Here is a 54,751-nt window from a genome sequence, read left to right as displayed (position 1 = left end):
TATGAAGCTCCAACAATTGCGCTACATCTGGGAAGTGGCGCACCACGACCTCAACGTTTCCGCTACCGCCCAAAGTCTCTACACCTCTCAGCCGGGCATCAGCAAGCAGATCCGTTTGCTGGAAGACGAATTGGGCGTCGAAGTGTTCGCCCGCAGCGGCAAGCACCTGACCCGCGTGACCCCGGCCGGTGAGCGCATCATCACCACCGCTGGCGAGATCCTGCGCAAGGTCGAAAGCATCAAGCAGATCGCCCAGGAATTCTCCAACGAGAAGAAAGGCACCCTGTCGATCGCCACCACCCACACCCAGGCGCGCTACGCGTTGCCGCCGGTGATCAGCAATTTCATCAAGCAGTATCCTGACGTTGCCCTGCACATGCACCAGGGTTCGCCGATGCAGATCGCCGAGATGGCCGCTGACGGCACCGTGGATTTCGCCATTGCCACCGAAGCCCTCGAGCTGTTCGGCGACCTGGTGATGATGCCGTGCTATCGCTGGAATCGCTGTGTGGTCGTGCCCCAGGGTCACCCGCTGACCAAGCTTTCGAAGCTGACCCTCGAAGCCCTGGCCGAATACCCGATCGTGACCTACGTGTTCGGTTTCACCGGCCGTTCCAAGCTCGACGAAGCCTTCAGCCACCGCGGCCTGACGCCCAAGGTGGTGTTTACCGCCGCGGACGCCGACGTGATCAAGACCTACGTGCGCCTGGGCCTGGGTGTGGGCATCGTGGCGAAAATGGCGGTTGATACCAAGCTCGACAACGACCTGGTGGTGCTCGATGCCAGCGAATTGTTCGAGTCCAGCGTGACCAAGATCGGTTTCCGTCGCGGCACCTTCCTGCGCGGTTTCATGTGCGACTTCATCGAGAAGTTCGCCCCGCACCTGACCCGCGAAGTCATGGCCAAGGCCATCCAGTGCCACAACAAGCAGGAGCTGGAAGAGCTGTTCGACGGCGTCGAGCTGCCGGTTCACTGATAGCGCATCCTGCCACGCAGGCAGGGCAGCCGGTCAAACCACCTCGGTGACAGCAAACTGTTGCCGAGCACCCGCCACCAGAATCTCCACCTCGTCACCTGCGAACTTGCCCAGCAGACTCTTGCCCAGCGGTGAGCGCGGGGTGATGACGGTAATCAGTTGCCCCACCAGGTCAACCTTCAGGCCCGCCGCATCCGGCGCCAGGAATAGCCATTGCTCTCGGCCCTTTTCGTCTTCCAGGCCGAGCAGGGAACCTATCTCGATACCGCGTTGCTCGTCATACGGACGCATTGCCAGGTTCTGGCAAAGCGCCAGTGACTGGCGAATCTCCTCGACTCGCCTGGCTTGGCCTGCGGCCAGGTAGGACGCCTCCAGGCCCAGTGTGTCGTACTTGTTTTCGGCGATGTTTTCTTCGTGGGTCGCGGTTTCGTACGCGGTCTGCGCGGCGCGCTCGGCAATGTCGAGATCGACCCGCAGCTTGTCGAGAATCAATTGGTGGACAGTGTGCTTATTCATGATCAATCGCAAAATTGCAGGACATTGGCGCGGCTTTTTTCGCTGGGTGCCGTCTGGTCCTGTTGCAACCAGAACTGGCATCGGGGGTTCGACAGGTTGCGGTTGCTGCCGCGCGCCTGGTCGAGTCGTTGTGCCTGCTCGTTCTTGCGCAGGTTTTCTTCATACTGCTCGAACAAGGGGCTCTGTGCGGGAATGTCCGGTACCGGGCGTGTCACCACTGGCGGCTTGGCCAGTTGCTCCACCGCGGCTGCGACCGGTGCCAGTTGTTCGCTGAAAAACAGCCGGGATACCAGCCAGCCGGTCAATACGATGGCGATGAAACCCAGCCACAAGCCGAGGGCGATGCTGCCGGTCAGTTGCAGGGCGCTGAGGTGAATCGCAATGGGTCGGCGCGGAGTAGGGCGGTAGGGCATGGTTGCCTCCTGGCGAGGGGTCGCGGGCGAGTGCCGATTGTCGCACGAAGATTAATCGGCGTCGGCTCTTCTGCGCGGGCTGATTTATGCGGACAATTGACACCTTTGCCAACGGGAGCCTGGAATGCCTGATAAGAAAACCCGCTGGGATATTTTTTGCACCGTGGTCGACAACTTTGGCGACATCGGCGTGACCTGGCGACTGTCTCGGCAACTGGTGGCCGAGCACGGGGTGGAGGTGCGTTTGTGGGTCGACGATCTGCGAGCCTTCGAGCGCCTGTGCCCGCAGATCGACATTCATGCAGGCCGGCAATGGCAGCAGGGTGTCGAAGTGTGCCATTGGTCGGCCGATTGGCAACCGGTGGAGGCTGCCGATGTGGTGATCGCCGCGTTCGCCTGTCAGTTGCCAGGCGCCTACATGGACGCCATGGCCCTGCGGGAAAAGACGCCGCTGTGGATGAACCTCGACTACTTGAGCGCTGAGGACTGGGTGATCGGCTGCCACGGCTTGCCGTCGGTAAAATACAAGCACGTGCAGAAGCACTTTTTCTTCCCCGGGTTTCACAAGGGGACGGGCGGCCTGCTGCGTGAAAGCAGATTGCTCGAACGGCGTCGGCAGTTTCAACAGAGCCCCGAGGCTCAGCGAAGCTTCCTGCAAGGCCTGGGGGTCGACCGCGCGCCGGGTGCGCTGCTGATTTCACTGTTTGCCTATGAAAACGCCGGGTTGGCCAGCTGGCTGGACACCTTGGCGAGTGACTCCACGCCCACTCATCTGCTGGTGCCGCAAGGGCGGATCCTGGGCGACGTCGAGCGTTGGCTGGGGGTGCAGGATCTGCAGGCGGGGGCATTGCATGTGCGCGATGCCTTGACCGTGCAGGTGTTGCCGTTCGTCCGACAGGACCAGTATGACCACTTGTTGTGGTGCTGTGATTTCAACGCCGTACGCGGCGAAGACTCCTTTGTCCGCGCGCAATGGGCGGGTCGGCCCATGCTGTGGCACATCTATCAGCAGGAAGAAGATGTCCATCTGGACAAGCTCGAAGCCTTCCTCACGCTCTACACCAAGGACCTTTCGCCAGCGGCTGGCGAGGCGATCAGCGGTCTCTGGCGGGCCTGGAATGCCGGTGAGACAATGACCGACCACTGGCAATCAACCCGCAAACACTGGCCACAGCTGCAAAATCACGCCGAGACGTGGTGTCTGGAACAGGCCTTGCACACCGATCTTGCCGCGGCGCTGGTACAGTTTTATGTAAATTGGATATGATACGCGGCCTAGATTTTTGTAAATCCCATCCAAATTCGGATATTCGCAATGAAAACTGGTAAAGAACTCAAACCCGGTACCGTGATCCGTATCGACAACGATCCTTGGCTGGTTCAGAAAGCTGAATTCACCAAGTCGGGCCGTAACAGCGCGATCATGAAGACCAAGCTGAAAAACCTGCTGACCGGCTACAAGACTGAAACCGTCTACAGCGCCGACGACAAGCTGGACGACGTGATCCTGGACCGTAAAGAAGCGACCCTGTCCTTCATCAGCGGTGACAGCTACACGTTCATGGACACGACTGACTACACCATGTACGAACTGAACGCCGAAGACATCGAAAGCGTTCTGCCGTTCATCGAAGAAGGCATGACCGACGTTTGCGAAGCCGTGTTCTTCGAAGGCCGTCTGGTTTCCGTAGAGCTGCCGACCACCATCGTGCGTCAGGTTGACTACACCGAAGGTTCCGCACGCGGCGACACTTCCGGCAAGGTGATGAAGCCTGCCAAACTGAAGAACGGTACCGAGCTGTCGGTTGCTGACTTCATCGAAATCGGCGACATGATCGAGATCGATACCCGCGAAGGCGGTTCCTACAAAGGCCGTGCTAAATAAGCACTGCTTGAGGAATAAAAAAGCCCGACCATTGAGTCGGGCTTTTTTGTGCGCGTCGGATACACCCAATCCCTGTAGGAGCACGGCTTGCCGGCGATGGCGTACGCAAGAGCGCCATCGCCGGCAAGCCGTGCTCCTACAAGGGAAAACGTTACTTCAGGTGTTGCTTGAGCTCTTCAGACGCCTGCAACATCGCCGACCGCACCGCCGGCACCTGGCTCACCACGTTGAGCAAGCCATAGTCGTGGATCATGCCGTTGTAGCGCACCGAGGTCACCGCCACCCCGGCCTCGTCGAGTTTGCGGGCGTAGGCTTCACCTTCATCGCGCAGCACGTCGGCACTCGCCGTCTGCACCAGCGCCGGTGGCAGCCCCTTGAGTTGCGCAGGGGTGGCCCGCAGCGGTGAGGCGTAGATCTCGTTACGCTGCTTGGCGTCAGTGGTGTAGTTGTCCCAGAACCACTTCATCATGTTGCGGGTCAGGAAGTGCCCTTCGGCGTACTGGTTATAGGAACCGGTGTCGAAGTTGGCATCGGTCACCGGCCACAACAGGACCTGGAACTTGATTGCCGGTGTGCCTTTGTCTTTTGCCATCAGCGCGACCACTGCCGCCATGTTGCCACCGACGCTGTTGCCGGCCACTGCCAGGCGCTTGCCGTCGACGTTGATCTCTTTACCGTGCTCGGCCACCCATTGGGTCGCGGCATACGCCTGGTTGATCGCCACCGGGTAGTGCGCTTCCGGCGAGGGGGTGTAGTTGACGAAAACCGCCGCCGCCCCCGAACCCGCCACCAGATCCCGAACCAGTCGCTCGTGGGTCGGGAAGTCGCCCAGGACCCAACCGCCGCCGTGGAAGAACATGAACACCGGCAGCTCGCCCTTGACCCCGGCTGGCCGGACGATGGTCAGGCTCAGCGGTTGGCCATCGACCTGGATGGTCTTCTCGCTGACATCGGCTTTTGGCAGCGTCAGCTTCACCCCGGATTGCGCGCCCACCAGCACGGCGCGGGCCTCTTTGGGCGTCATCTGTTCCATCGGTTTGCCGGTTCCGGCATTCAGTGCATCGAGAAACGCCTGGGTGTTGTGTTCAACGTCGCCGGCGAATGCACTGTGGACAGACAGGGCGAGAAGGGTACCGGTCAAGACTTTGCTGAAAGTGTTCATGTTCATTTCCTGTTCGGGCCTGGGTGGAAGGCGACGTTAGACGGTTACGTGCAGACGTACTTCGACGTTGCCACGAGTGGCGTTGGAGTACGGGCAGACCTGGTGGGCAGCCTCGACCAGTGTTTGTGCGTCGGCTTGTTCCAGGCCCGGCAGGCTGATGTGCAGGTCGATGTCCAGACCGAAGCCGCCAGGGATCTGGCCGATGCCGACATGGGCGGTGATCGACGCGTTATCCGGGATTTTGCGTTTGGTCTGGCTGGCGACGAATTTCAGCGCACCGATGAAGCAGGCGGAGTAGCCGGCGGCGAACAGTTGCTCAGGGTTGGTCGCCGCGCCGCCAGCGCCGCCGAGTTCTTTCGGGGTGGCGAGTTTGACGTCGAGAATGTTGTCGCTGGAGATCGCACGACCGTCGCGGCCACCGGTGGACGTTGCAATGGCGGTGTAGAGAGTTTGCATGGTGAAAGCCTCGTTCAGGTTTGATGTTTTGCGCTAAATGTTTGCGCGCTAAGTAAGTGCGAAATGAATGTATCGCGCCAATAATTAGTGCGCAAGATAAATTTTTGAAAAAATTTAGCGCAGGCGCAAAACGACTGTAGGAGTGAGCCTGCTCGCGATAGCTGTGTCACATTCAACATCGATGTTGACTGACACACCGCCATCGCGAGCAGGCTCACTCCTACAGTGGATTTTCGGGGGATCTGAAAATCAGAGGCTGTCTTGCAGATGGCGACGCAGTTCCTGCAGTTCCGCTTGGAGCTTTTGCAGTCGCTCCAGGGTCATCCCGCTGGCGCCGAGGATGCATTGCGGAATGCCACGGGCCTTGTCGCGCAGGGCGCGGCCCTGTTCGGTGAGCTCGACGATCACCACGCGTTCGTCCTCACGGCTGCGGGTGCGGCTGAGCACGCCTTCGGCCTCCAGGCGCTTTAGCAGCGGCGTGAGCGAGCCGGGATCGGTCAACAGGCGCGCGCTGATTTCACCCACGGTCAAACCGTCCTTCTCCCACAGCACCATCATCACCAGGTATTGCGGATAGGTCAGGCCCAGCGCCTGCAGCAAGGGTTTGTAGACCTTGGTCATCATCAGCGAAGTGGAATGCAGGGCGAAGCAGGCCTGGTTGTCCAGCAGCAGGTGGTCGCAGTTGTCCGGGGTGTCGCGCTTGGTGGTCATTGGGAAGCCTTGATCAGTGATCTTCATGAATCTAGCGGGCAAATCTTTAACGCGCCAGACAATTCTGGGCTAGTGCCGGCCCAGATGGGTTTGCAGCACCAGGTCCCATGGCGGAATGGGGCTGAAACGGGTTTTCAGGTATTCCAGCAGCAGGCGACTGCGGGAATTGGGTTGCTGCTGCAGGCGCAAGGCGTAGATCCCGGAGCTTTCCGGTTTTGGCAGGCCGTTCTCGCAGAACAACGGCAGCAGTTCGCCGCGCAACAGGTATTCGCTGACGAGCCAGGTCGGCAAGTGGGCGATGCCCAGGCCGGCCAATGCGCTGTAGATCAACGCTTCGGCATTGTTGGCGCTCATGCGCACGCGCGACGGCCGATGCAGTTGCATCTGGCCGTCCCTTTCGAAGCGCCAGGCGAAGGGAGGGGCCAGGCCGGCCCAGTCCAGGCCGTCATGTTCGACCAACTGCGCCGGATCATTCGGCACGCCGCGGCGTTGCAAGTAGTCGGGGCTGGCGCAGGCGATGCGCACCATGCTCGCCAGTGGCGTTGCCACCAACCGGGTATCGGCCAATTGCCCGGCGCGCAAGACCAGATCGACCTTTCCCAGGTTCAAGCCCTGCATGTCGACAAAGCTGTCGATCAACTGCAATTGCACGTCGAGGCCGGGATAGAGCAGCAGAAAGTCGGCAATCACCGGTGCCAGGTGTCGCCGCCCGAACGCGGCCGGTGCATCGACACGAATCAGGCCTTCCGGTGCGCTGCTCAGGGACACTGCTTCGGCCCGGGCCAGGCGCAATTCGGCGACGATCCTGCGCGCGCGTTCGGCAAACGCCAGCCCCGCCGGCGTCGCGCGCACCGCATGGGTGCTGCGAATGAACAATTGGCTGCCGACGGCGCCTTCCAGGCTGTCAATGCGCCGCGCCACGGCCGAAGGTGTTAGTGGATGACGGCGTGACGCGGCGGAAAAACTGCCGCTTTCCAGCACGTCGAGAAACAGGCCCAGTTGCTCGGTCAGTAGGTTGGGATTCATGTGTGGCTCGATGCCTGTGCGAGTTTGGCATAGCCATTGTGCGTTGCTGTGCGTTTCCGCGCCAGAAGCAGTTGCGTAGGATGACTCGCCTGACGTTTGGGAGAGAGACACCGTGATTGAGTTTGTGTTGTACCTGGTTTTCGGCGCCGCCTTGGGAACCCTCGGCGGTCTGTTTGGTATCGGCGGGGGATTGATCGCCATTCCGTTGCTGGGCGTGTTGTGCGGTCTTGATCAGCAGATTGCCCAAGGTACGGCATTGGTGATGGTGGTGCCGAACGTGATGCTGGCGCTGTGGCGCTACCACCAGCGCAACAAGATCGAGTTACGTCACGCGCTGCCGCTGGCCACGATGGGTTTTTGCTTCGCCTGGCTCGGATCGATCTGGGCGGTGGGGATCGATGCGCAAAGCATGCGTATCGGTTTTGTCGCGTTCCTGATCGCGCTTTGCGCCTACAACCTGGTGCGGATGTTCCTCGCCAGCGCAGCACCTTCGGCGCAGATGAACCATTCATGGCCATGGCTGGGCGTGCTCGGTGCCGCATCCGGCACCATGGGCGGCCTGTTTGGCGTGGGCGGGGCAGTGGTGGCGACACCAGTGTTGACCAGCGTGTTCGGCACCACCCAGGTGGTTGCCCAGGGCCTGTCCCTGGCACTGGCGCTGCCGAGCACCGGCGTCACGCTGGTCACTTATGGCGTGCATCACCAGGTGAACTGGATGATCGGTGTGCCACTGGCAATCGGCGGGCTGATGAGTATCAGCTGGGGCGTGAAGATCGCCCACAGCCTGCCGGAGCGTCTGCTGCGCGCCCTGTTTTGCGGTTTCCTGCTGTGCTGTGCGGTGATGCTTGCGTTTAAAGCTTGAAGCCTTCGACGATATGCTCGGCCAGGCACTCGGTGATCGGTGACGGATTATGCAGGTTGCGCACCAGCATGATACTGGCCTCGGGCAGCACCGGCAGATCCTCGGCCTCACCGAGGATGCGCATGTCTGCGGTGATCAGGCTTTCAAGTTGCGCGGTGACAGCCAGGCCGGCGCTGACCACCGCCATGATCGCCGACAGGCTGTCGCTGTTATACGCCACGCGATAATCACGTCCTTGGGCATCAAGGGCGTTGCAGGCCCAGATACGGCAGAAACAATCACTGTTGAACATCGCCAGTGGCAGCGGCGTCTGCTCGTGGGCGCTGTAGCATTGCGCCTCGGCCCAGACAAAACGTTCCTTGCGCAACAACTGGCCGATTTCACTGCCCGGCTCACGGGTGACGATGGACAGGTCGAGGTCCTGGCGCATCAGCAGTTGTTTTGATGATTCACAATGCACTTCGATCTGGATCAGCGGGTAGGACTGGGCAAACTGGCGCAGGATCCCCGGCAGAAAACGCATCACGTAGTCGTCCGGGGTGCCGATGCGTACCGTGCCGACCATGTGCGGCTCGCGCAGCGTGTTGAACACTTCGCTGTGCAGCTTGAGGATTCGCCGCGCATAACCCAGCAGCACCTGGCCTTCGGCCGTGAGCCGCACCTGGCGTCCGTCACGCTGGAACAGTTGGCGCTGCAGAATATCTTCTTCCAGTCGCTTCATCTGCATGCTGACGGCTGACTGGGTGCGATGGACCAATTCACCGGCGCGGGTGAAACCACCCTGGTCGGCGATGGCGACGAAGGTGCGCAGCACTTCGGTATCGATACTCGGGTAGGCCGACATGCATCAATCTCCGAGATGGTTACCATCAGAAACATTCGTTGGATTGATCTTAGCCCCGGGCAGAGACTTGGGCCATCCAAACGGAGGGCAACAAGATGAAAGGTCAACATGAAATTCACGGCACTGAAAAACATTCGGTTCACCTGATATCCGATCTGTTGCACAAGTTCGGTCGCTGGTACGAACTGCACCGTGAGCGCGAAATGCTGGCGAGCATGAGTGATGAGGCGTTGAAGGATATTGGCTTGAGTCGTGCCGACGTCGCACATGAAGCTGATCTGCACTTCTGGCAAGACCCGATGGGCAATGGAAAGTAGGTTCGATGACCTATGGAAATGTCCTGTGACTACCCCGTCATCCCGGTCAAAGCCCGGGCTGACGGGGTAGGCGCGAGCCCGAAACAGATGGTCATAGAGCTTTGCTGGAGCCTGTATGCGAACGGGCTGAAGATCCGCTCCCCAACATTGAGGAGTGGTGTCATGGAACGACAAGGCATTGAAGGGAGTGGCGCAGGGCATGGTGTGCGCGATGCACTGCACCGGCTCCGGCAGCCAGTCCGGGCAGCGATTACGCAATTGCAGCGCTGGCGCCAACTGAGCAGGGACCGAACCGAACTCTCTCGATTGAGCGACGAGCGCTTGCGCGATATTGGCTTGAGTCGAGCCGATGTCCTGCGGGAGTCATCGCGCCCGTTCTGGGATGATCCATTCAAGCGATGAGGCGTTGGCATTGGCGTTTTCCCCGTCTGCCGCTAAGGTGGGGAGAGCCTTGCCGATGAGCCTTCAGATGCCTGCATCCCTGTGTTTTTCCTTGAAGCAAGCCAGACGTCTGGCCCTGACCGCCCAGGGTTTTGTCGGGCGCCAGCCGTCAGTGCCGGTCAAGCCTGCCGCTATCAACCGATTGATCGAGCGCCTGGGCATTTTGCAGATCGACTCGGTCAACGCACTGGTGCGCTCGCACTACCTGCCGCTGTTTTCCCGGCTTGGCCAGTATTCTGCCGACTTGCTCGACCAGGCCGCCTGGAGCCAGGGGCGCCAGCGTACCCTCTACGAATACTGGGGGCATGAAGCGTCCTTGCTGCCCTTGTCGATGTACCCGTTGATGCGCTGGCGCATGCAGCGGGCAAGTCGTGGTGAAGACATTTATCAACAACTGGCGCGTTTCGGTCGTGAACAGCAGGACACGGTTCGCCGGGTGCTGGCCTGCGTTCAAGAGCAGGGCGCGTTGGGCGCCGGCAGCCTGTCGACTCGCCAGGAGCGGGCAGGGCCCTGGTGGGACTGGAGCGCGGAAAAGCATGCGCTGGAATGGCTGTTCGCCGCCGGTGAAGTGACAGTGGCCGGCCGGCGTGGGTTCGAGCGGCTTTATGACCTGCCGGAGCGGGTCATCCCTTCGGCGATTCTGGCGCAACCGCGGCTCACTGAGGCTGAGGCCCAGCGCGGGCTGATACGGCATGCCGCGTCGGCCTTGGGCGTGGGCACCGAGAAAGACCTGCGTGACTATTTCCGTTTGAACCTCGCGGACAGTCGTCCGCGTCTGGCGGAGTTGGTCGAGGCCGGTGAGTTGCTCTGCTGCGAAGTCGAGGGTTGGCGGCAACCTGCCTATTGCCTGCCTGAGCCGAAGGTGCGGCGCAAGGTCGAGGCCAGCGCGTTGCTTTCACCTTTCGACTCGCTGATATGGGAGCGCAGCCGTACCGAGCGGCTGTTTGATTTTCGCTATCGGCTGGAGATCTACACGCCGCCGGGTAAGCGGATCTACGGCTATTACGTCCTGCCGTTTTTGCACAATGAGCGCATTGCCGCACGGGTCGATCTGCGCGCGGAGCGGGCTGCCGGGCGGTTGGCGGTGCATGCGGTGCATGAAGAGCAAGTGGGATTGGATGACGAGGGGATGTTGGCCCTGGCGTTCAATCTGCGGCAGATGGCGGATTGGTTGGGGCTGGCGCGGGTCCAGTTGAATTGCCCGCGGGCGAGTGCGGCAAGATTGCGGGTGGCATTGGCACAGATAGAGGGTGACTGATCTGGCCTAATCGCCAGCAGGCTGGCTCCCACACTGGATCTGTGTCCTGCACAAATCCCATGTGGGAGCCAGCCTGCTGGCGATAGCGGTACATCAGGCGATCAAAAACTACCGCCGGACTTGCTTGAGGGTTTCAGCAATCAGGAAGGCCAGTTCCAGCGACTGATCGGCATTCATTCGCGGGTCGCAATGGGTGTGGTAGCGATCCGACAAGCCGTCCTCGGTAATCGGACGCGCACCGCCGATGCACTCGGTGACGTTCTGCCCGGTCATCTCGATGTGGATGCCGCCCGCGTAACTGCCTTCGGCTTCGTGGACCTGGAAGAACTGCTTCACTTCGCCAAGGATCTGCGCAAAGTCGCGGGTCTTGTAGCCGCTACTGGCCTTGATGGTATTGCCGTGCATCGGATCGGAACTCCAGAGCACTTGCTTGCCTTCACGCTGCACGGCGCGGATCAGTTGTGGCAAATGATCGCCGACCTTGTTCGCGCCCATGCGCGCGATCAAGTTCAGGCGCCCCGGATCGTTCTCGGGGTTGAGCACGTCGATCAAACGGATCAGGTCTTGCGGGTTCATGCTCGGACCGACCTTGACCCCGATCGGATTGTTCACCCCGCGCAGGAATTCGACATGCGCGCCATCGAGCTGACGAGTACGGTCGCCGATCCAGAGCATGTGGGCCGAACAGTCGTAATAGTCGTTGGTCAGGCTGTCGCGACGGACGAAGGCTTCCTCGTAATTGAGCAGCAGCGCTTCGTGGGCAGTGAAAAAGCTGGTTTCGCGCAGTTGCGGCGAGCTGTCCATGCCGCAGGCGCGCATGAAGGCCAGGGTTTCATCGATGCGGTCGGCCAGGTGGCTGTATTTTTCCGCCAGGGCCGAGTTGGCGATGAAGTCCAGGTTCCACTTGTGTACCTGGTGCAGGTCGGCAAACCCGCCCTGGGCGAAGGCGCGCAGCAGGTTGAGGGTGGCGGTGGACTGGTGGTACGACTGCAGCAGGCGTTCCGGGTCCGGCACGCGGCTTTTTTCATCGAAGCCGATGCCGTTGACGATATCGCCACGGTAGGCCGGCAGTGTCACGCCGTCGATGGTCTCGTCGTTGGCCGAGCGAGGTTTGGCGAACTGGCCGGCCATGCGCCCGACCTTGACCACCGGGCAGCCGGCCGCGAAAGTCATGACAATGGCCATTTGCAGCAGCACCTTGAAGGTGTCGCGGATTTTCGCGGCGGAAAACTCGGCGAAACTTTCGGCGCAGTCGCCGCCCTGCAGCAAAAACGCTCGTCCCTGGGTCACTTCGGCGAACTGACGGCGCAATTCCCGGGCTTCCCCGGCAAACACCAGCGGCGGGTAGCTGGCCAGGGTCTGCTCGACGTGCTGCAGATGCGCTGCGTCGGGGTATTGGGGTTGTTGCTGGATCGGCAGGGCGCGCCAGCTGTCAGGGCTCCAGGGTTGGCTCATCATGATCTCTAGTGTTTTACGCTCGGACGTCCATGTTATCAGCAATTAGTGCGTGACCTGTTCCCGTCGCTTCGCGGACAATCGCGCTTTTGCCGCTTCCGCTGCGGTTTATCGCGTTGCTGTTTGCCCAGGAGGGCCCGGTGACGATCAGGAGACGAAATGACTGAGGAGCGCGTCGAGCATCTGCTCGCCGAGGTGCAGGACGAATTTGGCGTGATTCGCGTGCTGGAAGTGGCCGATTACCGCTTTCTCGAGTTCGGTGATGCCATCGAGCAAAGTTGCGTGTTCACCGCCGATCCGAGCTGGCTCGAGTACGACTATACCCGGGCGATGCTGATTGGCGCGCTGTGCCATGAACAGCCGGAAAGCGCACTGTTCCTGGGGCTTGGCGCCGGCACGCTGACCCAGGCCTGCCTCAAGTTCCTGCCCCTGGAAGATGTCGAAGCCATCGAGCTGCGCCCGGATGTGCCGCGCCTGGCCATCGAGTACCTGGGGCTGGACGACGATCCGCGGCTGTATATTCGCGTGGGCGATGCACTGGAACTGCTCGACACCGCCGAGCCTGCCGACCTGATTTTTGTCGATCTCTACACCGATGTCGGCCCGGGCGTCGGGCATCTGGCCTGGACCTTCCTGGAGAACTGCCAGAAACGCCTGAATCCGGGCGGCTGGCTGGTGATCAACCAATGGGCCACCGACGATGGCAAGCCACTGGGCGCCGCGTTGCTGCGCGGGCTTTATCATCGGCATTACTGGGAGCTGCCGGTGAAGGAGGGCAACGTGATCCTGATCGTGCCATCGGAACTGGATCAGGTGTTGGACATGGAGAGCCTGACCGCTCGGGCTGAAGCGCTGGCGCCGCGGTTGGGGTATTCGTTGCAGTCGTTGATCAAGGCGATTCGCCCGGCCACCTGATCCATTAGTTGTCTGGGCGGGCCCCATCGCGAGCAGGCTCGCTCCCACAGGGGACCGCGGTCCCCTGTGGGAGCGAGCCTGCTCGCGATGACTTTCCAACAGCCACCGCTTCTCTCAGCACCCTTTGAAAACCCCGGGCCGCCGCTCGACCAGCGACTGCACACCTTCCCGAGCATCCTCGCTGACCAGCAACTTCTTCACCAGCGCCGGCAACCCTTGTGCAGCGGCGGTTTCGCCCTCGTAGCGGGCCTGCCGGGCAGACATCAGAGTTGCCTGAACCCCCAGCGGCGCCTGCCGGGCGATGCGCTCGGCCAGTTCAATCGCCCGCGGCAGTAAATCCTCGCTGGCCATGACTTCCTGCACCAGGCCCAGGTGCAAGGCGTCATGGGCATCGAATTCGTCGCCGGTCAGCATCCAGCGCATGGCATTGCCCCAGCCAGCCACCTGATGTAGGCGCAAGGTCGCGCCGCCGAATGGGAAGATGCCGCGCTGCACCTCCATTTGTGCGAATCGGGTGTTGCTGGCGCACAGGTTGATGTCGGCGGCCAGCATCAACTCGATACCGATGGTCAGGCAGTAGCCCTGGGCGGCGACGATCACCGGCTTGCTGACCCTGGGCCCGGCGAAGACACCCCACGGGTCGCAGCCGCCGGGCGGGGCTTGCCAGCCTTCGGTCAGTGCCGCGCTGGCGCTGACCAGGTCCAGGCCAGCGGTAAAATGCTCGCCATGCCCGAAGACCACGGCCACACGTGCTTCGCTGTCGGCTTCGAATTCACCGTAGGCCAGGCTCAATTCGTTGAGCAGGTCGAGATCAAAGGCGTTGCGCTTGGCGACCCGGTCCAGTCCGATCAACAGGACATGACCACGCTTTTCACGACTCACGCGGCTGGTATCGAGCTCTTTCATGCTGCATTTCCTCGAGCGGCTGAGGGCGCGCAGACCCAAGGTCTGTGGCGGATGGGTGAACCGTTTTAGCGACATCGCCCGCAGGGCAGGGCCTTTGAAAAGTAGACGCTGGCGCGATTATCCGCAAAGCCTGTGACAGAACGCCGTGGGCGGGAGTTTTGCGATAAAAAAAGGCTCCCTTTTTCGGCAAATTCCGGTATAGTGCGCGCCGGCCTTTAGCCGGGCCGCGTTTAGGTGGCGCAATTCCCCGAAGTCAGATTCGGTTGCACGTTCGCCCAGCGAACTCTTCCTAAACGATTCTTTCATTCATTCGTTTTCGCAAATCCCCGCCGACAAAGCTGCCAGGGCGACTCTTGAGTCTCAACACGGCATGCGCAGCTTTGGAGCATGGGTCTTTGCGGATGCACTTAGAGGCAGACCCATGACCCAGGAAATCGGCGGCTTCGCCGCTCTTGAACTTCATCCTAATATTGTCGCTGCAGTAGTCGCTACCGGCTATGAAGAGCCTTCGGCCATTCAGCAGCAGTCGATCCCGATCATTCTCGCCGGTCACGATATGATTGGCCAGGCGCAAACCGGTACCGGTAAAACCGCTGCCTTTGCCCTGCCTATCCTGCACCGCATTGATCCGTCCAAGCGCGAGCCGCAAGCTCTGATCCTGGCCCCAACTCGTGAGTTGGCGCTACAAGTTGCAACCGCTTTCGAAACCTACGCCAAGCAAATGCCGGGCGTCACTGTTGTGGCTGTCTACGGCGGCGCGCCGATGGGCCCACAATTGAAAGCAATCCGTAATGGCGCACAGATCGTTGTCGCCACTCCGGGCCGTCTGTGCGACCACCTGCGTCGCGACGAAAAAGTTCTGGCGACCGTGAACCACCTGGTTCTCGACGAAGCAGACGAAATGCTCAAGCTGGGCTTCATGGACGACCTGGAAGTCATCTTCAAGGCCATGCCGGAAACCCGTCAGACCGTATTGTTCTCGGCTACCCTGCCGCAATCGATCCGTGCCATCGCTGAGCGCCACCTGCGCGATCCGAAGCACGTGAAGATCCAGAGCAAGACCCAGACCGTTACCGCGATCGAGCAGGCTCACCTGCTGGTTCACGCTGACCAGAAGACTTCTGCCGTTCTCAGCTTGCTGGAAGTGGAAGACTTCGACGCCCTGATCATGTTCGTGCGCACCAAGCAAGCGACCCTGGACCTGGCCAGCGCCCTGGAAGCCAAAGGCTACAAAGCCGCTGCGCTGAACGGTGACATTGCCCAGAACCAGCGTGAGCGCGTGATCGACTCCCTCAAGGATGGCCGTCTGGACATCGTTGTGGCGACCGACGTTGCTGCTCGTGGCCTGGACGTTCCGCGCATCACTCACGTGTTCAACGTTGACATGCCGTACGATCCAGAGTCCTACGTTCACCGTATCGGCCGTACCGGCCGTGCCGGTCGCGAAGGTCGTGCGCTGCTGCTGGTGACTCCACGTGAGCGCCGCATGCTGCAAGTGATCGAGCGTGTAACCGGTCAGAAGGTTGCTGAAGTTCGCCTGCCAGACGCTCAAGCCGTTCTGGATGCGCGCATCAAGAAGCTGACCAACAGCCTGTCGCCGCTGGTGGCCGAAGCCGAATCGACCCACGGTGATCTGCTTGATCGCCTGACCGCCGACATCGGTTGCAGCCCACGTGCCCTGGCCGCAGCCCTGCTGCGCAAGGCAACCAACGGTCAAGCGCTGAACCTGGCCGCTATCGAGAAAGAGCGTCCACTGGTGCCGAACAACGCACCGCGTGGCGATCGTCCAGAGCGTTCCGGTGATCGTCCTGAGCGTGGTGACCGCGAGCGTCGTGCTCCGATGCCACTGGGCGAAGGTCGTGCTCGTTGCCGTACCGCGCTGGGTGCGCGTGATGGCATCGCTGCCAAGAACCTGCTGGGCGCCATCCTCAACGAAGGTGGTCTGGCGCGTGAAGCCATCGGTCGCATCCAGGTGCGTGACAGCTTCAGCCTCGTCGAACTGCCGGAAGACGGTCTTGAGAAGTTGCTGAGCAAGCTGAAGGACACTCGCGTTGCCGGTAAGCAGTTGAAGCTGCGTCGCTACCGCGAAGATTGATCCGCTCCCGGGCTGATTGATCGAACATAAAAAATCCCCGACTGGTTCGGGGATTTTTTATGCATGGGTTTTGGGATTATTCCGCAGCTGGCCCACCACCCGCCGTCACCACCTGAATGCTCATGCGCGGTGTCGCCAGGTCCAGCCCGGCTTCATCCAGATGCCGTTTGAGCGACAGGTTGAACGCCCGTGAAACTTCCCATTGCTTGATCGGCGCGGTCTTGAACCGGGCCCGCAGAATCGCATTGCCGGACTCGAAACTCTCCACGCCCTGGAACTCCAGGGGCGACCAGATATTGCGCCGTTGCAGCGGATCGGTGCGCATTTTCTGGCCGACGTCGCGCATCAGCTTGATCGCATTGTCGATGTCCATGCTGGCAGGCACCGCGACCCGGAAGATCGCGTAGCCGAATTCCCGGGAGTAATTCTTGATGCTCTTGATTTCGCTGAACGGAATGGTGTGGACGATGCCATCGATGTCCCGCAGGCGTACGGTGCGAATGGTCAGGCCCTCGACGGTGCCCAGGTGGCCGCCGACGTCCACGTAGTCGTCGATGGCCAGGGAGTCTTCGATGATGATGAACAGGCCGGTAATCAGGTCTGCCACCAGCGATTGTGCGCCGAAACCGATGGCCAGGCCGATCACGCCGGCACCGGCCAGCAGTGGCGTAACGTTCATGCCCATGTTCGCCAGGGCGACAATCAGCGCGATGATGAAAATCGCCACGAACAGCACGTTGCGGATCAGCGGCATCATGGTCTGTGCGCGGGCGTTGGCCAGGCCTTTGCGCGAGCGAGTGAGGGCGTGATGCACGGCGGTGTCGCTGAGGATCCAGATCAGCCAGGCAAAGATCAGCGTGCCGATAAGGCTGAACAGTTTGACGCTGACCTCATGGCCTTCGCCTTCAGTGAAGCTGATCAGCGACATGCCCCAGACCCGCAGTCCCAGCTCGATGAATGCCAGCCATACCAACAGATGGGCCAGGGTGTAGAAGAAGTTTTTCAGGCGTTCCGAATACAGGGCGTGACGCTTCGCGCCGCGCTGCGGTTTGAGCGCGTGGCGGCGCACCAGGCCATTGATGACCATGCACAACACCAGCAACACGGTGCAGATCAGCGACTGGCGCAGCGCGGTACTGGTGTCGCCGGCCGAGACGAAGGTAGCGAACAGGGAAATCCCCACCAGCACCAGCGCCGGTACAAACCAGAAGGTGCCGAGAATTTCGATGGTGTCGCTGAGGGCGCGGCGGGTCAGGCGCCGGGACAGCGGCTGGTTGCGGATCAAGTGGGCAATCGGGCGGCGGAAACGCAGGATGAACAATCCCGTGGACAATGCCGCCAGTACATTGGCTACCGTCGCCGCGGTGTGGGCCAGGTGCACGCCAAGGCTTTCCGTCAGGCGCGGGTCGTTCAGGGCTTCACCGAAAGCGGCGAAACTGCCGATCAGCCACAGCGGGCGGAAGGCCTGGTGCCGCAGGATGTACAGGGCCCGGTGACGGTGCGGGCCGTCGAGCAGGGAAAAGGCAATCACGCAGATCGCGGAGAAACAGGTGCCGACCACCAGAGCGTAAGCCAGCACCATGGCCAGGCTTTTGCCGAGTGACGATGGCAGGGCGTAACTCATGTAGACGGTGATGACCAGGGCAATCAGCCACGGCCCCAGCTTGCGCAGGGCGAAACGCAGCATGTCCAGGGCCCTGGGGTGTTGCGGCAGTTCTTCGGTCAGGCCGAAACGCATTCGGACTCGATGGCTGACCCAGATCAGCGCCGCCGCCAGCAGGCTCCAGACCATCAGGATCATGGCAAAGGCGAAGATGATCGGCAGCCACTCGCTGGCCGGCAGTGCCAGCGCCATCAATTCATCCTTGGCCAGGTCGAACTCGCTGGACCAGCGAGTGATCGGGCTGTCGGCGCCGGAGAATTGTTTTTCGAAACTGGCCAGGGTTCCGCCAATCAGGCCCAGCACGCCTTCTTCGGCGGCCGGTTGGGCTTTTTTGGTGGCATCGCGCAGCTTCTTCAGATCCGCCAGCAGTTTGCTGCGCTGCTGATCGTTCTCCAGCGACTTGATGACTTCGTCCAGGGATTGCCCAAGGGGTTCCTGCGCCTCAGGTTGGGTTTTTGCCGGGCTGCCAAGCAGGCTCGGCAGCCCGGCGGCCTGGGCAGGCGCTGGCGCCATCAGTGTCATCAGGCTGATTAGGAAAAGGCACGGCAGGGCGAACAGGCGAGCGAACACTAGGCGGTCAACCTCTAAATGGGCAGATCGACCGAGTGTACGAGCCCGTCAAAACCAATGCGAGCGGGGGTGGGGATTTATTCGTTGAGTTTGGCGAGGATCTTGAAGATCACCGTGGCCAGGATCAACAGCATGCCGAGCCACATGGCGAGCACGCCAGCGTTCTTGTCGCGAAAATTGAAGCCGACTGCCAGCATGATCATCCCGATAAGAATGGGGATGAGCATGGCGTGGAACGAGGACATTGTGATCATGGCGACTGCCTTGTCGAAAGGGATAAGTGAAGTTTAGGTGGCTTTGTGGGGGCTGCCGTGCGGCAATTCGACTTACCCGCGAAGAACGATGACGCGGTGTGCCAGGGACACCGCATCGTCTGTTTTTCCGTAGGAGGCGATCCGACTTGCCGGCGAAGAACGATGACGCGGTGTACCAGGGGCACCGTAGCGTCTTGTTCACCGGCAAGCCTGGCTCCAACGGGTACGGGGGTTACGGTAGCTCGCGGCAGGCGTAGAACGCGCTGAGCACCTTCACCAGATGCGCCAGGTCATGGCTGCCGCACAGCTCGCGGATCGAATGCATCGCGAAGGTCGGCAGGCCGATGTCCACGGTACGCACACCCAGGTGGCTGGCGGTGATCGGGCCGATGGTCGACCCGCAACCCATGTCGCTGCGCACCACGAAGCTCTGTACCGGCACTTCTTCGGCCATGCACAGGTGACGGAAGAACCCGGCGGTTTCGCTGTTGGTGGCGTAGCGCTGGTTGCTGTTGACCTTGATCACGGGGCCGGCGTTGAGTTTCGGGCCGTGATTGGCATCGTGCTTGTCGGCGTAGTTGGGGTGCACGCCGTGGGCGTTGTCGGCCGAGATCAGCAGGGATTTCTGAATGGTGCGTACGAACTCATCGCCTTCCGGCAGCAGGCGACGCAACGTCTGCTCAAGCATCGGGCCGTCGGCGCCACAGGCCGAGCAGGAACCGACTTCCTCATGGTCATTGCAGACCAGGACGCAGGTTTCATCGGTGTCGGTGGTCAGCAGCGCTTGCAGGCCGGCATAACATGACAGCAGGTTGTCCAGGCGCGCACCGGCGATGAAATCGCCGTGCAGGCCGATGACGGCCGCGCTTTGGGTGTCGTAGAAGCTTAGTTCGTAATCCAGCACGACATCGGCGTTCAGGCCGTGTTCGCGGGCCAGCTGATCGGTGAGCACGGCGCGGAAGTCCACGCGTTCGTCCCCGGCGAATTGCGCCAGTACCGGCGGCAGTTCGGTCTGGGCGTTGATTGCCCAGCCCATGTTGGCTTCACGGTTGAGGTGAATGGCCAGGTTGGGGATGATCGCGATCGGTGCCTTGAAGTCGATCAGCTGGCTCTCGACCTTGCCGTCACGACGGAAAGTGACACGACCGGCCAGGGACAGGTCGCGGTCGAACCAGGGGGCCAGCAGCGCGCCGCCATAAACTTCCACGCCCAATTGCCAGAAACCCTGGCGTTGCAACTCCGGCTGGGGCTTGACCCGCAGGCACGGGCTGTCGGTGTGGGCGCCGACCAGTCGAATGCCGCCGTGCAGCGGCGAGTGCCGGCCCATCTTGATCGCGACGATCGACGAGTCATTGCGGGTGACGTAGTAGCGACCATTGGCTTCGGTGTTCCATGGCTCGCGTTCGTCCAGGCGTTGGAAGCCCGCCGCTTCCAGTCGCTGAACAAGGCTGGCGGTGGCATGAAACGGGGTAGGGGAGGCCTTGAGGAAATCGATCAGGCCTTGGTTCAACTCTTCGCGCATAAGTAGCTCCAGACAGCAATGGCGCCAGTTTAACGTATTGGCCCGAAGCATTGGACAAGAGCTTTCAGCGCCAGGCCTGGCCAGGTGCTCAATGTTATACAGCTTGAAACTGTTGTTGGACGAGATGCCATGGGCTTGCAGGCAGCGGCCGAGCTTGATGTAGTCCGGGCGTTCGCAGTCGTAGCTCAAAAGTAGCCCCAGGCAACAGGAGTGCAAGTTGACCGTATTGGCCTGGGGCAATGCAGGTGCGCTGTCGTCTGGAAATGTCTACCCGGTCCAATGGCCAGGTGCCGCTGTCAACCGGTGATCAATTTGCCGCTGAGGAAGACTTCACGTCGCTGTTTACGTCCGACATGTTCGTGTTTACTCGGGTGATAAGCCTCATCGAACTGTTTTCGCGAAACGCCGGGAAGCGCCTGGATGTATTGATCAACCAGGTGGTCATAGTCGGCTTCGGTAATCAGTTTGTAGATTTCGCGGTGATAGAAGAACCCCAACTGAAAACCGAGCGTCGCACTGAAGTGAGGGGGTGGCTCGGCAAAACAGTTTTCAAAGTCTATGGCTTGCAACGGTTTTTGCGACTTTTTGGGGATCATGATATTGCCGGCCCAGAAATCCATATGGGTGATGTTCTTTCGGGACAGCGAGCCAAGCAATTCGAACGCGTTGAGAATGAAGGTTACGACCTTGTCCGGGTTGTGTTTAAGCCACCGCATACCGTCGATGTGCTCATCGAGCAGGCGCGTGAGGATGAAGTATTCGCGGGTCAGGCCCAGACGATCCCGTGTATAGCCATATCCCTCCAGCGCGGGCATTGGAGCACCGCGGCGCTGGGCTTCCCGGGTGTTCAGCAACTCTTCCAGTGGCCAGTCGAACCGACCGTTGCGCTGTGGTTTGCCCAGGGTGACGCGCACTTTTGCCTTGAATGTATCCAATGGCTGCACCTTGGCAAACAGCGGCCTGGGGCCAGAGGACAGCGGTGCACTCGCCCGCGTGAGCTTGTTGGCTTTGCGTTTTTTTATGAGTTGTTCAAGCGCCTGTTGCGCTTCGACGCTGGGTGGCTGGCACAGGTGCAGGGTGGTATTGCCGGATACAAAGGTGATGGGGTAGTCGCTTTGAAGCTTTTTACTGCTGAGCACGGGGCTTCCTGCCTGGTATCAAATTGCCATTATTTTACGATTCATTACAAAATTATGACAATGATTTCACGAAATTTCCATGATTGGTTATTTGTAACGGCAAATGACAACGCCCTTCAAAGGAAGGGCGTTTCAAAGAGTTTCAGTGGTCACTCGCTCAAAAAGGTGCGGGGCACTCGAAGCGCAGTCGCTCACCGCTCTGCGGGTGAGTGAAGCTGAGCATGCTCGCATGCAGGCACAGGCGTGGCCAGGCGGCCAGGGCTTGCTCATGGGCGTAGAGTCCATCGCCCAGCAATGGGTGACCGATCGACAGCATGTGCACGCGCAATTGGTGCGAGCGCCCGGTGATCGGCGTGAGTTCGACGCGACACCAATCGCCGCAGCGCTCCAGTACACGCCAGAAGGTCAGGGCGTGTTTGCCGAATTCATGGTCCACCACGTGGCGTGGCTTGGTCGGCGGGTCGTAGCGCAGCGGCAAGTCGATGCTGCCACTGTCGAGGGCCGGCTGGCCCCAGCACAATGCGGTGTAGGCTTTTTCGGTTTCGCGATCGTGAAATTGCCTGGACAGTTCACGGTGTGTGTCGGCATCACGGGCCAGCAGGATGATGCCGGAGGTTTCCCAATCCAGTCGATGGACGATTCGCGCTTCCGGGTAGCCGTTTTCCTGCAGGCGGGTAATCAGGCAGTCCTTGTTGTCGTCGGCCCGGCCGGGCACGGAGAGCAACAGGGTGGGTTTGTTTACCACCAGGACAGCGGCGTCCTCATGGATGATGTGGATATTGGACAGCGGCATTAAACAGCCTCGTTACAAACGCCAACGGCGGTTCAGACCTGCAGGCCTGACCGCCGTGGTTCCAGCCGGATCGACTCAGCGATCTGGCAGGGTGATATTGAGTTCCAGAATCGAGCAGCTGCCCTGGCTTTCCAGTGCGACGTGCACGTCATCGGACCCGATATTGACGTACTTGCGAATCACTTCGACCAGTTCCTTCTGCAAGGCTGGCAGGTAATCCGGGGTACTGCGTTGGCCGCGTTCGTGCGCCACGATGATCTGTAGACGCTCTTTCGCTACCGACGCGGTGCTTTGCTTTTTGTTGGCACGAAAGAAGTCAAAAAGGTTCATTGTTTAGTTGCCTCCAAACAGGCGCTCGAAGAATCCCTTCTTCTGTACATCGAGGAAACGATGTTCCACGGTTTTGCCCAGCAGGCGGTCAACGGTATCGCTGTAAGCCTGGCCGGCATCGCTCTGGTCGTCGAGAATCACCGGAACGCCCTGGTTGGATGCCTTGAGCACCGCCTGGGATTCAGGGATCACGCCGAGCAGCGCCACCGAGAGGATTTCCTTGACGTCTTCGACGCCGAGCATTTCGCCCTTGCTCACGCGCTCTGGATGGTAACGGGTAATCAGCAGGTGTTCCTTGATCGGGTCTTCGCCGCGCTCGGCGCGACGGGACTTGCTGGCCAGCAGGCCGAGCATGCGGTCCGAATCTCGTACCGAGGACACTTCCGGGTTGGTCACCACGATCGCTTCGTCAGCGAAGTACATGGCCAGGTGGGCGCCTTTTTCGATGCCCGCCGGGGAGTCGCAGACCACGAACTCGAAGTCTTCCTTGAGTTGCATCAGGACTTTTTCCACGCCTTCGACCGTCAGCGCGTCTTTGTCGCGGGTCTGGCTGGCCGCCAGTACGTAGAGGTTTTCCAGGCGCTTGTCTTTGATCAGGGCCTGTTGCAGGTTGGCTTCGCCGTTGACCACGTTGACGAAGTCATACACCACGCGGCGCTCGCAACCCATGATCAGGTCGAGGTTACGCAAACCGACGTCGAAGTCGACGATGACTGTTTTGTGACCGCGCAGAGCGAGGCCGGTACCGATAGCGGCGCTGGTGGTGGTCTTACCCACACCACCCTTGCCGGATGTAACCACGAGAATCTTGGCCAAGGTGTTTCACCCCTAAGGAAAAAGGACTTTTAGCCCCTGAAAAACATCTCTTGAAAACTACAGCAGCGGGACAGCCTTGGCTGGAATATGGCCGCAGACGGTATTTACCCCCGGTAAACACTGTTTGTAGCCTGTTTCCTACTTCGTTTGAGCCGTTTTCGCTACGTTTTAGAGATGCTTGGAAAATGCGGCAGTATCCGTTAAAGCCGAATGATGTTCAACACGTCGCCTGACAGGCTGACCTGCACGCCCGAGCCCCACAACGGGTCGCGGCGCAGATCTTCGGAGACCTTGTAATGACCGGCGATGGAGATCAGTTCAGCGCTCATTTGCTGGCAGAAAATTCGTGCCTTGGTGTCGCCTTTGACGCCCGCCAGCACACGACCGCGCATCGCGCCGTATACATGGATGTTCCCATCGGCGAGAAGTTCCGCCCCCGGGCTGACCGAGGAGATCACCACCAGATCGCTGCCCTGGGCATAAATCTGCTGGCCACCGCGTACGGGCGAAGTGATGATTTTCGTCGGCTTGATGGTCGGTTCCGCTGGTTTTTCCGGCTTTTTCGCCACGACGCCTTCGTTCAGGTCCAGCGCCCGTTCACGGGCCCCGGACGGCGGCAGTACCGGCAGGTCGACTGCGATGGCCGCCGCGATGTCTTCGATGCGGTTGGCGCGGATAGCCAGGGTACGCAGGCCATGCTGGCGGCAGATGCGCATCAGGCCGGGCAGATCGACGGTGCCGCCGTTGGCCGGGAGCTTGTCCAGGGCCAGGACCAGCGGCGCGTTACTGAAGAAGTTCGGCGCCTGGGCGACCTTGGCGGCCAACTGCCGATCGAGGCCTTCAAGGTCATTTCGGGCCAGTTCCAGCACCGTTATGGCAAGCATGCTGCCCTTCAACTGGAACACGGGATCTTGGTCTAGCAGTTCGGTTTGGCTCATGGTCGGCATACAACGACTTGTCACTAAAAGTGCCCAGACTTATAACGAGAACGCCCGCGAGCCGCAAGCCGGGTCGAACGATGTAGAATGCGCGGCCAACGTCTTTTCGGAACCTTTAATGGATCGCCCGCGTTTTCGAACAACTTTTCTGATGCCGCGTTTCTGGCTGCTCTGGTGCGGCCTGGGGCTGTTATGGCTGATTGTCCAGCTGCCGTACCCTGCATTGCTGTGGATCGGTCGGGGCCTGGGCGCCTTGATGTATCGGGCAGCGGCCGACCGGCGGCGCATTGCCAAGCGGAATCTCGAGCTGTGCTTCCCGGAAAAATCCGCAGCCGAGCGCAAGCGCCTGCTCAAGGAGAACTTCGCGTCCACCGGTATCGCCTTCTTTGAAATGGCGATGAGCTGGTGGTGGTCGCGCGAGCGGCTGGCGAAACTGGCCCATGTCGAGGGCCTGGAGCACCTGAAGAATGCCCAGCGCGAAGGCAAGGGCGTGATCCTGATGGCCGTCCACTTCACCACGCTGGAAATCGGTGCGGCGCTGCTTGGCCAGCAGCACACCATCGACGGCATGTACCGCGAACACAAGAACCCGCTATTCGACTATGTACAGCGTCGCGGTCGCGAGCGGCATAATCTCGATTCGCTCGCCGTGGAGCGCGAGGATGTGCGTGGCATGCTCAAGTTGCTGCGGGCCGGCCGCGCGATCTGGTACGCACCGGACCAGGACTATGGCGCCAAGCAAAGCATTTTCGTGCCGTTGTTCGGCATACAGGCCGCTACCGTCACCGCCACCAGCAAATTCGCGCGGCTGGGCAAGGCACTGGTGGTGCCGTTCACCCAGGAGCGCCTGGCGGACGGCAGTGGTTATCGCCTGGTGATCCACGCACCGCTCGAAGGCTTTCCTGGTGAAACCGAAGAAGCCGACTGCTTGCGCATCAACCAATGGATCGAAGGCGTCTTGCGTGATTGTCCAGAGCAATACCTCTGGGCCCATCGCCGCTTCAAGAGCCGTCCGCCCGGCGAACCGAAGCTGTACGCAAAACGCGGCTGAACGGCCGATCCCGACATGCACCATGGAGTGTTGCGATGAGTCCTGCTGAACCCGTCACGGGGTTGAGCCTTTCCGGCGGCGGGGCTCGGGCGGCCTATCAGGTGGGCGTGCTGGCGGCGATTGCCGAGTTGTTGCCCTTGGGTGCGGACAATCCTTTTCCGGTGATTGTCGGCACCTCCGCCGGGGCGATCAATGCGGTCAGCCTGGCCAGCGGGGCGATGGATTTTCGCGCGGCCATCGAGCGGCTGACGGCGTTCTGGCAGGGTTTTCGCAGCCACCTGGTGTTGCGCAGCGACTGGCCGGGCGTGATCAGCCAGGCCACCCGGTTCGTCAGTCACAGCTTGTTGGGCCTTGGTGGCCAGGTGCCCGTGGCGTTGCTCAACAGCTCGCCGCTACGGGGGTTGCTCGACGACAAACTGCACATGGGCGGCATTGCCCACGCCATCGCGCAAAAGCAATTGCAGGCGGTTGCGGTCACGGCGTTCGGCTACGAATCCGGTCAGGCGGTGACGTTCTATCAGGGCGGCGGCACCATCGATGCCTGGTTGCGTCATCGGCGGATCGGCGTTCCCACACAATTGTCGGTTGACCATTTGCTCGCCAGTTCGGCCATTCCGCTGCTGTTCGCTCCAGTGAAAATCGGCGAAGAGTATTTCGGCGACGGCGCGGTGCGCCAGTCGGCACCGATCAGCCCGGCCCTGCACCTGGGCGCCAACCGGGTGCTGGTGGTGGGCGTCAGCGGCAACCCGCGTGGGTTCGACCCGGAGCAACCGCTGCAACGCGCCTACACGGGTCAGCAGCCAACCCTGGCGCAGATTGGTGGACACATGCTCAACAGTACGTTCATCGACAGCCTGGAAAGCGATATCGAGCTCTTGCAGCGCTTGAATCAGTTCAGCCGCCTCATGCCCGATGGCACGCCGATCCGTACGCTGGGGGTGGCGCCAGTCGAGGTGCTGGTGATTTCACCCAGTCAGCCGATCGACGAGATCGCCGCACGCCATCGCCAGGAGCTGCCAGCGGCGCTGCGCCTGTTCTTGCGCGGGCCGGGGGCGACCAGGACAAGCGGGGCAGGGGTGTTGAGTTATCTGCTGTTCGAGGCGGGGTATTGCAGCGAGTTGATTGATCTGGGGCGGCGGGATGCGTTGGCCAAGCGCGGGGAGATTTGCCGGTTTCTCGGGTTGGCGGAACCTGTGGTTTCGGCTTGAGATCTGCGGTGCGGCCATCGCGGGCAAGCCCGCTCCCACAGTGATTGGCGTCGGACACAAAATCTTCGTACGACGAAAAAACCTGTGGGAGCGGGCTTGCCCGCGAAGGCGTCCTTACAGGCGCCGCCGGATCAGAAGTGCACCTTGACCAGGAAGCTGGTCACGCTCTGATCGGTCTTGAAGCCCTGGCTGTCTTCGATACCGTACTTGTTTTTCCAGTAGTCATACTCGACACCCACGTACAACTGCTTTTCGCCCAGGCTCAGCGCCTTGCCCAGGTCATATTTGATCTGTGGGTTGAAGTGCAGGTTGGCGTGGTATTCGCCTTTCTTGTTGACGTCGTTGTCGACCACCCAGTCCATGAAACCGTCGATCAGGATGCTCGAGTCACCCACCGGAATGGTGTAGGACCAGGCTGGAGTGATCTGCCAGACATCGTCACCCGGGCGGTCGCCTTCGGTGTGGCGGTTGTAGAAGTTCAGCTGGAAGTAGTCGAAACCGGGGATGGCCAGGTCGAAACCCGGGCCGATCAGGTACGACTCGGTGTCGTCTTCGCCGAACTCATAGGTCATGGCCAGCAGCACGTCCTTGATCGGGCCGAACTCCAGCTTCTGATCGAAAATCTTGTTGAACGACAAACGCGGGCTGAATTCGCCGTAGTGGGTGTTCTTGCCCGCGAAGGCGTCTTCCTTGCCGTTGTAGAAGATTTTGTCGATGAAGAAGAAGTTGTCGCCGTATTTCCAGCCGTCGGCGTGTTCGAAGGTCACCGTCTGCTGGATGCGCGGGTTGACCTGGAAGTCCTTGCCATACAGGTAGGTCAGGCTGTTGTTCTGCCATTGCAGCAAGTCGCCGGCCATGGCCTGACCCCCTGCCAGCAACGATCCTGCCAGCATCAGGCTAGTGCACGTACGTTTCATTCGGTTGCTCCCAAAAAGTAGTGGTTTCACGTTATTTTTTTAAGGTCGACGCTCTGGTGTGGCGCCTTTTTCCGTAGCTGCAAAAAAATCATCCATTCGGTCAGCTTTGTGCTGTTAGCAAGAGCTGCGCCAAGGCTTTCAGAAAACAAAAAAACTCCCGCTCGGCTGCTTGAAAACAGTCGATTGAGAGTGGTTTGGGGATGCCTTGGTACCGTCCAGAGCCGGGATAAGTTGGCTTTCTGGTCAGGAATTAAATCCGGGCTTTTTTTTAAAGCGGATTCAGGCGGCCGCGGAGAATACTGACTCCTCGGCCAGGTCTCAAGTGCCCCGCAACAGCGCACCGACGACAGGTTTGGGGCACGGTTGCGGATCATCTTAGAAATGCACCTTCACCAGCAGGCTGGTGGTGTTTTCATTGGTGTCGAAGTTGCCGTTGTTTTCGATGCCGTACTTGTCTTTCCAGTAGCTGTATTCGACGCCGACGTACACCTGTTTTTCGCGCCAGCCGAGGGTTTTGCCCAGGTCGTATTTGATCTGCGGGTTGAAGTGCAGGTTGGCGTGATAGGTGCCGCGCGAGTTCTGGTCGTTGTCGACGACCCAGTCGAGGTAGCCGTCGATCAACAGGCTCGAGTTGCCCAGTGGCACGGTGTAGGACCAGGCCGGCGAGATCTGCCAGACATCGTCGCCGGGACGCGAGCCTTCGGTCTGGCGATAGTAGAAGTTCAAGGTGAAAAAGTTGAAGCCCGGTATCGCGATGTCGAAACCGGGGCCAATGAGGTAGGCCTCGGTGTCGTCTTCGCCATTCTCGTAGGTCATGGCCAGCAACACGTCCTTGATCGGGCCGAATTCGAAACGGCGGTCGAGGATCTTGCCGAAGGACAGGCGCGGGCTGAACTCGCCGTAGTAGGCGTGAGAGCCTTTGTTGCGGTCCTTCTCGCCGTTGTAGTAGGTGCTGTCGACGAACATGAAGTTGTCGCCGTACTTCCAGCGATCGGCGTGTTCGAAGGTGATCGTCTGCTGGATCGACGGGTTGACCGCGAAATCCTTGCCGTACAGATAGCTCAGGCTGTTGGTTTGCCACAACAGCAAATCGCCGGCCATGGCTTGGCTCGCGGCCAGGAGGCCAGCACCCAACAGCATGTTTTTCTGTGTACGAATCATCTGTTGCTCCCTCTTGTTGTTATTTTCAAGGCGCAGGAAACCCCTGCCCCCTGTAGGAGCGAGCCTGCTCGCGAAGGTCGTTAACGATTACGCGTGATATCTGGTTAAACGCGGTGTCTTTACGTCCATCGCGAGCAGGCTCGCTCCTACAGGGGTTTGGGCGTTTCTGTCTTAGTGGGCGTGGCAGTCGTTGATGGCCGCGCGTTCGGCGCCGCCGAGGATGTTGAACAGCAGGTTCAAGGTCAGGGCGCTAAGCGTGGCCATGGCGATACCGCTGTGGGTGATCGGGCTCATCCACACCGGCAGGTGGGCGAAAAATTCCGGACGTACCACCGGGATCAGGCCCATGCCGATGCTGACCGCCACCAGCAATTGGTTGCGTCGGTCACCGATGTCGGCTTCCTGCAGGATCTTGATCCCGGTGGCGGCGACCATACCGAACATCGCGATCGCCGCGCCGCCCAGCACCGCCGGTGGAATCGAGGCCACGAGGAACGCGGCCTTGGGCAGCAGGCTCAGCACGATCAGCAAGCCGCCGGCCACGATGGTCACCGAGCGGCAACGCACGCCGGTCATCTGCACCAGGCCGATGTTCTGCGCGAAGGAGGAGTGGGTGAAGGTGTTGAAGAAGCCGGCGAAGAACGAGGCGCCGGCATCGCACAGCAAGCCGCGACGCAGCATCCGTGGGCAGACTTCCTGGCCGGTGATCTTCCCCAGGGCCAGGAACATCCCGGTGGATTCGACGAAAATGATCACCACCACCAGGCACATCGAGAGGATCGGAGCGAGCTCGAATTTCGGCATGCCGAAGTGCAGCGGGGTGACGAATTGCAGCCATGGCGCCTGGGCCATGCCACTGAGGTCGACCATGCCCAGCAGGCCGCAGAGCACGTAGCCCAGGCACATGCCGATCAGCACGGAAATATTGACCCAAAAACCGCGCATGAAGCGATGCACCAGCAGGATGGTGCCCAGCACCAGCGCGGCAATGGTCAGGTAGATCGGCGAACCGAATTGAGCGGCGTCAGCACCGCCGCCGGCCCAGTTCACGGCCACGGGGAACAGTGACAAACCGATCGAGGTGATGACCGTGCCGGTGACCAGGGGCGGGAAGAAGCGCACGACTTTGCACATGAACGGCGCGATGAGCATGCCGAAGAACCCGGCGGCGATGGTCGCGCCGAAGATCCCCTGCAGGCCGATGCCCGGCATGCCCGCCATGGCGACCATGCTGCCGACGGCGGCGAAACTGGCACCCATCATCACCGGCATGCGGATGCCCATGGGGCCGATACCGAGAGACTGGACGATGGTGGCGATGCCGGCGACCAGCAGGTCGGCGTTGATCAGGAAGGCGATTTCTTCACGATTCAGGCCAGCGGCCTGTCCGATGATCAGCGGCACCGCGATGGCGCCGCCGTACATCAGCAGAACATGTTGCAGACCGACCAGGATCAGTTGCAAAAGGGGCAAACGCTGAATGGCGGGTGCGTCGGGGATGCGTGCTTGGGAGAGCTCGGACATGCAACACCTCGGAACATTTTTATTCTTGTGATTTTTTGCATCAGGGCGACCGCATCGCGGCCAATCGCTGGCAAGCCAGCTCCCACAGGATTTAGGTGATCCCTGTGGGAGCTGGCTTGCCAGCGATGCTTTTCGCTACTTAGTTGGTCGGAGCACCCTGAACGATCCAGGCGCCGATCAGGTCACGTTCCTGCTGGGTCATCTGGGTGATGTTGCCCAACGGCATGATCTGGGTGGCGACGGCTTGAGCCTGGATGCGCGCCGCGTTCTGGCGGATCTGCTCGGGGGTGTCGAACATCACGCCGGCGGGAGCGGCGCTGAACAGCGGGCTGGTCGGTTTGGCCGAATGGCAAACCGCGCAACGTTCCTGAATCACGCTGTGCACCTTGTCGAAACCAGGGCCGGCGTTGGACGCCTGGGCTGGCGCGGTTGCTGGCGCCTCGGCAGGTTTTGCGTCAGCCGGTTTCAAACCACCCCCCACTGCTGTTTCCGGCAGAGGCTGGTACTCGATCGCGGCAGGTGCCTTGGCCACTTCCGGCGCGCTGGACATCGGCTTCGGACCGGACACGTAGGCCAGGCAGATCATGCCCACCGCTGCCACCGGCAGGGTCCAGGCAAACTTGTGGCTGTCGTGACGGGTGTTGAAGTAGTGACGCACCAACACCGCCAGCACCGCGATCCCGGCCAGGATCAACCAGTTGTACTGGCTGCCATAGGTGCTCGGGAAGTGGTTGCTGATCATGATGAACAGCACTGGCAAGGTGAAGTAGTTGTTGTGACGCGAACGCAGCAGGCCTTTGGCCGGCAGCGCCGGATCGGGCGTGCGGTTCTCGGCGATGGCCGCCACCAGTGCGCGTTGCGCCGGCATGATGATGCGGAACACGTTGCCGACCATGATGGTGCCGATGATCGCGCCGACGTGCAGGTACGCACCACGACCGCTGAACACCTTGCTGAAGCCATAGGCAGCGCCGATGATCAGCACGAACAGGATGAAACCCAGCAGGGCAGGGCGTTTGCCCAGGGCCGAGTCGCAGAGGAAGGAGTAGATGAACCAGCCGATGAACAGCGAGCCGATACCGATGGCCACGCCTTCAGGGCCGCTCAGGGTGCTGCCCGGAGCCAGCAGGTAGAGCGTCGGGTTGGAGTAGAACACCACGCACAGCAGCGCGATCCCCGACATCCAGGTGAAGTAGGCTTCCCATTTGAACCAGTGCAGGTTGTCCGGCATGGTCGGTGGGGCCAACTTGTATTTTTCCAGGTGGTAGATACCGCCGCCGTGGATCGCCCACAAGTCACCGGCCAGACCGCTTTTCGGGTTGACCCGATTGAGGTTGTTCTCCAGCCAGACGAAATAGAACGACGCACCGATCCAGGCCACGCCAGTAATCATGTGAACCCAGCGCACGCTCAGGTTCAGCCATTCCAACAGATGTGCTTCCACAGTCTTTACCTCTCGCCCGTCACTCTTGTTGTCGAGTGATCGGACCTTCTCTTATTGGTGGGGGGCGAGGATCAAACGCTCATCCTCTTTGAAAAAATGCTCATCGCAGTTATTGCCTGTGCCACTGCGATCAACCACCAGGAAGTCATCCCGCTTTTCGATCGTCAGCACCGGGTGGTGCCAGACGCCGCGATGGTAATTAATGCCCTGCCTGCCGTTGGTGACGAAGGCGCGGACCAAGCCTGATACAGGTTCATCGCCAAGTGGCGCGACCACGATCAGAAAGGGGTTGCCGAGCAGCGGAATGAAAGCCTGGCTGCCCAGCGGATGACGCTCCAGCATGCTGACGGTCAGCGGCATGTCCTGCGCGTCGGCGCGGAAGATGCTGATGATCGCGTTGTCTTCTGGCTTTGCGGTTTCGACCACAGCCAGTTTATGGAAGCGCATGGTCGAACCGTTGTTGATCATGAAGTGATCGCTGCCGTCGGTATCGATCACGTCACCGAAAGGGGCGAAGGCTTCTTTGGTCAGCGGTTCAATCGTCAGTGTGCGCATGCTGGTCTTCTTATCCAAAATTCTGTGTTGTTAGAACTATCGCCATCGCGGGCAAGCCCGCTCCCACAGTGGACTGTGGCGTTCACAAGACCTGTGGGAGCTGGCTTGCCAGCGATTGGGTTCACCCTTATTTAGCTACCTTGCCGAGAACGCGCAGGCGGCTCACACCACCATCCGGGAACACGTTCAGGCGGATGTGGGTGATCGGGCCCAGGGCCTTGATCTGCTCGGCGAAGGTGTGTTCGGCGTGCATTTCCAGCTTCTGGCTTGGCAGCAGTTCGCGCCAGAACAGCGACTGGGTTTCGATCTGGCTGTCGGTACCGCCTTTCACGAACGCGCCCTGGATCGAGCAGCTGTCCGGGTAGTTGCCCTTGAAGTGCAGGGTGTCGACGATGATTTTTTCGATCTCGCCCGGGTGGCCCAGGGCGACGATCACCCAGTCATTGCCTGGCGTGCGACGACGTGCGGTTTCCCAGCCGTCGCCCATGTTGATGCCACGGCCCGGGTTGAGGATGTTGCTCATGCGGCCGAAGTGTTCGTCGGAGCAGGCGAGGGCGCGGCCACCGTTGAGGGCTGCGGCCAGGTCGACTTGCTCGTTGTCGCCCACAGCGGACCAGTCGCGGAACGGGATGCCGTACACACGCAGACGGGCTACGCCGCCATCCGGGTAGATGTTGAAGCGCAAGTGGCTGAAGGCCTGGTCGTTGCTGATTTCGTGGTAGTGGTGGCTGTTGCCTTGCAGCTCGACGGCCGACAGCACTTCAGTCCACTGGGTGTTTTCGTTCGGCTCGCCTTCGGCCAGGAAGCAGGCTTCCAGGGAAGCCGACGGCGGGAAGTTACCGGTGAAGAATGAAGTGTCGATGTCCACGCCCTTGATCGAACCTGGCACGCCCAGGCGGATCACTGCGCTGTCGAAGCCTTCGAAGCGCTTGCGGCGCGACTCCCAGCCGTCCATCCACTTGCCGTTGTCATCGAACACGCCCTCCTTCCACACGGCCGGGGTCGGTTGGAACAGACGGTTGGCGTCTGCGAACCAGTCATCGGTGACCGAGATGATTTTGGTGCCCAGGCGGGCGTCGGCCAGGTTGACGAACTTCTCGAAAGGTACGGCGTAAGCTTTCATTCTTCTTGTCTGCCTTTAATAAGTTGGCTTGGGATGCTTGCAGTGCCCTGGGTGCTTCAGCGTTTTTAACACTCGGGCAAAACTCGCTATAGGGTCAGTAATCGGAACAGGGCGATCTTGTTGATCTCCGCCAGCGCGCACTTGAACTCGGTCTCTTCCGGGTTGTGAATGCGCGTTTCGAACGCCGCGAGGATCTGATGCCGGTTGCTGCCTTTTACCGCCATGATGAAGGGAAACTTGAACTTGGCCTTGTAGGCGTCGTTCAGCTCGGTGAAGCGAGTAAACTCTTCGGCCGTGCATTGGTGAATACCGGCGCCAGCCTGTTCATTGGTGCTGGCTTCGGTCAACTGGCCCTGGACGGCGGCTTTGCCGGCCAGGTCCGGGTGAGCGTTGATCAGGGCCAGTTGGCTTTGATGATCGGCGCTCAACAGGATGTCGCTCATGCGCTGGTGCAGGGTTTCGATCTCGTCGATCGAAGCGTCCTGGCCCAGGTCGAAGGCCTTCTCGGCCACCCATGGCGAATGTTCGTAGATGTCGGCGAAGGCTTTGACGAAAGCGTCGCGGCTCAAGGTCGAGGGTTTCAGCGTTTGAAAGGCGCTCATTTCGCGGCCCCTTGGTACGGGTGGGTTTCCTGCCAGTGGCGTGCGATGTCGACGCGGCGGCTGAACCACACCTGTTCATGACTTTTAGCGTATTCGATAAAGCGCTTGAGCGAAGCCAGACGCGCCGGACGGCCGATCAGGCGGCAGTGCAGGCCGATCGACAGCATTTTCGGGGCTTCGGCGCCTTCGGCGTAGAGCACGTCGAACGCATCCTTGAGGTATTCGAAGAAGTCGTCGCCCTTGTTGAAACCCTGGACCTGGGTGAAGCGCATGTCGTTGGTGTCCAGGGTGTACGGGATCACCAGGTGCGGCTTGCCGGTCGGGTTGTTCGGTTCCCAGTAGGGCAGGTCGTCGTCGTAGGTGTCGCAGTCGTAGAGGAAACCGCCTTCTTCCATCACCAGCTTGCGGGTGTTGGGGCCGGTGCGACCGGTGTACCAGCCCAGCGGACGCTCGCCGGTGATTTCGGTGAGGATGCGGATCGCCTCGAGCATGTGCTCGCGTTCCTGGTTCTCGTCCATGTACTGGTAGTCGATCCAGCGATAGCCGTGGCTGCAGATCTCGTGGCCGGCATCGACCATCGCGCGGATCACATCCGGGTGACGCTGGGCGGCCATGGCCACGGCGAAGACGGTCAGCGGAATGTCGAATTCCTTGAACAGCTTCAGAATCCGCCAGACGCCGGCGCGGCTGCCATACTCGTAAAGCGATTCCATGCTCATGTTGCGCGCGCCCTGCAGCGGCTGGGCGGAGACCATTTCCGAAAGAAACGCTTCGGACTCTTTATCGCCGTGCAGGATGTTGCGCTCGCCGCCTTCTTCGTAATTGAGTACGAATGACAGGGCGATGCGGGCATTGCCCGGCCAGTGTGGGTGCGGAGGGTTACTGCCGTAACCGATCAGGTCGCGAGGGTAGTCAGCGCTCACTGCAGTCTTCCTTCTTGTATTCGTGATGACAGTTGGTGTGACGCGACTAAAGGTTGGATCACTGGCTGGCGTCACAGCGATGGGTTGATTGTATACAACTTTATATTCACTTTGTAAGCCTGATTTTTTGCATTTTTCGTTAACGGTCATCTTTGCGTGCGATTGACATGCACCTGCAAGAAATCTGCCTGACTGGTCAGTTAATGATTGTGGGCTTCAGGGGAGGTAAGGTTTCCCGGGAAATCGGCGGGATTTTCATCGTTGGCGCCGTCAGCCGCAAAAATGTCGTTTTTATTGTGTACAATTTTTTTGAAAAGTGTCTTAATCAATCGCTCGCCGCAGCTTTTCGTGCTCCGAATCGGTGCGGTCTCCTTTTCATCTGACTTCGGGAGGCGCGAAGTCTGGCTGCTCCATGCAGGCAGGCGCGCAGAATCAATGGGACGTTTGACTACACACGTTTTGGACGCTGCACATGGTTGCCCGGGCAGCTCGATCAAGGTCGAGTTGTACCGCGTTGAAGGTTCGCAGCTGGAATTGGTCGCCAGCGCGATAACCAACAGCGATGGCCGTGTCGATGCACCGCTGCTGCAGGGCGATGACTACCGGACCGGGGTCTATCAGGTTCAGTTCCATGCGGGCGACTACTACCGCGCCCGTGGCGTCCAGTTGCCGGAGCCGGCATTCCTGGATGTGGTGGTGCTGCGTTTTGGCATCTCTGCCGAGCAGGATCACTACCATGTGCCGCTGCTCATTTCGCCCTACAGCTATTCAACGTACCGAGGAAGCTGATCCCCCAAGCAGCTTTCTCCACCTGGAAGCGACTGCGCATATAGCTTCTTTGGTCTTTCGCCCGCTCACACTGCGGGCTTTTTTTCGCAAAAAATCCTTGGCGGCAAAGGCCGGATTTGCTGCTACATACAGTCCATCCCGCCTAAACAGGGTGTGGCGAAGACAATTCAGTTACTTATTCAGCAGGCAAAAAGGCGATTCATGTAGTATAACTACAAGCGTGCTACATCCCCGGCGCCTGCCAAATAAAAAAGAGTCCAGCCCTTTGAATCTGCTGCAACACATCGCCCAGTCTCGCCACCTGTTACGCAAGTCGGAGCTCAAGGTCGCCGATCACGTTTTGCTTGATCCTGCGGCCGTGATGCACAGTTCCATGGCTGACCTGGCCCACAGCGTGGGGATCAGTGAGCCGACCATCGTGCGCTTTTGCCGCGCCATCGGTTGCTCGGGTTTCCAGGACTTGAAGCTGAAGCTGGCCCAGAGCCTGGCGGCGGGCGCGAGTTTCGGGCAGTTCGCGATCCATGAGGACGATTCGGTAGCGGACTACAGCCTGAAGATTTTCGACACCACCCTGCACACGCTGATGGAGGTTCGCGAGAAACTCGATCCGCTGGAGTTGCAGCGCGCGGTGACGCTCATGTCCCAGGCCCAGCGCGTCGAGTTCTATGGTTTCGGCGCCTCCGGTGCGGTGGCGGCGGATGCGCAGCACAAGTTCTTTCGCTTGCTGCTCACGGCGGCGGCGTATTCCGATCCGCACATGCAGGCGATGTCGGCGGTCACCCTGAAACCCAGCGACGTGGCGATCTGCATTTCGCAGTCCGGCCGCTCCAAGGATTTGCTGATCACCGCCAACCTGGTGCGTGAGAGCGGCGCCTCGTTGATTACCTTGTGCCCAAGCCAGACGCCTTTGGCGGAACTGTCGACCGTCAACCTGGCCATCGACGTTCATGAAGACACCGAAATCTACACGCCGCTGACTTCGCGTATCGCCCACCTGGTGGTGATCGACGTGTTGGCCATGGGCGTGGCCATGGCCCGCGGGCCGAGCCTGGTCAACCACCTCAAGAGCGTCAAGCGCAGCCTGCGCAGCTTGCGCCTGTCGCCCAAGTCGGTGAAAGCGCTGGACGACTGATTCTGATCTGAAATCTCTGGAAGGTCGTTCCGACCTTAATCGCGAGCAGGCTCGCTCCCACAATTGACCGGCAGTGGGCGCCGGACCTGTGGGAGCGAGCCTGCTCGCGAAGGCGTCCTCGAAGGCGCCGAACATTCACATCCCTGTAACCCGCTCGCCGCCAAACCGTCATTCCTCGCGCCTATCTTGAAACTCCCGTACTCGACTTGGGAGAACCGAAATGGGCCAGCCCTACGAAGAACGCAACAGCGCCGTCAAAACCCGTCGTCAGCAGGAAGACCAGCGCCGCATGGCGTTTCGCCGTGCCATCGAAGATCGCTGTGAGCAGCGTCAGCTTCAGGCCGAGATCGCTGATTTTACGGGCGACCTGGAGCTCAATTACTGGCAGGCGGCAGCGCCGACTTCCCGTCGAAGCGCTCAACCAGCGCGCTGATCTGAATTCTTTCGCTACGAATGAACGCAAGGAAAGCGTGAGCCACCGGTGACAGGCGCTTGGCCTTGGCCTGTACCAGGCACCAGCTGCGGTAGAGCGGCAGTTCTTCGATCGGCAACTCGATCAAGCCGCCGGTGGCCAACTCAAGGTTCAGGGCGTGGCGCGTCAACAGCGCCACGCCCAGACCCGCCAGCACGCATTCGCGCTGGGCTTCGGCCGAAGAGACCTCCTGGGTCTGGTTGAAGTGCACGCGCTTCTCCTTGAAGTATTCTTCGCAGGCCAATCGCGTTCCCGAACCCACCTCGCGCATCAGCAAGGTGTAAGGCTCAAGGTCCTGCAGGCGCAAGGGCCCCTGGTGGCACAACGGGTGGTCGGGCGGTGCCACCGCCACGATCGGATTGTTCAGGAACGGCAAAAACTCCAGCCCCATGTCCTGTGGCACCATGGACATGATCACCAGGTCGTCGCGGTTGTCCGACAGGCGCCGGATCACCTGGGCACGATTGACCACGGTAAGCTGCAGGTTCACTTCCGGATGCTGGCGCTTGAACGCGGCAAACAGGTGCGGCACGAAATACTTGGCGCTCGATTCCACCGCCAGTTTCAGTTGGCCTTGCAAGGATCCCTGCATGTCCGACAGCTGCATGTCGAGGTTTTCCAGGCGCCCGAAAATGTCCCGGCTCGCCCGTTGCAGGGCTTCCGCGGCTTCGGTCATGTAGAGTTTTTTGCCGACATAATCGAACAGGGGCTGGCCCACCAGTTCCTCAAGCTGCCGAATCTGCAGGCTGACGGCCGGCTGTGTGAGGGACATTTCGTCGGCTGCGCGGCTGTAGGACCTCAGGTCACAGACTTCGTTGAAGATCTGCAATTGACGTAATGTCATACGCATCAAGGACTTACGCATTATTTGAGCACTCTGGCCACAGGCTGGTGCATCAACTATAAGTCTTTACTTATGCATGACCCAATAATTATTCATTTTTGTTAATCCCTTGTGAGCGCTAGTGTGGCGTTGCGACCAAATTGAAACATTTGGTCACGCGTCGACCTGGTCTAGCAGGTCGTGGGTACCACCGGATCAAGGGAAACTCCAAGTGATAAAAAAGATCCTGATCGCCAACCGCGGTGAGATTGCCGTACGAATCGTACGCGCTTGTGCCGAAATGGGCATTCGCTCGGTCGCGATCTATTCCGACGCCGATCGTCATGCCTTGCATGTCAAGCGTGCGGATGAGGCCCACAGTATCGGTGCCGAGCCACTGGCCGGTTACCTGAACCCGCGCAAGCTGGTGAACCTGGCCGTGGAAACCGGTTGCGATGCCTTGCACCCTGGCTACGGTTTCCTCTCGGAAAACGCCGAGCTGGCAGACATCTGCGCCGAACGCGGGATCAAATTCATCGGTCCATCGGCTGAAGTCATTCGCCGCATGGGTGACAAGACCGAAGCACGCCGCAGCATGATCAAGGCGGGCGTTCCGGTCACGCCGGGTACCGAAGGCAACGTCTCCGGTATCGAAGAGGCCCTGACCGAAGGCGACCGTATCGGTTACCCGGTGATGCTCAAGGCCACTTCCGGTGGTGGCGGTCGCGGTATCCGTCGCTGCAACAGCCGAGAAGAACTTGAACAGGCGTTCCCGCGCGTCATTTCCGAAGCCACCAAGGCGTTCGGTTCCGCGGAAGTGTTCCTGGAAAAGTGCATCGTCAACCCCAAGCACATCGAAGCGCAGATCCTCGGCGACAGCTTTGGCAACGTGGTGCACCTGTTCGAGCGTGATTGCTCGATCCAGCGCCGCAACCAGAAGCTGATCGAAATCGCACCGAGCCCGCAACTGACCCCAGAACAGCGCGCCTACATCGGCGACCTGTCGGTGCGCGCAGCCAAGGCCGTGGGTTACGAGAACGCCGGTACCGTGGAGTTCCTGCTCGCCGAGGGCGAGGTGTACTTCATGGAAATGAACACCCGGGTGCAGGTGGAACACACCATCACCGAAGAAATCACCGGCATCGACATCGTCCGCGAGCAGATCCGCATTGCGTCCGGCCTGCCGCTCTCGGTGAAACAGGAAGACATCCAGCACCGCGGTTTCGCGCTGCAATTTCGGATCAACGCCGAAGACCCGAAAAACAACTTCCTGCCGAGCTTCGGCAAGATCACCCGTTACTACGCACCCGGCGGTCCGGGCGTACGGACAGACACGGCGATCTACACCGGCTATACCATTCCACCGTTCTACGATTCCATGTGCCTGAAACTGGTGGTGTGGGCGCTGACCTGGGAAGAAGCGATGGACCGTGGCCTGCGCGCGCTGGACGACATGCGTGTGCAAGGGGTCAAGACCACCGCGGCGTACTACCAGGAAATCCTGCGTAACCCGGAATTCCGTAGCGGCCAGTTCAACACCAGCTTCGTCGAAAGCCACCCTGAACTGACCAACTACTCGATCAAGCGCAAACCCGAAGAGCTGGCCCTGGCCATCGCTGCCGCCATTGCCGCCCACGCAGGCCTGTGAGGAATAGAATAATGAGCAAGAAGATTCATGTAACCGATACCATCCTGCGCGACGCCCACCAATCGCTGCTCGCGACCCGCATGCGCACCGAAGACATGCTGCCGATCTGCGACAAGCTCGACAAGGTCGGCTACTGGTCGCTGGAGTGCTGGGGTGGCGCAACGTTCGACGCCTGCGTCCGTTTCCTCAAGGAAGATCCGTGGGAGCGTCTGCGCCAATTGCGCGCCGCGTTGCCTAACACGCGCCTGCAAATGCTCCTGCGCGGCCAGAACCTGCTGGGCTATCGCCACTACAGCGACGACGTGGTCAAGGCCTTCGTCGCCAAGGCAGCGGTCAACGGCATCGACGTGTTCCGCATCTTCGACGCCATGAACGACGTGCGTAACCTGCGCGTGGCCATCGAAGCGGTGAAAGCCGCCGGCAAGCACGCCCAGGGCACCATCGCCTACACCACCAGCCCGGTGCACACCATCGACGCGTTCGTGGCACAGGCCAAGCAAATGGAAGCCATGGGTTGCGACTCGGTGGCGATCAAGGACATGGCCGGCCTGCTGACCCCGTACGCCACCGGCGAACTGGTCCGGGCGTTGAAAGCCGAGCAGTCGCTGCCCGTGTTCATCCATTCGCACGACACCGCCGGCCTGGCAACCATGTGCCAGCTCAAGGCCATCGAAAACGGCGCCGACCACATCGACACCGCGATCTCCAGCTTCGCCTCGGGCACCAGCCACCCGGGCACCGAATCGATGGTTGCCGCCCTCAAAGGCAGCGAGTTCGATACCGGCCTGGACCTGGAGTTGCTGCAGGAAATCGGCCTGTACTTCTACGCCGTGCGCAAGAAGTACCACCAGTTCGAAAGCGAATTCACCGCCGTCGACACCCGGGTTCAAGTCAACCAGGTGCCGGGCGGGATGATTTCCAACCTGGCCAACCAGTTGAAAGAGCAGGGCGCCCTGAACCGTATGGGCGAAGTGCTGGCAGAGATTCCCCGGGTTCGTGAAGACCTCGGTTTCCCGCCACTGGTGACCCCGACTTCGCAGATCGTCGGCACCCAGGCGTTTTTCAACGTACTGGCCGGCGAGCGCTACAAGACCATCACCAACGAAGTGAAGCTGTACCTGCAAGGCGGCTACGGCAAGGCGCCGGCCCCGGTGAACGAGCAACTGCGTCGCCAGGCCATTGGCAGCGAAGAAGTGATCGACGTGCGTCCGGCGGACCTGCTCAAGCCGGAAATGGCCAAGCTGCGCGCCGACATCGGTGCCCTGGCCAAGTCTGAAGAAGACGTGCTGACCTACGCCATGTTCCCGGACATCGGGCGCAAGTTCCTCGAAGAACGTGCAGCGGGCACCCTGACCCCTGAAGTGCTGTTGCCGATTCCAGAAGCTGGTGGCGTCGCCTCGGCTGGCGGCGAAGGCGTGCCGACCGAGTTCGTCATCGACGTCCACGGCGAAACCTACCGCGTCGACATCACCGGTGTGGGCGTCAAGTCTGAAGGCAAGCGTCACTTCTACCTGTCCATCGACGGCATGCCGGAAGAAGTGGTGTTCGAACCGCTCAACGAATTCGTCGGCGGTGGCAGCAGCAAGCGCAAGCAGGCGTCGGCCCCGGGCCACGTCAGCACCACCATGCCAGGCAACATCGTCGATGTGCTGGTCAAGGAAGGCGACACCGTCAAGGCGGGCCAGGCTGTGCTGATCACCGAAGCGATGAAGATGGAAACCGAAGTCCAGGCAGCCATCGCCGGCAAAGTCACCGCCATTCACGTGGCCAAGGGCGACCGGGTGAATCCGGGCGAGATCCTGATCGAGATCGAAGGCTGAGTTAACGGCCGCGATACAACGCTTTAAACCTCGGGGGGGCATGTGCTCCCCTTTTTTTGCGCTGGATTTAATAAATCTGCATTTTAATGCAGGTGTGCCCTGTCTTTCATGCCTTGGAATGCACTATATTGCAGTTATTGATTCACTTCCTTGCTTTAAGTGCATTTAAATGCAGGTGTCATCTGATGTACAACCTGACTCTACAGATCTATACGGCCGGGATTTGGCATGACGCCATGGTGTTGAGCTTCGACAGTCCCGAAAAAGGATTCGAAAGTCGATGCAGTTTTGGTTACGAACAAACTTATCTTTTTGACAATTACGAAGAGATCGGGACGCCGTTTACCAAAGCTGTGAGTGCGCGATTCCCATTGGATTGGGATGGCCGGCGATCCAACGCCCCGGCATTTGTGCACGACATTGCGCCTGCCGGTGCGGCCAAAAGGTTTCTGCTGGCACGCATGGGGCAAGACAAGCCAGCCGGAATAAATGCAGACCTGTACCTACTGGGCAAAAGCACGCCGGCACCGATTGGCAACATGCGGATAAAGGAGTCTGCCGAGTTCGTGGATCAGCGTGAGCCGATAGGGTTTGAGCGTCAGGACGTCATCAATCGCAACAATCGCTTTCTTGAGTATGCCTATGAGCAGGGAGCGGCCATTGGTGGTGCAACGGGGGCGGGGGGCGAGGCACCGAAGCTTTTGTTAGCCCAGAACAAGGCAGGCTTGTTGTATCCCGACGCAGTGTTGGACGACGCCGACGTCACCCAGCATTGGTTCGTGAAGTTCGCGCGCAATAAAGGGTCAGCGACTGATCAGGTCATCCTGAGAAGCGAGTACCACTACTACAAGGCACTCCAGACGCTGGGGATCGAGACCGTGGCAGCAGAGGGGCTCGCACTGGAGGAGTCGACCAAACCCAGCCTGTGGATGCAGCGTTTTGACCGTCAAGTGACTCACCAGGGTGTCGAGCGCTTTGCCGTGGAGTCGATTTACTCGCTGGCAAACATCACGATGCCGGGTAGTGCATTGGATCACCTGGACGTTATCCGATTGCTGGCGGGGCTATGGCGGGAGGTGGGGCAAGCGGATCAAATTCCGGAACTCGTTGCAGATTACCTGCGTCGGGATCTGCTAAACAAAATCCTGGGTAATTCGGATAACCATGGTCGAAACACCGCCATCATCCGTGATAACGCATCGTTTCGGCTTGCGCCCATTTATGATTTGGCGCCCATGGTGATGGACGACGAAGGCGTGACTCGTACCACCAAGTGGCCAAAGGAGCTGGAGAGAGCCGGTGATGTCGATTGGCGCGGCGTGTGTAGGGCATTGGCCGACATCGCTGACCCGAATGATCCGTTAGCCGCATTGAGTGACGTGCAAGACTCTTTTGAGCGCCTGCGCGAAGAGGCGAATAGGCTGATGGCACTGCCCGATATTCTCGCTGCCAGCGGCCTGCCTGACGTAACGATGAATCACCCGCAAATTGCCTTGAACAATCTGCCGCAACGTTTGAAAGCATGGGAGTTGATATGAGCATGACAGTGGCCGAGCGCACTGTGCTCATAGAAAGCATTCAAGAGGCATTGGCCCAGGGCACCCTTGAAATTGGCGAGGCGGTTCGCCGATTGCGGGTCGAAGTCACCGGCTTGCACCAGACTCAATTCGCGAAGATGTGCAAGATTTCGGTGCGTACGTTGGTACATATCGAGCACGGCGAAGGCAATCAGACGCTGAAATCGTTGAATGCCGTGTTCAAGCCGTTTGGATTGAAGATGGGCGTTGTTCGCGTTCGGCGTGACCTCGGTTGAGTCGGGTCTGCTGACAGTGCCGGCCAAGCAAGCGTAGATATGGCTTTTTGCACAAACCTACGGCACTCGCGCCCGCTGTGATGGCCTAAGCATCAAGGCGCAACGTTGCGTCCCGGTGACTGGCCAGGATCGGACATGAACGAAGACACGCTAAAAGATAAATCGCTGGCGGTTTTGCTGGTGTTGGTGAGCATCGCGTTCATCTGGATCCTGTTGCCGTTCTACGGTGCAGTGTTCTGGGCGGTGATCCTGGGTATTGTCTTTGCGCCCATGCAGCGTCGGCTGCAGCTCAAGTTCGGCTGGGAGCGCAATCTGACTTCGTTCTGTACTTTAAGCATCTGCCTGGTGATTGCGATCCTGCCGGTGACCATCATCAGTTTCCTGCTGGTTCAGGAAGGCGCGGCGCTGTACAAGAGTATCGAGAGCGGTGAACTGGATATTGCCGGGTATGTAACGCAGTTCAAGCACCACCTGCCACCGTATTTCCAGCATTTGCTCGATCGGTTCGGCATGGGCGAGTTGAACGGGTTGCGGGAGAAAATCGTCAAGAGCGCTATGGCGGGCGGTGAGGTAACGAACCAGGTGTTCAATCTTGGCCAGGGTACGTTCGAGTTCATCGTCAGCTTTTTCATCATGCTCTACCTGCTGTTTTTCTTCCTGCGCGACGGCGCTGAACTCGCACGCAAGGTGCGCATGGCGGTGCCATTGGAGGAGCACCAGAAACGCCGTTTGCAACTCAAGTTCAATCGCGTGGTGCGAGCCACCGTGAAGGGCAACCTGCTGGTGGCAATTACCCAGGGCGCCTTGGGGGGACTGATTTTCTGGTTCCTGGACATTCCCAGCGCACTGGTCTGGGCAGTATTGATGGCGCTTCTGTCGTTGTTGCCGGCGGTCGGGGCAGGGATAGTCTGGGCGCCGGTGGCGGCGTTTTTCCTGCTGACCGGCGCGGTCTGGCAGGGTGTGGTGCTGGGGTTGTTCGGGGTGTTCGTAATCGGCCTGGTGGATAACGTGCTGCGCCCGATCCTGGTGGGCAAGGACACGAAAATGCCGGACTACATGATCCTGATCTCGACCCTGGGTGGCCTGGCGCTGTTCGGGCTCAACGGGTTTGTCATCGGTCCGTTGATCGCGGCACTGTTCATGTCGAGCTGGGACATTTTCCTCGAAACCAAACCGCGGGTTCAGCTACCTTAGGCACTGAGCTTGCCTGGCTGTCCCGTGCCGATTTGCAGGGACAGCGCCTGGGCATCCGGCAGCGAGGTAAGCGGGCCGCTGATTTGTTCGCCGTCCTGGACCAGGTACCAGCAGGCGAGCAAGCCAAGCGCTCTGAGCGGTGCGGGAACGGCGCTGCCGATAACGGACATGATCTGGATCTGAGACATCATAGGGACTCCATCAATCTGTGGAGTCACCTTACGGCCCGGGTGCGTCGAGGGAAAATCAACGTTTTCAATAGTGGTCATTGATGCCAGTGAGGTCAGCCCGCCGGCTGACGCTCAGGCGACTACCTGGTCGAGCATATGGACCACTTCCTGCTCGTTCAGCAGACCCTTGCGCACCAGGTTCTGCGTCAGCAGCGAAAGGAACTTGGCGCTGCGATGGCCCTCGAGCTGCTTGAGTTCGGTCAGGGCGTTGTAGACCTTGCTGCAAGTGCACAGGCCATTGATGCGGTGCGGGTTTTGCGTGGGCATGAGCTCGTCCTTGTTGTTATTGACCTTGGCTGGCGCAAAGGGAAGGGCGAGTCAATCTTGCCAACTTCAACGGTCGACACTGTCCCGATAGCGACACCGACAGGATCTTTCCAGACCAGCGACGACGAATGGTGGATGGCGGGCGCGGGATTACCAGCGGCCGTAGCCGTGGGGCGGGCCGTAATAGCCGCGAGGCGGGCCATAGTAACCACGGGGTGGACCGTAATAGACCGGTGCCGGGCGATAGTATATCGGTTGTCCCACATACACCGGTGCGGGCTGGTAGTAGACCGGTGGGGGCGGTGCCATGTACACCGGTTGTGGTTGAGCGTAAACCGGTTGGGCGTAGACCGGTTGCGGTGCCACATACACAGGCCGGTTGCTGTTGATGATTGCCGAGCCAACGATGGCCGAGCCGACGATTGCGCCAAATACCGCCGGACCTTCCCAACCGCCACCGCCATGCGCTTCTGCCTGGCCTGCGAGAGCCAGGGCGCCGATCAGCAAAGCCACTGTGGGGATTTTACGGATCATGATGATTCCTCGGTGCTTCACCCCGGCGCTTGTGTCTGCCATAGACTCAAGGAATGTCGCGGGGATACTTCTAAGACAGCTTTTTTTTGAAAATCAGCACAGCCGCCGGGTAAATTTTGTGTAAGGTCTGTGTCGCCGTCCTTACGGTCGCGCGGCATCGATCAGGGCACGCGAATATGATTGATCAGAACCTGATGGACTGGCTAATCCCGTCCATCCGAAAGTGCAATGCAAGGAGATTCACATGCAGATGAACCCCAACAGAGACACCCAGCTGTGCATGTCCCTCTCCGGGCGCCCCGGGAACTTTGGCCTGCGATTTCACAACCATCTGTATGAGCAACTGGGGCTGAATTTCTACTACAAGGCGTTTTCCAGCCAGGACTTGCCAGGCGCCGTCGGCGGCATCCGCGCCCTGGGTATTCGCGGTTGCGGCGTCTCGATGCCGTTCAAGGAAGCCTGCATTGCCCTGGTCGATGAACTGGACCCTTCTGCCGCGGCCATCCAGTCGATCAATACCATCGTCAATACCGACGGTCATCTCAAGGCCTTCAACACCGACTACATCGCCATTGCCCAGTTGCTGCAGACCCACCAGGTGTCCAAGGACATCACGTTTGCCTTGCTTGGCAGTGGTGGCATGGCCAAGGCGGTGGCCAGCGCCTTGCGCGATGGCGGTTACCACAATGGCCTGATCGTGGCCCGTAACGAGCGCGCGGGTCAGGCGTTGGCCAAGTCGCTGGGCTACCCCTGGCAGGCCGAACTGGGTGAGCAACGCCCGCAAATGCTGATAAACGTCACGCCTATCGGCATGACCGGCCCGCAAGCCGAGCAGTTGGCGTTCGATGTCCAAGCCATTGCGGCTGCGGATATCGTCTTCGATGTGGTCGCGGTGCCCGCGGAAACCCCGCTGATCGTGTGCGCTCGTGCCGAGGGCAAACATGTCATCACCGGACTCGAGGTGATTGCGATCCAGGCACTGGAGCAATTTGTGCTTTATACCGGTGTGCGCCCGACCGATGAGCAGTTTCAGAAAGCCGTGGAGTTTGCCCGCAGCAGCCTTGCCTATTGATTGACGGGCAGCCGCAAACGCCGCCCGCAAACGTGCTTGTCCTCTTTTATTCGAGGCGTGCCAAGCGTTCTTCCAGCGCGGCGATGCGTGCTTCGAGCTCCTCGATTCGCTCAACCGACACCGCGCCGCCAGCACCACGCTCCGGCGCATTTTGACGCGCAGCGAGGATCGCTTCGATATCCGCCGGATCACCCATTGCGTGGGTATAACGATCTTCGCGCTGTCCGGCCTGACGCGGGATCAGCACCGCCAGGCCACGGGCAATCAGGCGTTCGAGTTGATGCACGACCTGCTCGGCATCCTCGAAATCATGCATGCGCCCGCTGCGGGTCAGCAGTTCGTTGACCGTCTGCGGCCCCCTTAAAAACAACAGCCCGGTCAGAATCACCTGCGCTGGCACCAGTTCCAGTGCCTTGTCGACCTTGTGCTCATAGCGATCGGCACGGCTGCCCATCACCAGTCTGGCGAAGCCGCGTCCTTCGAGGGCGCGCAGGCTCTGGCCAACCTGGCCCTGAGTGAGATTCATCACCGGCTCGCGGCTGGTTTTCTGATTGCAGGCAATCACCAGCGCATTGAGGGTCAGCGGGTAGGTTTCCGGGCTGGTGGCCTGCTTTTCGATCAGGGAACCCAGGATGCGGATTTCCGTGCTGTTCAGGCGTGGTTCGTCGAAAGTCGTCTCTTGCTCAGTACTCACAGTGTCTGGAACCTCGCTAACGGTTGGTCTGGATTTTCTCGGCTTATAAGACCTCGTTGATGGAGGTTAGTCGAGCCTTGCCGGCGTGCAGCGCTTCATTGTCCACGGCATCGCTCGTTCGGACCAGGCAAGGCTGACGATTTCACCGCGTCCGGGCAAATGAAAAAGAGCCATCTCGGGAGGGCCGCGCACGGCTATAATCGGCCGACGTTTTCCTCCTGTCATCACACGAGACTGCCATGACCATTTCCCTGTACGACGCTTCCGTGCCTGTATTCCAGCAAATGCTCAACGCCCTGAGCGATGTACTGAAAAAGGCCGAGGCCCACGCCACCGCCAAGAACATCGACCCGAACGCTTTCCTGCAAGCGCGCCTGTACCCGGACATGTTCCCGCTGGTGCGTCAGGTGCAGATCGCCGTTGATTTCGCCAAAGGCGTTTCTTCCCGTCTGGCTGAAGTCGAACTGCCGAAGTACGACGACAGCGAAACCACCTTCGCCGACCTGCAAGCGCTGATCGCCAAGGTCCTGGCCTACATCGGCGAGTTCACGCCCGAGCAGATCAATGGCAAGGAAGGCATCGAGATCGTCACCCGTCCGGGCACGCCGAAAGAGAAGCGATTCTCCGGCCAGGCTTACCTGTTGACCTACGGCCTGCCGCAGTTCTTCTTCCACGTCACCACCACCTACGCGTTGCTGCGTCATAACGGCGTGGAAGTGGGCAAACGCGATTACATGGGCGCGTTCTAAAGCGTCCAGGTACAAAAAAAGCCCGCCCAGGTTTGCGCCTTGGCGGGCTTTTTGTTTTTCTGCGTTTTTCTGCGTTCTGTAGGAGGGCGGGTCAGGCCAATCGTTCGGCTTTCTGCTCTTCACCCAGGCACGCCGCTGCAGTGAACAGCACATCAGTGGATGAATTGAGTGCGGTTTCCGCCGAGTCCTGCAGCACGCCGATGATGAAACCGACCGCCACCACCTGCATCGCGATTTCGCTCGGGATGCCGAACAGGCTGCATGCCAGCGGGATCAGCAGCAAGGAACCACCGGCCACGCCCGAAGCGCCGCAGGCGCAGATCGCCGCAACGACGCTCAGCAGGATGGCTGTTGGAATATCCACGGCGATGCCCAGGGTGTGTACGGCGGCCAGGGTCAGCACGGTGATGGTGATCGCCGCGCCGGCCATGTTGATGGTGGCGCCCAGCGGGATCGACACCGAATAGGTATCTTCATGCAGGCCCAGGCGCTTGCTCAGTTCCAGATTGACCGGAATGTTCGCCGCCGAGCTGCGGGTGAAAAACGCGGTAATACCGCTTTCGCGCAGGCACATCAGCACCAGCGGATACGGATTGCGGCGCAGTTTCCAGAACACGATGAGGGGGTTCATCACCAACGCCACGAACAGCATGCAGCCGAGCAGCACGGCCAGCAGTTGCGCGTAGCCGATCAAGGCGCCGAAACCGGAGGTGGCCAGGGTCGAGGCCACCAGGCCGAAGATCCCCAGCGGCGCGAAGCAGATCACCAGGCGCACGATCACGGTCACGCCATTGGACAGGTCGCCCAGCACTTCACGGGTGGTGTCGCCGGCATGGCGAATGGCGATGCCCATGCCGATGGCCCATGCCAGGATACCGATGAAGTTGGCGTTCATCAGCGCGCTGACCGGATTATCGACCACGCTCAGCAACAGGCTTTGCAGCACTTCACCAATCCCGCCCGGCGCGGTCACCGCAACGTCATGGGTCGACAGCACCAGGCTGGACGGGAACATCATGCTGGCAACCACCGCGACCACGGCGGCGGCGAACGTCCCCAGCAGATACAGGAACAGGATCGGCCGGATATGGGTTTCCTGGCCGTGCTTGTGGTTGGCGATCGACGCCATGACCAGCACGAACACCAGGATCGGCGCGACCGCTTTGAGCGCGCTGACAAAGACTTTGCCGATGAACGCCGTGGACTTCGCCGTTTCAGGCGCGAACAAGGCCAGGGCAATGCCGGCGATCAGGCCGATCACGATCTGCGTGACCAGGCTCAGGCGTTTCAGGCGTTGGAATAGGGAAAGGGATGAAGCAGTCATAAAACGGCATCTCGGATTTTTATAAGTGCAAGGCTTCGCCGCTGCTGCAGGCCAGGCCACAGGCAGGAAACCGAAGAGGGTCGCGTCATCGACGTCATGAAAGATCGATGATCACCGGGTGTACGTTTTGCAGGGCGCGGACTTTATCACAGCGTAGGCACAATCCTTCAGACCTGTGACGAACTGCCGCCGGGCTGCGCAACGCGATTTGCAGGTTCGTGCAACCGCGTGCGTGATCACTCTGTTAATATTCGCCATCCTCATTTTCATGTCTGCCAGTGGGCCTTCGGGCTATCGCTGGTGTCGTCGTTTTTTCTGGAGTTGTGCATGCTGTTGCCCATTCTTCTGTTGTCTGCCGCCGGCTTCACGGTGCTGACCACGGAATTCGTCATCGTCGGCCTGTTGCCGGCCATCGCCCGCGACCTGGACGTCAGCATCCCGCAAGCGGGGTTACTGGTGACCCTGTTCGCCTTTACCGTTGCTGCGTTCGGACCTTTTCTCACGGCGTACTTCGCCCGTTTCGAGCGGCGCAAGCTGTTTATCTCGGTGTTGGTCATGTTTGGTCTGGCCAACACGCTGGCGGCGCTGGCGCCGAACATCTGGGTGATGGCGTTTGCCCGGTTGATCCCGGCGCTGGGCTTGCCGGTGTTCTGGGCGCTGGCCAGTGAGACCGCGGTGGACATCGTCGGGCCGGACTACGCTGGCCGCGCCATCGCCAAGATCGGTTTCGGCATTGTCTGTGCCACTGTGTTCGGTATTCCCGTAGGCACATTGATTTCCGATGCGTTCGGCTGGCGCAGTGCTTTCGCCATTCTGGCGGTCATTGCCTTTGCCAAGGCGCTGCTGCTGTTTATCTACCTGCCGAAGACGGATCTGCATCAGCATCAGGTGAGCCTGCTGTCGCAGTTCAAGATCCTGCGCAGCCCGTTGATGATCGGTCACGTGTTGCTGTCGGTGATTGTGTTCAGCGGCATGTTCACGGCCTACACCTATCTGGCCGACATCCTTGAGCGCCTGGCCGGGTTCAACGGCACCGTGGTCGGCTGGTGCCTGATGGGCTTCGGCGCGGTCGGGTTGATCGGCAACTCGTTGGGGGGCCGTGCGGTGGATCGTCACCCGCTGATGGCGTCGATGATGTTCTGTGCGTTCATGATTGCCGGCCTGGTGGCCCTGGTGCCGAACATCCATTCGCCCCTTGGCCTGGCGGCGGCGATGGGCATCTGGGGCGTGACCCAGGCGGCGATGTTCCTGGTCAGCCACGTGCGCTTGATGAAAGCCGCGCCTGAAGCGCCAGCGTTCGCCGCATCGCTGAACATCGCCGGCGCCAACCTGGGCATTGGCCTGGGCGCGATGATCGGCGGGCGGGTAATTGACAGCGTTGGGTTGCAAGGCCTTGGCTTCGCGGCGGCCGCGTTTATCCTCGCCTCGATCCTGCTGGCGATTGCCCTGATGACGTTCAAGCCCCGGGAAGTCTGCGCCTGAGGCTTCACAGTTCGGTAAACAACTCGCGCCGGGCACCCTCGGTAATGGCGACAATGCCGGGGTGCTTGACCTTGCGTTCCACCGAAATGGCGTAGAACGACTCGCTGACCGCGTCGGTCTGGCCAATCACCTGCACGCCGTACTGGCGTTGCACTTCATCGGCGATCACGCTCGGGCCGATGAAAATGCCGCTGCCGGATTGGCCGAACGCCTGCATCAAGGCACTGTCGTCGAATTCACCGACGATCTGCGGCTGGATCTGCTGCTCGGCGAACCAGCGTTGCAAACGGCTGCGCACCACGGTTTCCGGCCCGGGAATCAGCAGTGGCGCGCCGTGCAGGCTGCGGGGAAAGTCCTGCCCGTAACGCTTCGCCAATTCGGCAGTGGCGAAGAAACTGATCCCGCATTCGCCGAGTTTCTGGCTGTAGCCCTTGATGTCCAGATGCGAGGGCATCGGGCTATCGGAAATCACCAGGTCCAGGCGCTGGATGGCCAGGTCGGCCAGCAGCCGTTCGAGCTTGTCTTCGCGGCAGGTGATGCGCAGCGGCTCACTCAATTCCATGGTTGGCGCGATCAGGCGATAGACGATGGATTTGGGCACCACGTCGGCCACGCCCACGCGAAACAGGATCTGTTGCTCGTTGGGCTGCGCCCGCAACATCAATTCCAGTTCACCCCCCAGCTGAAACATCTGCTCGGCGTAGGTCAAGGTTTGCCGGCCTGCTTCGGTCAGTTCCAGCTGCCGACCCACCCGGCGGAACAACTCGATGCCATAGGTTTGTTCGAGCAGCGAAATCTGCCCGCTGATGGTTTGTGGCGTCAGGTTCAGCTGCTCGCAAGCGCGCACGATGCTGCCCGTCTTGGCCACCACCCAGAAGTAATGCAATTGCCGATAGTTGAGCATGGGATCCAACAGTTCGTAAAACTCGAAGTATAACCGCTGAAAATACGAATTTTCCTGAAGTATTCAATTCCCTAGAATCCCTCGCTATCAACGGGCCATCGTTTGGGCTGCGTTTGTTATATCGAGGACAACACCATGAAAATCAAAGCCACGGCACTGCTGATCACATCATTACTGGTTCTGGCCGGTTGCGACCAGGCCGAAAAAAGCGCCCAGCAGTTGATGGGCAAGGCTGCCGAAAGCGCGAAACAGGCAATCGACGACACCCACAAGGCCGCCGAGCAAGCGCTCAGCGAAGCCACCGGCGGGCTGATCAGCAAAAAAGAATCATCGGAAAAAGAGGCGGAAAAATCCGCATCGTCTTCCCAGGAAATCTAAACCGTCTTACAGCGAGTCAGGACTGACCCATGGAATACCTTTTACAGTTAGCCGCCAGCCCCACTGCCTGGGTCGCCCTGGCCACCCTGGTGGTGATGGAAATCGTGCTCGGCATCGATAACCTGATCTTCATTTCGATCCTGACCAACAAACTGCCCGAGCAGCATCGGCAGAAGGCGCGGCGCATCGGTATCGGCATGGCGCTGATCCTGCGACTGGGCTTGCTGAGTACCATTGCGTTCATCGTCCAGCTGACGGCACCGGTCATCGAGATCTTCGGTCATGCGTTGTCCTGGAAGGACATGATCCTGATCGCCGGCGGCCTGTTCCTGTTGTGGAAAGCCACCACCGAGATCCATCACAGCATGGACCCGGCACCGGAAGATCCGAAGTCGGCCACCTCGACCGTGACCCTGGGCTTTGCCGCGGCGATCGGTCAGATCCTGATGCTGGACATGGTGTTCTCCATCGACAGCATCATTACCGCTGTCGGCATGACCGAGCATTTGCCGATCATGATCATTGCCGTGGTGGTGTCGGTGTTGGTGATGTTGCTGGCGGCTGACCCGCTGGCCAAGTTCATCAATGACAACCCGACGGTCGTGATGTTGGCGCTGGGCTTCCTGATCATGATCGGTATGACGCTGATCGCCGAAGGTTTCGGCGCCCACGTACCGAAGGGCTACGTTTATGCGGCGATGGCGTTCTCGGCAGCGATCGAAGTGTTGAACATGATGTCCCGGCGGGCACGGCAGAAGCGGGTTACCGCTGAGGCTTGACCCTTGCTGAAATGAAAAGGCCGCCTGGAATCCAGGCGGCCTTTTTTTTGACCGAAGTCTCGTTTAGTGGACTGTGGCGTGTGATGCGCTGGCTTCGTCGGTTTTAGCCAGAGGTTTCGGCTGTACAGGGTGATGGTGCCGGCGGGTAATGCGCAGAACGCCCCATAACATGGCGGCGGCCACCGCCAGCCAGCCAGAAATCAACATTACGATTGTCATTGCCAGGCTCATCGAGGCCTCCTCTTTGCCCTGCAGCGGGCACACACGCTATGCAAGTGACAGTCTAGTCGCTGGCGTGTTTCAGGCTATTGACCAAAGGTCGGCTGTCACCAACCAGTTTGCTCTATCGGATGCCATCAACTGCCCGTTAAGGCTATACCGCGGCGGTGCAGCGCCCTATTATCGACGGCCAAGCCGGGAATGCGATTACCTGGCGTCGATTAAGAGAGAGATGATGGTGCGAGTAATTTCTCGAATGCTATCGGCGGTACTGATTGTGGGTTGTGTTGCCAGTCTGGCGGGATGCGCCGGGAGCGTGTCGCCACAGATCAAGCGTCTGCCAGAGCGCGTCGAGCTCAGTGGCCGCTTCTACAAGGGCGTGGCGAATCAAAGCGGGCCGCAAGTGCTGGCGAGCATGTTGTCGCAGCAGGGCATCGTGATCACCCCTGGCTTGCTCGATAAACCCTTGCATCTGCCGGGCGGCGAGGCGCAACTGCAACAGAATATGCAGAACCTCGCCCGCGAGTACGGGATGGTGGTCTATCCGCTCGACAGCAATCTGCCGGCCTTGCTGACCCAGGTTGCGGCCGGTTATCCGGTGATGGTGCGTTTCACCGAGGGCTCGGCGCTCTGGGCTGAACCGCGTTACGCGATTTTGAGCGGATACAACCGTCAGAAGCAGACCGTCTTGCTGCGTGCAGGCATGGATCAGCGGTTAATGATGGGGTTCGGTTCGTTCGAATCGGCGTTTAAGGACGCCGGTGGATGGGCGGTGTTGATCCAGAATCCGTCCCAGTTGCCCGCTCAGGTCGATCAGCAGCGCTGGCTCAAGGCCGCCAACGACCTCGCCCAGGCAGGTCGGGAACAGGCGGCCACCAAGGCCAGGCAGGCGCTAGGCGCGCAGTAGGCCCGTTCGTCACCCGCCGGGCACCTGCGTCCATTGCCAACCTCTAATACTAAAGGCCCGGATTTTCCCGGGCTTTGAGGAGGTGCCATGGCGCATTCCAATTCCCCCGAGGGCCCTCACTCGTCCGAGCATTCGTCTGGCGATGAATTGGGGTTCGATCCCGACTCCCCGGACCTTGCTGATCCGGCGGTCGATCCCATTGGGCCGGCCAAGGCGCCGCGGGATGTGAAGCCGGGTGACAACCCCAAGGCACCGGCCAAACCCTACGATCCGCTGGGTAATCTGAAACCCTAGGTCTATTGGAGGTGCGTATGTCTACCGATTCGAGTTTCAACGACAAACGTCCGGAAACTGTACCGACCACGCCCGAGCAGGATATGGATCCGGTGATGGATCCAGACAGTCCGTTGCGCGATCCGCTGGCACGGCCGACGGTGGCGCCGACCGAACATCCCCAGGGCTGGCGCGACCCCAGCAAAGGTGATGGCATTCCCGATGATGACCAGATGCCGCTGCCTAATGATTGATTACGGGGGGGAGTCCTTCCAATTACGGCGGCCTTACAGTCGACCAGTCGCTCGCGGATGTACTTGATTTACTGTAGGAGCGAGCGGTGCGGCGATCCGACTTGCCCGCGAAGGCGGCCTGATAGGCAAATCCATTTTTCCGGTGTACATATCCATTCCTGCGGTAACGGCCACCCAGGGTTTCGCCCTTACGGCGAGTCACTTGGAAAAGCCCCAAGTAACC

At 60.1% G+C, this 54,751-nt stretch carries 63 protein-coding genes; 28 read left to right on the top strand and 35 right to left on the bottom strand.

Features of this window, described 5'->3' with window-relative positions:
- Position 1: 1 nt before the first annotated feature.
- Complete coding sequence (gene cysB / locus PMI35_RS23360; protein ID WP_008057010.1) at positions 2–976, top strand: HTH-type transcriptional regulator CysB; 975 nt, start codon at positions 2–4, stop codon at positions 974–976.
- A 33-nt stretch (positions 977–1,009) separates the two neighbouring features.
- Here cysB and PMI35_RS23365 read toward each other — a convergent pair whose 3' ends face one another.
- On the bottom strand, positions 1,010–1,492 hold the full coding sequence (locus PMI35_RS23365) for a GreA/GreB family elongation factor (protein WP_008057008.1): 483 nt from the start codon (positions 1,490–1,492) through the stop codon (positions 1,010–1,012).
- 2 nt (positions 1,493–1,494) lie between these two features.
- Entirely contained in the window at positions 1,495–1,905 is a 411-nt protein-coding gene (locus tag PMI35_RS23370; protein ID WP_008057007.1) for a hypothetical protein, read from the bottom strand.
- Between the two features lie 124 nt (positions 1,906–2,029).
- Here PMI35_RS23370 and earP point away from each other — a divergent pair, with 124 nt between their 5' ends.
- On the top strand, positions 2,030–3,172 hold the full coding sequence (gene earP, locus PMI35_RS23375; protein WP_008057004.1) for an elongation factor P maturation arginine rhamnosyltransferase EarP: 1,143 nt from the start codon (positions 2,030–2,032) through the stop codon (positions 3,170–3,172).
- Positions 3,173–3,220: 48 nt separating this feature from the next.
- A complete protein-coding gene (efp, locus tag PMI35_RS23380; protein WP_008057003.1) occupies positions 3,221–3,790 on the top strand; it encodes an elongation factor P in 570 nt (189 codons plus the stop codon).
- Between the two features lie 151 nt (positions 3,791–3,941).
- On the opposite strand, the gene PMI35_RS23385 is transcribed toward efp, so the two are convergent.
- From PMI35_RS23385 to PMI35_RS23400, 4 genes are all read right to left on the bottom strand, one after another.
- Positions 3,942–4,952, bottom strand: coding sequence for an alpha/beta hydrolase (locus PMI35_RS23385; RefSeq protein ID WP_008057001.1), 1,011 nt, complete (start codon positions 4,950–4,952; stop codon positions 3,942–3,944).
- Between the two features lie 36 nt (positions 4,953–4,988).
- Positions 4,989–5,408: an organic hydroperoxide resistance protein gene (locus PMI35_RS23390; RefSeq protein WP_008057000.1), complete on the bottom strand. Its 420-nt coding sequence runs from the start codon at positions 5,406–5,408 to the stop codon at positions 4,989–4,991.
- A 249-nt stretch (positions 5,409–5,657) separates the two neighbouring features.
- Entirely contained in the window at positions 5,658–6,119 is a 462-nt protein-coding gene (locus tag PMI35_RS23395) for a MarR family winged helix-turn-helix transcriptional regulator (RefSeq protein ID WP_008056999.1), read from the bottom strand.
- Between the two features lie 69 nt (positions 6,120–6,188).
- Positions 6,189–7,145 carry a LysR family transcriptional regulator gene (locus tag PMI35_RS23400; RefSeq protein WP_008056998.1) on the bottom strand — a complete coding sequence of 319 codons (957 nt, stop codon included), beginning with the start codon at positions 7,143–7,145 and terminating at the stop codon, positions 6,189–6,191.
- A gap of 112 nt (positions 7,146–7,257) precedes the next feature.
- Here PMI35_RS23400 and PMI35_RS23405 point away from each other — a divergent pair, with 112 nt between their 5' ends.
- A complete protein-coding gene (locus PMI35_RS23405; RefSeq protein ID WP_008056997.1) occupies positions 7,258–8,007 on the top strand; it encodes a sulfite exporter TauE/SafE family protein in 750 nt (249 codons plus the stop codon).
- On the opposite strand, the gene PMI35_RS23410 is transcribed toward PMI35_RS23405, so the two are convergent.
- Entirely contained in the window at positions 7,997–8,851 is an 855-nt protein-coding gene (locus PMI35_RS23410; protein ID WP_008056996.1) for a LysR substrate-binding domain-containing protein, read from the bottom strand. The genes PMI35_RS23405 and PMI35_RS23410 overlap by 11 nt on opposite strands.
- Positions 8,852–8,946: 95 nt before the next feature.
- Here PMI35_RS23410 and PMI35_RS23415 point away from each other — a divergent pair, with 95 nt between their 5' ends.
- The 3 genes from PMI35_RS23415 (at position 8,947) to PMI35_RS23420 (ending at position 10,867) form a co-directional block, all read left to right on the top strand.
- On the top strand, positions 8,947–9,168 hold the full coding sequence (locus PMI35_RS23415) for a DUF1127 domain-containing protein (RefSeq protein ID WP_008056995.1): 222 nt from the start codon (positions 8,947–8,949) through the stop codon (positions 9,166–9,168).
- 162 nt (positions 9,169–9,330) lie between these two features.
- The gene (locus tag PMI35_RS0132390) at positions 9,331–9,570 is read left to right on the top strand and encodes a DUF1127 domain-containing protein (protein WP_081504793.1); all 240 of its coding nucleotides are present in this window, start codon (positions 9,331–9,333) and stop codon (positions 9,568–9,570) included.
- 67 nt (positions 9,571–9,637) lie between these two features.
- Positions 9,638–10,867, top strand: a complete 1,230-nt coding sequence (locus PMI35_RS23420; RefSeq protein ID WP_032831461.1) for a winged helix-turn-helix domain-containing protein — start codon at positions 9,638–9,640, stop codon at positions 10,865–10,867.
- Between the two features lie 108 nt (positions 10,868–10,975).
- Here the strand turns inward: PMI35_RS23420 and PMI35_RS23425 are convergent, their stop codons facing one another.
- Entirely contained in the window at positions 10,976–12,322 is a 1,347-nt protein-coding gene (locus PMI35_RS23425; RefSeq protein WP_008056992.1) for a class II 3-deoxy-7-phosphoheptulonate synthase, read from the bottom strand.
- Between the two features lie 159 nt (positions 12,323–12,481).
- Between PMI35_RS23425 and PMI35_RS23430 the strand changes: the two genes are divergently transcribed.
- On the top strand, positions 12,482–13,237 hold the full coding sequence (locus PMI35_RS23430) for a spermidine synthase (RefSeq protein ID WP_008056991.1): 756 nt from the start codon (positions 12,482–12,484) through the stop codon (positions 13,235–13,237).
- A gap of 114 nt (positions 13,238–13,351) precedes the next feature.
- Here the strand turns inward: PMI35_RS23430 and PMI35_RS23435 are convergent, their stop codons facing one another.
- A complete protein-coding gene (locus PMI35_RS23435) occupies positions 13,352–14,143 on the bottom strand; it encodes a crotonase/enoyl-CoA hydratase family protein (RefSeq protein WP_008056989.1) in 792 nt (263 codons plus the stop codon).
- A gap of 421 nt (positions 14,144–14,564) precedes the next feature.
- Here PMI35_RS23435 and PMI35_RS23440 point away from each other — a divergent pair, with 421 nt between their 5' ends.
- Entirely contained in the window at positions 14,565–16,238 is a 1,674-nt protein-coding gene (locus PMI35_RS23440; RefSeq protein WP_008056987.1) for a DEAD/DEAH box helicase, read from the top strand.
- 76 nt (positions 16,239–16,314) lie between these two features.
- Here PMI35_RS23440 and PMI35_RS23445 read toward each other — a convergent pair whose 3' ends face one another.
- The 8 genes from PMI35_RS23445 to minC form a co-directional block, all read right to left on the bottom strand.
- Positions 16,315–18,471: a mechanosensitive ion channel family protein gene (locus PMI35_RS23445; RefSeq protein ID WP_008056985.1), complete on the bottom strand. Its 2,157-nt coding sequence runs from the start codon at positions 18,469–18,471 to the stop codon at positions 16,315–16,317.
- 77 nt (positions 18,472–18,548) lie between these two features.
- The gene (locus tag PMI35_RS34920; RefSeq protein ID WP_008056983.1) at positions 18,549–18,725 is read right to left on the bottom strand and encodes a hypothetical protein; all 177 of its coding nucleotides are present in this window, start codon (positions 18,723–18,725) and stop codon (positions 18,549–18,551) included.
- Positions 18,726–18,957: 232 nt separating this feature from the next.
- The gene (locus PMI35_RS23450) at positions 18,958–20,247 is read right to left on the bottom strand and encodes a M18 family aminopeptidase (RefSeq protein WP_008056981.1); all 1,290 of its coding nucleotides are present in this window, start codon (positions 20,245–20,247) and stop codon (positions 18,958–18,960) included.
- A gap of 296 nt (positions 20,248–20,543) precedes the next feature.
- A complete protein-coding gene (locus PMI35_RS23455; protein WP_008056979.1) occupies positions 20,544–21,386 on the bottom strand; it encodes a hypothetical protein in 843 nt (280 codons plus the stop codon).
- 157 nt (positions 21,387–21,543) lie between these two features.
- A complete protein-coding gene (locus PMI35_RS23460; protein ID WP_008056978.1) occupies positions 21,544–22,179 on the bottom strand; it encodes an RluA family pseudouridine synthase in 636 nt (211 codons plus the stop codon).
- Between the two features lie 75 nt (positions 22,180–22,254).
- On the bottom strand, positions 22,255–22,509 hold the full coding sequence (gene minE, locus PMI35_RS23465) for a cell division topological specificity factor MinE (protein ID WP_007974947.1): 255 nt from the start codon (positions 22,507–22,509) through the stop codon (positions 22,255–22,257).
- A gap of 3 nt (positions 22,510–22,512) precedes the next feature.
- Entirely contained in the window at positions 22,513–23,325 is an 813-nt protein-coding gene (gene minD / locus PMI35_RS23470; RefSeq protein WP_008056976.1) for a septum site-determining protein MinD, read from the bottom strand.
- Positions 23,326–23,525: 200 nt separating this feature from the next.
- Positions 23,526–24,263, bottom strand: coding sequence for a septum site-determining protein MinC (gene minC / locus PMI35_RS23475; RefSeq protein ID WP_008056974.1), 738 nt, complete (start codon positions 24,261–24,263; stop codon positions 23,526–23,528).
- Between the two features lie 118 nt (positions 24,264–24,381).
- On the opposite strand from minC, the gene PMI35_RS23480 reads away from it, so the two are divergent.
- Together PMI35_RS23480 and PMI35_RS23485 are read left to right on the top strand one after the other, a co-directional pair.
- Positions 24,382–25,314, top strand: coding sequence for a lipid A biosynthesis lauroyl acyltransferase (locus tag PMI35_RS23480; protein WP_008056973.1), 933 nt, complete (start codon positions 24,382–24,384; stop codon positions 25,312–25,314).
- A 35-nt stretch (positions 25,315–25,349) separates the two neighbouring features.
- Positions 25,350–26,522: a patatin-like phospholipase family protein gene (locus PMI35_RS23485; RefSeq protein WP_008056971.1), complete on the top strand. Its 1,173-nt coding sequence runs from the start codon at positions 25,350–25,352 to the stop codon at positions 26,520–26,522.
- Positions 26,523–26,653: 131 nt separating this feature from the next.
- Here PMI35_RS23485 and PMI35_RS23490 read toward each other — a convergent pair whose 3' ends face one another.
- The 9 genes from PMI35_RS23490 to puuE form a co-directional block, all read right to left on the bottom strand.
- Entirely contained in the window at positions 26,654–27,439 is a 786-nt protein-coding gene (locus tag PMI35_RS23490; protein WP_008056970.1) for an outer membrane protein OmpK, read from the bottom strand.
- A gap of 26 nt (positions 27,440–27,465) precedes the next feature.
- Positions 27,466–27,813, bottom strand: a complete 348-nt coding sequence (locus PMI35_RS34585; RefSeq protein ID WP_157295597.1) for a hypothetical protein — start codon at positions 27,811–27,813, stop codon at positions 27,466–27,468.
- 1 nt (position 27,814) lies between these two features.
- Entirely contained in the window at positions 27,815–28,600 is a 786-nt protein-coding gene (locus PMI35_RS23495; protein WP_008056969.1) for an outer membrane protein OmpK, read from the bottom strand.
- Between the two features lie 171 nt (positions 28,601–28,771).
- On the bottom strand, positions 28,772–30,124 hold the full coding sequence (locus PMI35_RS23500) for a nucleobase:cation symporter-2 family protein (RefSeq protein WP_008056967.1): 1,353 nt from the start codon (positions 30,122–30,124) through the stop codon (positions 28,772–28,774).
- A 139-nt stretch (positions 30,125–30,263) separates the two neighbouring features.
- A complete protein-coding gene (locus PMI35_RS23505; protein ID WP_008056964.1) occupies positions 30,264–31,568 on the bottom strand; it encodes a urate hydroxylase PuuD in 1,305 nt (434 codons plus the stop codon).
- A gap of 51 nt (positions 31,569–31,619) precedes the next feature.
- Positions 31,620–32,123, bottom strand: a complete 504-nt coding sequence (locus tag PMI35_RS23510; RefSeq protein ID WP_008056963.1) for an ureidoglycolate lyase — start codon at positions 32,121–32,123, stop codon at positions 31,620–31,622.
- A 127-nt stretch (positions 32,124–32,250) separates the two neighbouring features.
- Complete coding sequence (gene alc, locus PMI35_RS23515; protein ID WP_008056961.1) at positions 32,251–33,246, bottom strand: allantoicase; 996 nt, start codon at positions 33,244–33,246, stop codon at positions 32,251–32,253.
- 86 nt (positions 33,247–33,332) lie between these two features.
- Positions 33,333–33,848, bottom strand: a complete 516-nt coding sequence (gene uraD, locus PMI35_RS23520) for a 2-oxo-4-hydroxy-4-carboxy-5-ureidoimidazoline decarboxylase (protein ID WP_008056958.1) — start codon at positions 33,846–33,848, stop codon at positions 33,333–33,335.
- Entirely contained in the window at positions 33,845–34,771 is a 927-nt protein-coding gene (puuE, locus tag PMI35_RS23525) for an allantoinase PuuE (protein ID WP_008056957.1), read from the bottom strand. Before puuE ends, uraD begins: the two co-directional genes overlap by 4 nt.
- 167 nt (positions 34,772–34,938) lie before the next feature.
- On the opposite strand from puuE, the gene PMI35_RS0132385 reads away from it, so the two are divergent.
- The 4 genes from PMI35_RS0132385 (at position 34,939) to PMI35_RS23540 (ending at position 37,125) form a co-directional block, all read left to right on the top strand.
- A complete protein-coding gene (locus PMI35_RS0132385; protein WP_032831460.1) occupies positions 34,939–35,154 on the top strand; it encodes a hypothetical protein in 216 nt (71 codons plus the stop codon).
- A 52-nt stretch (positions 35,155–35,206) separates the two neighbouring features.
- Entirely contained in the window at positions 35,207–35,560 is a 354-nt protein-coding gene (gene uraH / locus PMI35_RS23530) for a hydroxyisourate hydrolase (protein WP_008031462.1), read from the top strand.
- Between the two features lie 265 nt (positions 35,561–35,825).
- On the top strand, positions 35,826–36,692 hold the full coding sequence (gene hexR, locus PMI35_RS23535; RefSeq protein ID WP_008056956.1) for a transcriptional regulator HexR: 867 nt from the start codon (positions 35,826–35,828) through the stop codon (positions 36,690–36,692).
- Between the two features lie 220 nt (positions 36,693–36,912).
- The gene (locus PMI35_RS23540; protein ID WP_008056955.1) at positions 36,913–37,125 is read left to right on the top strand and encodes a PA3496 family putative envelope integrity protein; all 213 of its coding nucleotides are present in this window, start codon (positions 36,913–36,915) and stop codon (positions 37,123–37,125) included.
- Here PMI35_RS23540 and PMI35_RS23545 read toward each other — a convergent pair.
- Positions 37,067–38,029: a LysR family transcriptional regulator gene (locus tag PMI35_RS23545; protein WP_008056954.1), complete on the bottom strand. Its 963-nt coding sequence runs from the start codon at positions 38,027–38,029 to the stop codon at positions 37,067–37,069. The genes PMI35_RS23540 and PMI35_RS23545 overlap by 59 nt on opposite strands.
- A 190-nt stretch (positions 38,030–38,219) precedes the next feature.
- Between PMI35_RS23545 and PMI35_RS23550 the strand changes: the two genes are divergently transcribed.
- The 5 genes from PMI35_RS23550 to PMI35_RS23570 all read left to right on the top strand — a co-directional run bounded on the left by PMI35_RS23550 (position 38,220) and on the right by PMI35_RS23570 (position 44,462).
- A complete protein-coding gene (locus PMI35_RS23550) occupies positions 38,220–39,635 on the top strand; it encodes an acetyl-CoA carboxylase biotin carboxylase subunit (RefSeq protein WP_008056950.1) in 1,416 nt (471 codons plus the stop codon).
- 11 nt (positions 39,636–39,646) lie between these two features.
- The gene (gene oadA, locus PMI35_RS23555; RefSeq protein WP_008056949.1) at positions 39,647–41,455 is read left to right on the top strand and encodes a sodium-extruding oxaloacetate decarboxylase subunit alpha; all 1,809 of its coding nucleotides are present in this window, start codon (positions 39,647–39,649) and stop codon (positions 41,453–41,455) included.
- 185 nt (positions 41,456–41,640) lie between these two features.
- Complete coding sequence (locus PMI35_RS23560) at positions 41,641–42,993, top strand: type II toxin-antitoxin system HipA family toxin (protein ID WP_008056948.1); 1,353 nt, start codon at positions 41,641–41,643, stop codon at positions 42,991–42,993.
- Positions 42,990–43,268: a helix-turn-helix domain-containing protein gene (locus PMI35_RS23565; RefSeq protein WP_008056947.1), complete on the top strand. Its 279-nt coding sequence runs from the start codon at positions 42,990–42,992 to the stop codon at positions 43,266–43,268. The genes PMI35_RS23560 and PMI35_RS23565 overlap by 4 nt, the downstream gene beginning before the upstream one ends.
- 135 nt (positions 43,269–43,403) lie before the next feature.
- The gene (locus PMI35_RS23570) at positions 43,404–44,462 is read left to right on the top strand and encodes an AI-2E family transporter (RefSeq protein ID WP_008056946.1); all 1,059 of its coding nucleotides are present in this window, start codon (positions 43,404–43,406) and stop codon (positions 44,460–44,462) included.
- Here PMI35_RS23570 and PMI35_RS23575 read toward each other — a convergent pair.
- From PMI35_RS23575 to PMI35_RS23585, 3 genes are all read right to left on the bottom strand, one after another.
- Positions 44,459–44,650, bottom strand: coding sequence for a hypothetical protein (locus PMI35_RS23575; protein ID WP_032831464.1), 192 nt, complete (start codon positions 44,648–44,650; stop codon positions 44,459–44,461). The genes PMI35_RS23570 and PMI35_RS23575 overlap by 4 nt on opposite strands.
- 114 nt (positions 44,651–44,764) lie before the next feature.
- A complete protein-coding gene (locus PMI35_RS23580; protein WP_008056942.1) occupies positions 44,765–44,959 on the bottom strand; it encodes a hypothetical protein in 195 nt (64 codons plus the stop codon).
- Between the two features lie 150 nt (positions 44,960–45,109).
- Positions 45,110–45,493: a hypothetical protein gene (locus PMI35_RS23585; protein ID WP_008056941.1), complete on the bottom strand. Its 384-nt coding sequence runs from the start codon at positions 45,491–45,493 to the stop codon at positions 45,110–45,112.
- Positions 45,494–45,737: 244 nt separating this feature from the next.
- Between PMI35_RS23585 and PMI35_RS23590 the strand changes: the two genes are divergently transcribed.
- Complete coding sequence (locus PMI35_RS23590) at positions 45,738–46,565, top strand: shikimate 5-dehydrogenase (protein ID WP_008056939.1); 828 nt, start codon at positions 45,738–45,740, stop codon at positions 46,563–46,565.
- Positions 46,566–46,611: 46 nt separating this feature from the next.
- On the opposite strand, the gene PMI35_RS23595 is transcribed toward PMI35_RS23590, so the two are convergent.
- Entirely contained in the window at positions 46,612–47,259 is a 648-nt protein-coding gene (locus PMI35_RS23595; RefSeq protein WP_008056937.1) for a YceH family protein, read from the bottom strand.
- Positions 47,260–47,498: 239 nt separating this feature from the next.
- Here PMI35_RS23595 and PMI35_RS23600 point away from each other — a divergent pair, with 239 nt between their 5' ends.
- Complete coding sequence (locus tag PMI35_RS23600; RefSeq protein WP_008056935.1) at positions 47,499–48,008, top strand: DUF1993 domain-containing protein; 510 nt, start codon at positions 47,499–47,501, stop codon at positions 48,006–48,008.
- 91 nt (positions 48,009–48,099) lie between these two features.
- Here PMI35_RS23600 and sstT read toward each other — a convergent pair whose 3' ends face one another.
- Positions 48,100–49,332 carry a serine/threonine transporter SstT gene (gene sstT / locus PMI35_RS23605; RefSeq protein WP_008056933.1) on the bottom strand — a complete coding sequence of 411 codons (1,233 nt, stop codon included), beginning with the start codon at positions 49,330–49,332 and terminating at the stop codon, positions 48,100–48,102.
- Positions 49,333–49,659: 327 nt separating this feature from the next.
- Here sstT and PMI35_RS23610 point away from each other — a divergent pair, with 327 nt between their 5' ends.
- On the top strand, positions 49,660–50,814 hold the full coding sequence (locus tag PMI35_RS23610; RefSeq protein ID WP_008056932.1) for an MFS transporter: 1,155 nt from the start codon (positions 49,660–49,662) through the stop codon (positions 50,812–50,814).
- Positions 50,815–50,818: 4 nt separating this feature from the next.
- Here PMI35_RS23610 and nhaR read toward each other — a convergent pair whose 3' ends face one another.
- A complete protein-coding gene (gene nhaR / locus PMI35_RS23615) occupies positions 50,819–51,718 on the bottom strand; it encodes a transcriptional activator NhaR (RefSeq protein ID WP_008056929.1) in 900 nt (299 codons plus the stop codon).
- Positions 51,719–51,853: 135 nt separating this feature from the next.
- On the opposite strand from nhaR, the gene PMI35_RS23620 reads away from it, so the two are divergent.
- Positions 51,854–52,096, top strand: coding sequence for a hypothetical protein (locus PMI35_RS23620; protein WP_008056928.1), 243 nt, complete (start codon positions 51,854–51,856; stop codon positions 52,094–52,096).
- 29 nt (positions 52,097–52,125) lie between these two features.
- Positions 52,126–52,875 (top strand): TerC family protein, encoded by a 750-nt coding sequence (locus tag PMI35_RS23625; RefSeq protein WP_008056926.1) that lies wholly within the window; start codon positions 52,126–52,128, stop codon positions 52,873–52,875.
- Positions 52,876–52,938: 63 nt separating this feature from the next.
- Here the strand turns inward: PMI35_RS23625 and PMI35_RS34915 are convergent, their stop codons facing one another.
- Positions 52,939–53,106 carry a hypothetical protein gene (locus PMI35_RS34915; protein WP_162831841.1) on the bottom strand — a complete coding sequence of 56 codons (168 nt, stop codon included), beginning with the start codon at positions 53,104–53,106 and terminating at the stop codon, positions 52,939–52,941.
- A gap of 223 nt (positions 53,107–53,329) precedes the next feature.
- Between PMI35_RS34915 and PMI35_RS23630 the strand changes: the two genes are divergently transcribed.
- From PMI35_RS23630 to PMI35_RS23640, 3 genes are all read left to right on the top strand, one after another.
- On the top strand, positions 53,330–54,001 hold the full coding sequence (locus PMI35_RS23630) for a peptidase C39 family protein (RefSeq protein WP_008056924.1): 672 nt from the start codon (positions 53,330–53,332) through the stop codon (positions 53,999–54,001).
- 87 nt (positions 54,002–54,088) lie between these two features.
- The gene (locus PMI35_RS23635) at positions 54,089–54,295 is read left to right on the top strand and encodes a DUF6021 family protein (protein WP_008056922.1); all 207 of its coding nucleotides are present in this window, start codon (positions 54,089–54,091) and stop codon (positions 54,293–54,295) included.
- Positions 54,296–54,312: 17 nt separating this feature from the next.
- Positions 54,313–54,528 carry a hypothetical protein gene (locus PMI35_RS23640; RefSeq protein WP_008056921.1) on the top strand — a complete coding sequence of 72 codons (216 nt, stop codon included), beginning with the start codon at positions 54,313–54,315 and terminating at the stop codon, positions 54,526–54,528.
- Between the two features lie 22 nt (positions 54,529–54,550).
- Here PMI35_RS23640 and PMI35_RS35215 read toward each other — a convergent pair.
- Positions 54,551–54,751 (bottom strand): hypothetical protein (locus PMI35_RS35215; protein WP_238543151.1); only part of this gene is annotated, 201 nt, incomplete at its 5' end.

Origin of the sequence: Pseudomonas sp. GM78 (assembly GCF_000282475.1) — a bacterium.
Lineage (GTDB): Bacteria > Pseudomonadota > Gammaproteobacteria > Pseudomonadales > Pseudomonadaceae > Aquipseudomonas.
The sequence above is the reverse complement of the archived record's forward strand: the minus strand, read 5'-3'. Positions and strand labels throughout refer to the sequence as shown.

Bases quoted from the DNA above. Each gene is read 5' to 3' on its own strand.
- cysB (WP_008057010.1), top strand. From the start codon at position 2: ATGAAGCTCCAACAATTGCGCTACATCTGGGAAGTGGCGCACCACGAC.
- PMI35_RS23365 (WP_008057008.1), bottom strand. From the start codon at position 1,492: ATGAATAAGCACACTGTCCACCAATTGATTCTCGACAAGCTGCGGGTC.
- PMI35_RS23370 (WP_008057007.1), bottom strand. From the start codon at position 1,905: ATGCCCTACCGCCCTACTCCGCGCCGACCCATTGCGATTCACCTCAGC.
- earP (WP_008057004.1), top strand. From the start codon at position 2,030: ATGCCTGATAAGAAAACCCGCTGGGATATTTTTTGCACCGTGGTCGAC.
- efp (WP_008057003.1), top strand. From the start codon at position 3,221: ATGAAAACTGGTAAAGAACTCAAACCCGGTACCGTGATCCGTATCGAC.
- PMI35_RS23385 (WP_008057001.1), bottom strand. From the start codon at position 4,952: ATGAACACTTTCAGCAAAGTCTTGACCGGTACCCTTCTCGCCCTGTCT.
- PMI35_RS23390 (WP_008057000.1), bottom strand. From the start codon at position 5,408: ATGCAAACTCTCTACACCGCCATTGCAACGTCCACCGGTGGCCGCGAC.
- PMI35_RS23395 (WP_008056999.1), bottom strand. From the start codon at position 6,119: ATGACCACCAAGCGCGACACCCCGGACAACTGCGACCACCTGCTGCTG.
- PMI35_RS23400 (WP_008056998.1), bottom strand. From the start codon at position 7,145: ATGAATCCCAACCTACTGACCGAGCAACTGGGCCTGTTTCTCGACGTG.
- PMI35_RS23410 (WP_008056996.1), bottom strand. From the start codon at position 8,851: ATGTCGGCCTACCCGAGTATCGATACCGAAGTGCTGCGCACCTTCGTC.
- PMI35_RS23415 (WP_008056995.1), top strand. From the start codon at position 8,947: ATGAAAGGTCAACATGAAATTCACGGCACTGAAAAACATTCGGTTCAC.
- PMI35_RS0132390 (WP_081504793.1), top strand. From the start codon at position 9,331: ATGGAACGACAAGGCATTGAAGGGAGTGGCGCAGGGCATGGTGTGCGC.
- PMI35_RS23420 (WP_032831461.1), top strand. From the start codon at position 9,638: ATGCCTGCATCCCTGTGTTTTTCCTTGAAGCAAGCCAGACGTCTGGCC.
- PMI35_RS23425 (WP_008056992.1), bottom strand. From the start codon at position 12,322: ATGAGCCAACCCTGGAGCCCTGACAGCTGGCGCGCCCTGCCGATCCAG.
- PMI35_RS23430 (WP_008056991.1), top strand. From the start codon at position 12,482: ATGACTGAGGAGCGCGTCGAGCATCTGCTCGCCGAGGTGCAGGACGAA.
- PMI35_RS23435 (WP_008056989.1), bottom strand. From the start codon at position 14,143: ATGAAAGAGCTCGATACCAGCCGCGTGAGTCGTGAAAAGCGTGGTCAT.
- PMI35_RS23440 (WP_008056987.1), top strand. From the start codon at position 14,565: ATGACCCAGGAAATCGGCGGCTTCGCCGCTCTTGAACTTCATCCTAAT.
- PMI35_RS34920 (WP_008056983.1), bottom strand. From the start codon at position 18,725: ATGATCACAATGTCCTCGTTCCACGCCATGCTCATCCCCATTCTTATC.
- PMI35_RS23450 (WP_008056981.1), bottom strand. From the start codon at position 20,247: ATGCGCGAAGAGTTGAACCAAGGCCTGATCGATTTCCTCAAGGCCTCC.
- PMI35_RS23460 (WP_008056978.1), bottom strand. From the start codon at position 22,179: ATGCCGCTGTCCAATATCCACATCATCCATGAGGACGCCGCTGTCCTG.
- minE (WP_007974947.1), bottom strand. From the start codon at position 22,509: ATGAACCTTTTTGACTTCTTTCGTGCCAACAAAAAGCAAAGCACCGCG.
- minC (WP_008056974.1), bottom strand. From the start codon at position 24,263: ATGAGCCAAACCGAACTGCTAGACCAAGATCCCGTGTTCCAGTTGAAG.
- PMI35_RS23480 (WP_008056973.1), top strand. From the start codon at position 24,382: ATGGATCGCCCGCGTTTTCGAACAACTTTTCTGATGCCGCGTTTCTGG.
- PMI35_RS23485 (WP_008056971.1), top strand. From the start codon at position 25,350: ATGAGTCCTGCTGAACCCGTCACGGGGTTGAGCCTTTCCGGCGGCGGG.
- PMI35_RS23490 (WP_008056970.1), bottom strand. From the start codon at position 27,439: ATGAAACGTACGTGCACTAGCCTGATGCTGGCAGGATCGTTGCTGGCA.
- PMI35_RS34585 (WP_157295597.1), bottom strand. From the start codon at position 27,813: ATGATCCGCAACCGTGCCCCAAACCTGTCGTCGGTGCGCTGTTGCGGG.
- PMI35_RS23495 (WP_008056969.1), bottom strand. From the start codon at position 28,600: ATGATTCGTACACAGAAAAACATGCTGTTGGGTGCTGGCCTCCTGGCC.
- PMI35_RS23500 (WP_008056967.1), bottom strand. From the start codon at position 30,124: ATGTCCGAGCTCTCCCAAGCACGCATCCCCGACGCACCCGCCATTCAG.
- PMI35_RS23510 (WP_008056963.1), bottom strand. From the start codon at position 32,123: ATGCGCACACTGACGATTGAACCGCTGACCAAAGAAGCCTTCGCCCCT.
- alc (WP_008056961.1), bottom strand. From the start codon at position 33,246: ATGAAAGCTTACGCCGTACCTTTCGAGAAGTTCGTCAACCTGGCCGAC.
- uraD (WP_008056958.1), bottom strand. From the start codon at position 33,848: ATGAGCGCCTTTCAAACGCTGAAACCCTCGACCTTGAGCCGCGACGCT.
- PMI35_RS0132385 (WP_032831460.1), top strand. From the start codon at position 34,939: ATGCACCTGCAAGAAATCTGCCTGACTGGTCAGTTAATGATTGTGGGC.
- uraH (WP_008031462.1), top strand. From the start codon at position 35,207: ATGGGACGTTTGACTACACACGTTTTGGACGCTGCACATGGTTGCCCG.
- PMI35_RS23540 (WP_008056955.1), top strand. From the start codon at position 36,913: ATGGGCCAGCCCTACGAAGAACGCAACAGCGCCGTCAAAACCCGTCGT.
- PMI35_RS23545 (WP_008056954.1), bottom strand. From the start codon at position 38,029: ATGCGTAAGTCCTTGATGCGTATGACATTACGTCAATTGCAGATCTTC.
- oadA (WP_008056949.1), top strand. From the start codon at position 39,647: ATGAGCAAGAAGATTCATGTAACCGATACCATCCTGCGCGACGCCCAC.
- PMI35_RS23560 (WP_008056948.1), top strand. From the start codon at position 41,641: ATGTACAACCTGACTCTACAGATCTATACGGCCGGGATTTGGCATGAC.
- PMI35_RS23565 (WP_008056947.1), top strand. From the start codon at position 42,990: ATGAGCATGACAGTGGCCGAGCGCACTGTGCTCATAGAAAGCATTCAA.
- PMI35_RS23570 (WP_008056946.1), top strand. From the start codon at position 43,404: ATGAACGAAGACACGCTAAAAGATAAATCGCTGGCGGTTTTGCTGGTG.
- PMI35_RS23575 (WP_032831464.1), bottom strand. From the start codon at position 44,650: ATGTCTCAGATCCAGATCATGTCCGTTATCGGCAGCGCCGTTCCCGCA.
- PMI35_RS23580 (WP_008056942.1), bottom strand. From the start codon at position 44,959: ATGCCCACGCAAAACCCGCACCGCATCAATGGCCTGTGCACTTGCAGC.
- PMI35_RS23585 (WP_008056941.1), bottom strand. From the start codon at position 45,493: ATGATCCGTAAAATCCCCACAGTGGCTTTGCTGATCGGCGCCCTGGCT.
- PMI35_RS23590 (WP_008056939.1), top strand. From the start codon at position 45,738: ATGCAGATGAACCCCAACAGAGACACCCAGCTGTGCATGTCCCTCTCC.
- PMI35_RS23600 (WP_008056935.1), top strand. From the start codon at position 47,499: ATGACCATTTCCCTGTACGACGCTTCCGTGCCTGTATTCCAGCAAATG.
- sstT (WP_008056933.1), bottom strand. From the start codon at position 49,332: ATGACTGCTTCATCCCTTTCCCTATTCCAACGCCTGAAACGCCTGAGC.
- PMI35_RS23610 (WP_008056932.1), top strand. From the start codon at position 49,660: ATGCTGTTGCCCATTCTTCTGTTGTCTGCCGCCGGCTTCACGGTGCTG.
- nhaR (WP_008056929.1), bottom strand. From the start codon at position 51,718: ATGCTCAACTATCGGCAATTGCATTACTTCTGGGTGGTGGCCAAGACG.
- PMI35_RS23620 (WP_008056928.1), top strand. From the start codon at position 51,854: ATGAAAATCAAAGCCACGGCACTGCTGATCACATCATTACTGGTTCTG.
- PMI35_RS23625 (WP_008056926.1), top strand. From the start codon at position 52,126: ATGGAATACCTTTTACAGTTAGCCGCCAGCCCCACTGCCTGGGTCGCC.
- PMI35_RS34915 (WP_162831841.1), bottom strand. From the start codon at position 53,106: ATGAGCCTGGCAATGACAATCGTAATGTTGATTTCTGGCTGGCTGGCG.
- PMI35_RS23630 (WP_008056924.1), top strand. From the start codon at position 53,330: ATGGTGCGAGTAATTTCTCGAATGCTATCGGCGGTACTGATTGTGGGT.
- PMI35_RS23635 (WP_008056922.1), top strand. From the start codon at position 54,089: ATGGCGCATTCCAATTCCCCCGAGGGCCCTCACTCGTCCGAGCATTCG.
- PMI35_RS23640 (WP_008056921.1), top strand. From the start codon at position 54,313: ATGTCTACCGATTCGAGTTTCAACGACAAACGTCCGGAAACTGTACCG.